Source organism: Indolivaga macrotermitis (assembly GCF_900128985.1).
Classification (GTDB): Bacteria; Bacteroidota; Bacteroidia; order Bacteroidales; family Dysgonomonadaceae; genus Dysgonomonas_A; species Dysgonomonas_A macrotermitis.
The window spans coordinates 115,343-173,013 of sequence record NZ_FQUC01000003.1; the positions used below are offsets into that span (position 1 = coordinate 115,343).

Annotated in this window: 49 protein-coding genes and 3 tRNA genes (2 of these 52 running past the window's edge); 21 read left to right on the forward strand and 31 right to left on the reverse strand. The window is 36.8% G+C overall.

Translation table 11 applies throughout. From position 1 onward, the window contains the following. On the reverse strand, positions 1–183 hold the 5' portion of the coding sequence (locus tag BUC12_RS06070; RefSeq protein ID WP_062177303.1) for a DUF2975 domain-containing protein. The gene continues 459 nt to the left of window position 1, outside the view; the window shows 183 of its 642 coding nt (coding positions 1–183); the start codon lies at positions 181–183; its stop codon lies off the left edge, out of view. Between the two features lie 481 nt (positions 184–664). Here BUC12_RS06070 and BUC12_RS06075 point away from each other — a divergent pair, with 481 nt between their 5' ends. Continuing rightward, positions 665–2,044, forward strand: a complete 1,380-nt coding sequence (locus BUC12_RS06075) for a DKNYY domain-containing protein (RefSeq protein WP_062177308.1) — start codon at positions 665–667, stop codon at positions 2,042–2,044. Positions 2,045–2,050: 6 nt separating this feature from the next. Further along, positions 2,051–3,346, forward strand: coding sequence for a DKNYY domain-containing protein (locus BUC12_RS06080; protein WP_062177311.1), 1,296 nt, complete (start codon positions 2,051–2,053; stop codon positions 3,344–3,346). Position 3,347: 1 nt separating this feature from the next. Here BUC12_RS06080 and BUC12_RS06085 read toward each other — a convergent pair whose 3' ends face one another. The 3 genes from BUC12_RS06085 to BUC12_RS06095 form a co-directional block, all read right to left on the reverse strand. Then, a complete protein-coding gene (locus tag BUC12_RS06085) occupies positions 3,348–4,253 on the reverse strand; it encodes a hypothetical protein (protein WP_062177316.1) in 906 nt (301 codons plus the stop codon). A gap of 136 nt (positions 4,254–4,389) precedes the next feature. Continuing rightward, positions 4,390–4,602 (reverse strand): heavy-metal-associated domain-containing protein, encoded by a 213-nt coding sequence (locus BUC12_RS06090; RefSeq protein WP_062177320.1) that lies wholly within the window; start codon positions 4,600–4,602, stop codon positions 4,390–4,392. Between the two features lie 6 nt (positions 4,603–4,608). Continuing rightward, entirely contained in the window at positions 4,609–6,840 is a 2,232-nt protein-coding gene (locus tag BUC12_RS06095; protein WP_062177829.1) for a heavy metal translocating P-type ATPase, read from the reverse strand. A gap of 362 nt (positions 6,841–7,202) precedes the next feature. Here BUC12_RS06095 and BUC12_RS06100 point away from each other — a divergent pair, with 362 nt between their 5' ends. Together BUC12_RS06100 and BUC12_RS06105 are read left to right on the forward strand one after the other, a co-directional pair. Next, a complete protein-coding gene (locus BUC12_RS06100) occupies positions 7,203–7,964 on the forward strand; it encodes an NrtR DNA-binding winged helix domain-containing protein (protein ID WP_062177322.1) in 762 nt (253 codons plus the stop codon). Positions 7,965–8,337: 373 nt separating this feature from the next. Beyond that, positions 8,338–8,820, forward strand: coding sequence for a hypothetical protein (locus BUC12_RS06105; protein ID WP_062177325.1), 483 nt, complete (start codon positions 8,338–8,340; stop codon positions 8,818–8,820). Between the two features lie 52 nt (positions 8,821–8,872). Here BUC12_RS06105 and BUC12_RS06110 read toward each other — a convergent pair whose 3' ends face one another. After that, entirely contained in the window at positions 8,873–9,433 is a 561-nt protein-coding gene (locus tag BUC12_RS06110; protein ID WP_062177328.1) for a helix-turn-helix domain-containing protein, read from the reverse strand. Between the two features lie 183 nt (positions 9,434–9,616). Between BUC12_RS06110 and BUC12_RS06115 the strand changes: the two genes are divergently transcribed. The 3 genes from BUC12_RS06115 to ribH all read left to right on the forward strand — a co-directional run bounded on the left by BUC12_RS06115 (position 9,617) and on the right by ribH (position 12,658). Next, positions 9,617–10,948: a PhoH family protein gene (locus tag BUC12_RS06115; RefSeq protein ID WP_062177832.1), complete on the forward strand. Its 1,332-nt coding sequence runs from the start codon at positions 9,617–9,619 to the stop codon at positions 10,946–10,948. Positions 10,949–11,319: 371 nt separating this feature from the next. Beyond that, entirely contained in the window at positions 11,320–12,024 is a 705-nt protein-coding gene (locus BUC12_RS06120; RefSeq protein WP_062177332.1) for a tetratricopeptide repeat protein, read from the forward strand. A gap of 139 nt (positions 12,025–12,163) precedes the next feature. Beyond that, positions 12,164–12,658, forward strand: a complete 495-nt coding sequence (gene ribH, locus BUC12_RS06125; protein ID WP_062177336.1) for a 6,7-dimethyl-8-ribityllumazine synthase — start codon at positions 12,164–12,166, stop codon at positions 12,656–12,658. 89 nt (positions 12,659–12,747) lie between these two features. On the opposite strand, the gene BUC12_RS06130 is transcribed toward ribH, so the two are convergent. Continuing rightward, entirely contained in the window at positions 12,748–13,329 is a 582-nt protein-coding gene (locus tag BUC12_RS06130) for an LOG family protein (protein WP_062177341.1), read from the reverse strand. Between the two features lie 109 nt (positions 13,330–13,438). Beyond that, entirely contained in the window at positions 13,439–13,903 is a 465-nt protein-coding gene (locus BUC12_RS06135; RefSeq protein ID WP_062177346.1) for a GNAT family N-acetyltransferase, read from the reverse strand. 75 nt (positions 13,904–13,978) lie between these two features. On the opposite strand from BUC12_RS06135, the gene BUC12_RS06140 reads away from it, so the two are divergent. Next, the gene (locus BUC12_RS06140; protein WP_062177349.1) at positions 13,979–14,830 is read left to right on the forward strand and encodes an energy transducer TonB; all 852 of its coding nucleotides are present in this window, start codon (positions 13,979–13,981) and stop codon (positions 14,828–14,830) included. A 10-nt stretch (positions 14,831–14,840) separates the two neighbouring features. Here the strand turns inward: BUC12_RS06140 and BUC12_RS06145 are convergent, their stop codons facing one another. The 4 genes from BUC12_RS06145 to queC all read right to left on the reverse strand — a co-directional run bounded on the left by BUC12_RS06145 (position 14,841) and on the right by queC (position 17,053). Next, complete coding sequence (locus BUC12_RS06145) at positions 14,841–15,035, reverse strand: hypothetical protein (protein WP_062177352.1); 195 nt, start codon at positions 15,033–15,035, stop codon at positions 14,841–14,843. A gap of 23 nt (positions 15,036–15,058) precedes the next feature. Further along, positions 15,059–15,532, reverse strand: a complete 474-nt coding sequence (queF, locus tag BUC12_RS06150; protein ID WP_062177355.1) for a preQ(1) synthase — start codon at positions 15,530–15,532, stop codon at positions 15,059–15,061. A gap of 39 nt (positions 15,533–15,571) precedes the next feature. After that, complete coding sequence (locus BUC12_RS06155; protein WP_062177358.1) at positions 15,572–16,297, reverse strand: hypothetical protein; 726 nt, start codon at positions 16,295–16,297, stop codon at positions 15,572–15,574. A 90-nt stretch (positions 16,298–16,387) separates the two neighbouring features. After that, positions 16,388–17,053, reverse strand: a complete 666-nt coding sequence (gene queC, locus BUC12_RS06160; protein WP_062177360.1) for a 7-cyano-7-deazaguanine synthase QueC — start codon at positions 17,051–17,053, stop codon at positions 16,388–16,390. 155 nt (positions 17,054–17,208) lie between these two features. Between queC and BUC12_RS06165 the strand changes: the two genes are divergently transcribed. The 4 genes from BUC12_RS06165 to BUC12_RS06180 all read left to right on the forward strand — a co-directional run bounded on the left by BUC12_RS06165 (position 17,209) and on the right by BUC12_RS06180 (position 19,820). Then, on the forward strand, positions 17,209–17,397 hold the full coding sequence (locus BUC12_RS06165; protein ID WP_062177364.1) for a hypothetical protein: 189 nt from the start codon (positions 17,209–17,211) through the stop codon (positions 17,395–17,397). Between the two features lie 715 nt (positions 17,398–18,112). Next, positions 18,113–18,195 (forward strand) — tRNA-Tyr (locus tag BUC12_RS06170). Positions 18,196–18,209: 14 nt separating this feature from the next. Further along, positions 18,210–18,282, forward strand: a tRNA-Gly gene (locus BUC12_RS06175). Between the two features lie 161 nt (positions 18,283–18,443). Next, complete coding sequence (locus BUC12_RS06180) at positions 18,444–19,820, forward strand: MATE family efflux transporter (RefSeq protein ID WP_062177369.1); 1,377 nt, start codon at positions 18,444–18,446, stop codon at positions 19,818–19,820. A gap of 244 nt (positions 19,821–20,064) precedes the next feature. Here the strand turns inward: BUC12_RS06180 and BUC12_RS06185 are convergent, their stop codons facing one another. Continuing rightward, positions 20,065–20,523 (reverse strand): surface-adhesin E family protein, encoded by a 459-nt coding sequence (locus tag BUC12_RS06185; RefSeq protein ID WP_062177371.1) that lies wholly within the window; start codon positions 20,521–20,523, stop codon positions 20,065–20,067. Positions 20,524–20,704: 181 nt separating this feature from the next. Between BUC12_RS06185 and BUC12_RS06190 the strand changes: the two genes are divergently transcribed. Then, positions 20,705–20,779, forward strand: a tRNA-Pro gene (locus tag BUC12_RS06190). A gap of 268 nt (positions 20,780–21,047) precedes the next feature. Here BUC12_RS06190 and BUC12_RS06195 read toward each other — a convergent pair. From BUC12_RS06195 to BUC12_RS06230, 8 genes are all read right to left on the reverse strand, one after another. Continuing rightward, positions 21,048–22,862 carry a glycoside hydrolase family 2 protein gene (locus tag BUC12_RS06195; protein ID WP_062177374.1) on the reverse strand — a complete coding sequence of 605 codons (1,815 nt, stop codon included), beginning with the start codon at positions 22,860–22,862 and terminating at the stop codon, positions 21,048–21,050. Positions 22,863–22,867: 5 nt separating this feature from the next. Further along, on the reverse strand, positions 22,868–23,998 hold the full coding sequence (locus BUC12_RS06200) for an aldose epimerase family protein (protein ID WP_062177377.1): 1,131 nt from the start codon (positions 23,996–23,998) through the stop codon (positions 22,868–22,870). Between the two features lie 115 nt (positions 23,999–24,113). Then, positions 24,114–25,133 carry a family 43 glycosylhydrolase gene (locus BUC12_RS06205; RefSeq protein WP_062177380.1) on the reverse strand — a complete coding sequence of 340 codons (1,020 nt, stop codon included), beginning with the start codon at positions 25,131–25,133 and terminating at the stop codon, positions 24,114–24,116. Between the two features lie 11 nt (positions 25,134–25,144). Continuing rightward, the gene (locus BUC12_RS06210; protein ID WP_062177381.1) at positions 25,145–27,160 is read right to left on the reverse strand and encodes a hypothetical protein; all 2,016 of its coding nucleotides are present in this window, start codon (positions 27,158–27,160) and stop codon (positions 25,145–25,147) included. A 151-nt stretch (positions 27,161–27,311) separates the two neighbouring features. Continuing rightward, on the reverse strand, positions 27,312–29,003 hold the full coding sequence (locus BUC12_RS06215; protein WP_070808560.1) for a sialidase family protein: 1,692 nt from the start codon (positions 29,001–29,003) through the stop codon (positions 27,312–27,314). A gap of 12 nt (positions 29,004–29,015) precedes the next feature. After that, entirely contained in the window at positions 29,016–29,969 is a 954-nt protein-coding gene (locus tag BUC12_RS06220; protein ID WP_062177385.1) for a glycoside hydrolase family 43 protein, read from the reverse strand. A 66-nt stretch (positions 29,970–30,035) separates the two neighbouring features. After that, the gene (locus tag BUC12_RS06225; protein ID WP_062177389.1) at positions 30,036–31,595 is read right to left on the reverse strand and encodes a RagB/SusD family nutrient uptake outer membrane protein; all 1,560 of its coding nucleotides are present in this window, start codon (positions 31,593–31,595) and stop codon (positions 30,036–30,038) included. 20 nt (positions 31,596–31,615) lie between these two features. Continuing rightward, on the reverse strand, positions 31,616–34,624 hold the full coding sequence (locus tag BUC12_RS06230) for a SusC/RagA family TonB-linked outer membrane protein (RefSeq protein ID WP_062177393.1): 3,009 nt from the start codon (positions 34,622–34,624) through the stop codon (positions 31,616–31,618). A gap of 307 nt (positions 34,625–34,931) precedes the next feature. Here BUC12_RS06230 and BUC12_RS06235 point away from each other — a divergent pair, with 307 nt between their 5' ends. Next, positions 34,932–38,954, forward strand: a complete 4,023-nt coding sequence (locus BUC12_RS06235) for a hybrid sensor histidine kinase/response regulator transcription factor (protein WP_062177396.1) — start codon at positions 34,932–34,934, stop codon at positions 38,952–38,954. A 131-nt stretch (positions 38,955–39,085) separates the two neighbouring features. Here the strand turns inward: BUC12_RS06235 and BUC12_RS06240 are convergent, their stop codons facing one another. Beyond that, positions 39,086–40,057 (reverse strand): helix-turn-helix domain-containing protein, encoded by a 972-nt coding sequence (locus BUC12_RS06240; protein ID WP_157257503.1) that lies wholly within the window; start codon positions 40,055–40,057, stop codon positions 39,086–39,088. 475 nt (positions 40,058–40,532) lie between these two features. Here BUC12_RS06240 and BUC12_RS06245 point away from each other — a divergent pair, with 475 nt between their 5' ends. The 4 genes from BUC12_RS06245 to BUC12_RS06260 all read left to right on the forward strand — a co-directional run bounded on the left by BUC12_RS06245 (position 40,533) and on the right by BUC12_RS06260 (position 44,007). Then, on the forward strand, positions 40,533–41,471 hold the full coding sequence (locus BUC12_RS06245; RefSeq protein ID WP_062177402.1) for a hypothetical protein: 939 nt from the start codon (positions 40,533–40,535) through the stop codon (positions 41,469–41,471). A 14-nt stretch (positions 41,472–41,485) separates the two neighbouring features. Continuing rightward, a complete protein-coding gene (locus BUC12_RS06250; RefSeq protein ID WP_062177405.1) occupies positions 41,486–42,439 on the forward strand; it encodes a hypothetical protein in 954 nt (317 codons plus the stop codon). 9 nt (positions 42,440–42,448) lie between these two features. Then, positions 42,449–43,399 (forward strand): hypothetical protein, encoded by a 951-nt coding sequence (locus BUC12_RS06255; RefSeq protein ID WP_062177407.1) that lies wholly within the window; start codon positions 42,449–42,451, stop codon positions 43,397–43,399. Between the two features lie 221 nt (positions 43,400–43,620). After that, a complete protein-coding gene (locus BUC12_RS06260) occupies positions 43,621–44,007 on the forward strand; it encodes a group III truncated hemoglobin (protein WP_062177412.1) in 387 nt (128 codons plus the stop codon). A 448-nt stretch (positions 44,008–44,455) separates the two neighbouring features. Here BUC12_RS06260 and BUC12_RS06265 read toward each other — a convergent pair whose 3' ends face one another. From BUC12_RS06265 to BUC12_RS06285, 5 genes are all read right to left on the reverse strand, one after another. Then, entirely contained in the window at positions 44,456–45,190 is a 735-nt protein-coding gene (locus BUC12_RS06265; protein ID WP_062177413.1) for a hypothetical protein, read from the reverse strand. 122 nt (positions 45,191–45,312) lie between these two features. Continuing rightward, entirely contained in the window at positions 45,313–45,999 is a 687-nt protein-coding gene (locus tag BUC12_RS06270; RefSeq protein ID WP_062177416.1) for a hypothetical protein, read from the reverse strand. An 11-nt stretch (positions 46,000–46,010) separates the two neighbouring features. Next, positions 46,011–46,376, reverse strand: a complete 366-nt coding sequence (locus BUC12_RS06275; RefSeq protein WP_062177417.1) for a hypothetical protein — start codon at positions 46,374–46,376, stop codon at positions 46,011–46,013. Between the two features lie 108 nt (positions 46,377–46,484). Beyond that, positions 46,485–47,171, reverse strand: a complete 687-nt coding sequence (locus BUC12_RS06280; protein WP_062177421.1) for a hypothetical protein — start codon at positions 47,169–47,171, stop codon at positions 46,485–46,487. Position 47,172: 1 nt separating this feature from the next. Next, positions 47,173–48,879 carry an RHS repeat domain-containing protein gene (locus tag BUC12_RS06285; protein WP_062177425.1) on the reverse strand — a complete coding sequence of 569 codons (1,707 nt, stop codon included), beginning with the start codon at positions 48,877–48,879 and terminating at the stop codon, positions 47,173–47,175. Positions 48,880–49,329: 450 nt separating this feature from the next. Between BUC12_RS06285 and BUC12_RS06290 the strand changes: the two genes are divergently transcribed. From BUC12_RS06290 to BUC12_RS06300, 3 genes are read left to right on the forward strand one after another with little or no spacing between them, the layout of a single operon-like run. Beyond that, positions 49,330–51,096 (forward strand): tellurite resistance TerB C-terminal domain-containing protein, encoded by a 1,767-nt coding sequence (locus BUC12_RS06290; protein ID WP_062177428.1) that lies wholly within the window; start codon positions 49,330–49,332, stop codon positions 51,094–51,096. Beyond that, a complete protein-coding gene (locus BUC12_RS06295) occupies positions 51,093–52,403 on the forward strand; it encodes an ATP-binding protein (protein ID WP_062177431.1) in 1,311 nt (436 codons plus the stop codon). Before BUC12_RS06290 ends, BUC12_RS06295 begins: the two co-directional genes overlap by 4 nt. Positions 52,404–52,418: 15 nt before the next feature. After that, entirely contained in the window at positions 52,419–54,575 is a 2,157-nt protein-coding gene (locus tag BUC12_RS06300) for a DEAD/DEAH box helicase (RefSeq protein ID WP_062177434.1), read from the forward strand. A gap of 183 nt (positions 54,576–54,758) precedes the next feature. On the opposite strand, the gene BUC12_RS06305 is transcribed toward BUC12_RS06300, so the two are convergent. The 5 genes from BUC12_RS06305 to BUC12_RS06325 form a co-directional block, all read right to left on the reverse strand. Further along, positions 54,759–55,130: a hypothetical protein gene (locus BUC12_RS06305; protein WP_062177437.1), complete on the reverse strand. Its 372-nt coding sequence runs from the start codon at positions 55,128–55,130 to the stop codon at positions 54,759–54,761. Positions 55,131–55,157: 27 nt separating this feature from the next. Then, positions 55,158–55,796 carry a hypothetical protein gene (locus tag BUC12_RS06310; RefSeq protein ID WP_062177440.1) on the reverse strand — a complete coding sequence of 213 codons (639 nt, stop codon included), beginning with the start codon at positions 55,794–55,796 and terminating at the stop codon, positions 55,158–55,160. A gap of 813 nt (positions 55,797–56,609) precedes the next feature. Continuing rightward, positions 56,610–57,023, reverse strand: coding sequence for a hypothetical protein (locus BUC12_RS06315; RefSeq protein WP_062177441.1), 414 nt, complete (start codon positions 57,021–57,023; stop codon positions 56,610–56,612). A gap of 14 nt (positions 57,024–57,037) precedes the next feature. After that, positions 57,038–57,274: a hypothetical protein gene (locus BUC12_RS06320; protein ID WP_062177445.1), complete on the reverse strand. Its 237-nt coding sequence runs from the start codon at positions 57,272–57,274 to the stop codon at positions 57,038–57,040. A 3-nt stretch (positions 57,275–57,277) separates the two neighbouring features. Further along, a protein-coding gene (locus BUC12_RS06325; protein WP_139262013.1) for a hypothetical protein crosses the window boundary here: on the reverse strand, positions 57,278–57,671 show its 3' portion. Its footprint extends 233 nt past the window's final position; the window shows 394 of its 627 coding nt (coding positions 234–627); its start codon lies beyond the right edge, outside the window — the gene reads right to left on this strand; it ends in the stop codon at positions 57,278–57,280.

The following is a 57,671-nucleotide window of genomic DNA, read 5'->3' on the forward strand; positions in this document are numbered from 1 at the left end:
AGGAAAAGAATACCCTCCACTTTTAGGTATGAGATTGACGTGTAGTGTTTCGCGCGGAATATCTTTTAATCCTTCGTTGAATCCGGCGCTAAAGCTGGCAACTTCTCTAAAGATTGTATAGACTACTACAGATATGTAAATAACCGATAAGATTATACAATACAGTTTTATTTTTTTATTCATGTGGTTATTATTTTAAGTAGCTGTAAGTATTAAAGACGTATTTTGGAGTCATATCAATTTATTGCTGATTTGTAATAAATGCTGATAGCTTGTTGTTTAATGGCGGTTTGCTATCAGAGCATATATAAAAATTACAACTGTTATGTAAACACAAATAATGATACCCATACGATTGTTATTCTGTGATAATTATGATAATGCAAAAGAATAATTATTTTTCGAAATACACAAATAATTTATCGAAAAACGATAAATATTTATTGAAATACTGTTTCGCGTGTGTCCGGTTATGGTGGTCTGCGGTTGTAATATAAGTCCGGAAGTTTTATGAGGTGGAAGCAGTAATGTAAAATTTAAGATATTTTAGGGTAACTATTCTTTTTACTTTTATATTTGTATCCTGATTATTATTGCCGGAGTTAATTCGGGATAAGGATTCAGCGTATAAACAATACTTTTTTAGGGATAAATATTTTTTGAAATGGATAGTTTTAAAATCAAAGTACAAAACCGTCAGCTATTATTAATATCGGTACTCTGTTTACTCGTACTATTTACTATATCTGCAATTTATTTCAGTGATTTTTTCATTAGTGGCGGAATGGAGAAGTTTCTGATCATAGCGGTTATACCGTTCTTTGCACTCATGGGATTATTAGCCCGTATTTGCAACAAAGTCTATACAATAGAAATAACCCAATCGGATTTCACGGTACGAAAGAACAATAAAGTGGAAGCTTCGGTTCAACTAAACCGGATAATGCTTATCAAACATCGTGGCGGTACAAACGAAGGCAACGATGCTTTAATTATTTATGCCGATAACCAGAAAAAAAGCCTGTTGAATGTTCTGGCTAATAATCAGTCTGCGGAAATAAAATCGATGTTAGAACGATTACTACAGTCTGCTACATATAAGAAAAGCCAGAAAGTATATAAGAATACTCTCTGGAACGAATACTATAATGAAGCTCTATTTCATGAAAATACCTCCACAATTGTCCGTATAAACAAAAAGGGAGAACATACTAATAAGGTTGTAATATGGGCGTTGGTTATCTTTTTTGCACTGTTATTAGGTGGGTCGATATTGCCTTTCTTTATCAATCCTAAAAAATTCTATGAATACGAGCGTACCCGGGTTCTGTATGGAGATAAAGAGTTGGTCGGAGTTAATCCCGATTCGGTAAAAGTACTTAGCTATACAGTAATAAAGGATTCATCACATGTGTATTACAAAGGGGAGATACTGGAATGGGCCGACAGGGCAACATTTACGTGCCTGCGCGATCCTTTCTATTATGATAAGAATGGTGTTTATTTTGAAACCTCGAATTTCTATTCTAAAAATAAAATAAAGCCAATTGAAGGTGAATACGACGCTGCAACCTTTCAATCGGTAGGGGGATATTCGTCTCATTATTACAAGGATAAGAATAATGTATACGAAATTAATATTAGTCTCATGGATGGCGATAAAAGTCCTCTTAAAAAAGTGGAAGTTGAAGGCCTTGATGTAGCCTCGTTCCAGATGCTTGAATCCTCTTATTGGTATGCTGATAAAAACAGGATCTATTTCGGAACATGGCAAGATCTTCGTCCTTGTCCCGAAATAGACCGCAATACATTCGAGATATTATCTTTCACAACGGTTAAAGACAAAAATCATGTTTATTATCTGACCCGCGATTTGTCATCGGATACTAAAAAGGCTACCGAAAAGGACGGTTATGCGATTCTCGAAGGTGCGGATGCTCCGTCGTTCCGAAGGATAAATGATAAGAATTACGAAGATAAAAATACTACTTGGACTATACGCTCGGGAGGTGAAGAGATATCTGTAAGAAGAAATGTAAAGTAGTTTTAAGTGAGCGGAGGCAGAACGTATAAACTGAGAAAATTTAGTCCTACAGCGATACTAATCGCTCTGGGACTGATTTTTGTGTTTTATTTTGCTATCTATGCTGTATATCCTCGTATTATCAGTGCTTTTGTAGGTATGATAATGCTGGCTTTTGTGGTCATGTTCGTAATGTTCCGCTATGGAGTAACTTATCGTCTGACACTTGATGATGGTATATTGTCTATCGGTATTTTCGAAAGAGGCAGGCGCCGGATAGAGATCAGGGATATTACAACTATCATGTATAAGCAGGAGGGAGGAAATAAGACGATAGAGCTGTATATTCGCCCGGCAGAGAAGATATTTATGTGTAACTCGCTCCGGCAGGAAGAGCTTTTCAAACGCTTTCTTGTAGATTTACTTTCCCGGAAACAGTGGATTCAGGCAAATGAACATAGTTGGATTGAGCATGTAAACGGAATGCCGTTAAATAACTATACTTGTGAATACATAGACAAGGTACAGGCCTCAGATTTTAGTTCAGCTCCTATCGAGATACGGAAGAAAAGTAAAGGATCTAATCCTTTTGTCGTTGGTGCTTTGGTCTTTGTGTGCTTTTTTTGTATAGTTCCTTTTCTGTTCAATCCTAAAGAGTTTTACTCACAAGAGGATGGTAAAGTATATTACGGAGATAAAGAAATAATAGATGTGGATGTACCTACTTTCTCTACAATGTCATATAATGTGGCGAAGGATTCGTTACATGTTTACTACAAAGGAGAGGTTCGTGAAGAATTGGATGCATCGACATTCAATTGGATTGAACAAGATCTGTACCGGGATACTTCCGGAGTATACGTGGAGGTTCATAAGCTATTTTCTCCTGACCATTTAAAGAAGCTCGATTACATCGATGCGAATAAGTTCAGAAAAGTTGGTTACTTCTTTAAGGATGATAAACGTGTTTATCAGATAGATACGTATGAGGAAGACCGTCTCTCAACAGTAGTTCCGGTTGCAGATATGGATGTGCCGACTTTTGGTGTGTCTGGTGTTTCACCTTATTGGTATTTTGATAAGAACCATGTATATTACTTTTATATGGACGGAATGGATATGTGTTTAGCTGTTACTGATGAGATTGATCCAAAAACATTTGAAGTCCTTTCCCAAATGGTGGCTAGGGATGCTAATCATGCTTATCTGTATCGGGGAGGACAATACAAAATCTGGAGGAATATGGATATGTCTACATTCAAAAAAATAGATGAATACACATTCGAAGATAAATATGGGCGATATTCATCACGAAATGAGTGATTTATTCGTATATGTAACCTTCATAGTCCTTTAGCATCCATAGGGACAGTATTTTATCTTCAAGCTCCTTTGTATATTTATAATTTGTACCCTTAAGTCCGGATAAATATTCTTGCAGTATTTTACAACTTTCAGTCTCAGGGTATTTTCTAGCAAGGGCCCTGATCTCTTCTAATATGTAGCCTTCAAGAATTCCGGTTGTCCGGTCGAATGTCGGAGTATTGTCATAATCACAGAACATGATCAATTCCATATAGAGCCTGTATCTGGCTATTGTCTTAGACCTTAATTTACCTTCAGGATAAGCTTTTAGATACTTCTCCCATTCTATAGCGTAATCTAAAAGTTCATTCAGAGGCACTACAAGTCCGGCGTCTGCGGAGAGAAGCCTGTCCTGATCGGCTTCGATTTTCATATACCCTTTGACAGCATCTGTAACATAAGGTTCGAAAATGTTGTAATACCAATATGCATTAGTAGCTATATCTGCATTTCCTTCGCCGATATAGATAGGCTCAAACCCTTCTTCAGCTAATAGCCCGACAATAAGAGTGTCTTCTTTAGTGGTATTGCCGTACACTTCCCACCGGCTGAGGGTTGGTTCTGTGAGATCAAAAAAGTTTATATGATCAGGACGATAATTTTGTGCCATAAAAATAGAGTCTGCCTGTTGTGGCGAAGCCTTCCGGAGTTTAGTCCGTAATGCTTCATGAATTTGATGTGCTTCTTGCAGATACATCTTTACTGAGTCTATATCCACGGCTCTTGAATAATAATTATTCGATTCGTCTGTTTCTTTATCCGGAATTGTATCTCTTACTATATTACATACCGAAACAATATTTTCTTTTTTTGTATTACTGCAACACGTAAATGCGAAAAGTGCTATTACTAAATATTTAAGCATAATCTGAATGTTGTTTTTTTCTCCTGCAAAATAGCATTTTCTCTTCTAAAAAGAAATTAAAAAAGGCTTTTATCCAATGATTTATTCATCACAGATAAAAGCCTTCGGTCAAAAGAGTATATGATTAATTTTTACTTCAGATTTTGCTGATGTCAAAACCTGCTTGCTCTACAGTATCAATTACTTGTTCGGCATTTGCGCCGGACGATTGTACAGTAAGTACTTTGTCTGGATTTGCGAGGTCTACACTCCATGATTCGATACCGGATACTTTGTCCAGTAAAGGTTTTACTCGGGCTACACAATGTTGACAATCGAGATTGGTCTTAAATTTTAATTCTGTATTCATAACTGTTTATTTTAATGATTTATATTTTAGAATTATACTGTTACTAACTACACTTACACTACTCAGAGCCATAGCAGCACCTGCTATCATCGGATTCAGAAGAAAACCATCTATCGGATACATAATGCCTGCTGCAATAGGTATAGCTATTATGTTGTAAATAAATGCCCAGAAAAGATTCTGCCTGATAGTACGATTTGTTTGTTTCGATAGCTTGATAGCTGTCGGTATTTTCGTTAAATCGTTCGATATGATAGTCATTTTGGCTGCATCAATAGCTATATCACTCCCTTGCCCCATTGCAATACCTACATTTGCCTGAGCCAGAGCTGCGCTATCATTGATTCCGTCACCTACCATTGCCACAATCTTTCCTTCCGATTGCAATTGCTTGATAAATTCAGTTTTATCGGCAGGCAACAATCCTGCCTTGAAATGTTTTATTCCGGCTTGAGTAGCTATGCTTCCGGCAGTATATTCATTATCACCTGTCAGCATATATACTTCGCAGCCTTGGGCTTGTAACTGTTTTACAGCATCAATAGAACTTGGTTTTATACGGTCGGCGATTGCAATAGTACAGATAACCGAATCCGCGTCGGCGAAAAGCACAACTGTATTTGCCTGTTTTAAGCGTCCGTTTACCCATTCTCGTATGTTATCGGGATAGGTTATCTGATTTTTTTCGATAAGAGACTCATTCCCTACAAGATAGTGTACACCGTTCAAAGTCCCGGAAATGCCTTGCCCGGTAAGGCTTTCTATTGTTAAGTCAGAGATCAGCTGTGCGTCGTCCTGCAAATATGTAACAATGGCTTCGGCTAAAGGGTGCTCGGAAGATTGTTCTATACTGAACAGGATATTTTTAAGTTCGGAGGTTGCTTCTTTGCTCCATAGGATATCTGTAACTTGAGGTTTTCCCTCAGTAATAGTTCCTGTTTTATCTAGCATAATAGCATTTACCTTCTGGATGATTTCGAGGCTCTCCGCATCCTTAATCAGTATACCGTTTTCGGCACCTTTTCCTATCCCGACCATAATAGCTGTCGGGGTTGCCAGTCCTAAAGCACAGGGGCATGCTATAACCAGTACCGTAACAAAAGCTAATATTGCATGAGTAAAAGCATTATCTCCACCTAATATCATCCATATTATAAAAGATAGTATAGCAATACCAATAACGATAGGTACAAATATTCCGGCTATTTTATCCACTAGTTTTTGAACAGGGGCTTTACTTCCCTGTGCATCCTGCACCATCTTTATTATTTGTGCAAGTAGGGTAGAAGCACCGACCTTTTCGGCTCTGAAACTGAAACTGCCACGTTGATTAATAGTTCCGGCAAAAACTTTATCACCGGATTTTTTCTCAACCGCAACCGGTTCACCGGTGATCATACTTTCATCAACGAAAGATGCTCCTTCAATAACGATTCCGTCTACGGCTATCTTTTCTCCGGGTTTTACTAATATTGTATCGCCAGCTTTAACCTGAGCAATAGGTGTTTCTACTGCCTGTCCCGAAGAATCGATCAGCATTACCGTTTTCGGTTGTAGACCAATCAGTTTCTTAATCGAAGAAGATGTATTTCCCTTTGCTTTCTCTTCGAGCAGTTTTCCCAAAAGAACAAAGGTGATAACCACAGCAGCAGCCTCGAAATAAACATCGGCATGTAATCCTCTCGAATGCCAGAATTCAGGATACAATGTATTGAATATACTGTACAAATATGCTGTTCCGGCACTGAGTGATACCAGAGTATCCATATTAAATGCTCCATGCCGAGCCTGTTTGAAAGCTCTGATAAAAAAATCCTTACCGAAATATAAAACAATAGGTGTAGACAATATCCACATTGCATAATTAGCGAAAGGCAGATGCATCAGTGAAGGAGTCATTGCAAATATGACTAATGGAATAGCCAATATAATAGACCCCGTTACTTTCTTTTTCAATGACTGGTAATGTTCCCTGTGATGGGTTTCTACATCCTCCCTTGCCTGTTCGTTTTCTTCTATATTAAGGTCATAACCCACAGCCTGTAATGCAGCTTTGAGTTTATCGGTATTAGTTTTCTGTGGATCGTATTCTATCTGGGCGGTCTCTGTTGCAAAGTTTACCACAGCATCACCAACCCCGTCCTGACGTTTCAATATTTTCTGTACACTGTTGGCACAAGCAGCACAGTACATATTCAGTACAGGTAATGTCTTTTTTATATTATTATTTGTATCCATATTATTCTTTCCTTTTGGTAAAACAAAGATAGAGACTACAAGGTTGCTCTCTATTACATAATTTTGGATATTGTTTATACTTTGCATATAAAACCTGAAGAATATTGTGAAATTGTTATTATAAATTAAGTTTTGGGGCGCGGATATATTTTTATTATTATCTTTACCTCAGAGCGAATCGCAACTGGATATATGGAAATTGGATGATTCGCCGGATATATATTATTTTTTTTAACAACGACTCAAACTCATATTGTAATAACGCGTATTATCTATGCGTAATTCTCTCGCGATACTGATATCCTGTCAGTGATACGTTTATTGGAAAATGTGTTTGTATTAAAGAACGAAAGAACGACAACATGAAAAAATTAAACCCTAGTACTGGTAGGCACAACCTATCAGTAGAAGCTACTTGCTATCAAAAAAGTTTATCAGTAGCATGTGTAATTGTTGGCTTCGATAGCAGAAGCCCGAAGATTTTACTAACCCGGACTGGTGCCTCTCGTAAATGGATGCTTCCTTCCAGTTTAGTAATGCGATCGGAAAATACCGATGACGCTGCCCGGCGTGTAATCTCGGCCTACACAACGCAAACAAACGTAACTGCATATCAATTCAGGTTGTTTGGAGATAATGACAGGCTCACTAAAAATGAACTGGCTACCATTATGGATTTGCATGGTTTGAGCGATACAGATTCTTCTGAAGATGTTAAGCGTATAGTGACCATGGGGTATTACTCATTGGTGGATATGAGAAAGATTGACTTATCATCTAATCCGAATGTTGAATCTAAATGGTTCTTGTTGACAAAAATGCCTGAATTATTTGGAGATGACCGGAATATTGTAAAATCTTCGATCGACGAAATCCGCAGGCATGGTCATGCCATCCCTATTGAAAAGGATGTACTTCCCGATTATTTTACGATAGAAGATCTGCGAAGTGTATATGAACAGGTTTTTCAGAAAGATCTGGATGCCCGCAATTTTGAAAGAAAAGTACTCTCCAAAGGTTATATCTCGAAAATGTCGGGCTATACAGATATCGGCAAAGCCCGGTTGTTTTACTTTAACTGGAAAAAGTTTAACAGAAGGGCAGACCTTGTATTCTGGATATAATCTATTAGAAGGAATTATAAATATTGCCGCCTTGGGTTTAAACCTTAGGCGGTATTTTTTTCTCATCCTAAGTTTTTATTTATTAGTTGCTTGTCTCTATTCTAGAATGCTGTTAACTTTTCTTAAGGGTTGAAGCCGCAACGTATGCCTCTTTTTTGACTCTTTCTATACAGATATTGGAAATATCCCGGGTATAGTACTGTCAAGGCACTGAAAAAGTTTTCTGTTATCTATCTCACAATTGTGTAAAACAAGATTTACGCCTTACTGAATTTTTTATGCCGGCTATAATTGAATTATGGCTAAAGGAGGAAGGTATGTCTTGTTTAGAATACTAACTATTAACTAACCATTAAAAAAACATTATTTAATCATGAATCTGAAAAATTTATTAAGTTTATTTCTGGTATCTTCTGTTTTGAGTACTTCATTTACTGCATGCAGTGATGATGATAACGATAATGATAAGGGGAATATTCCTGATGCTTTGGTTGGAACCTGGAAACGGACTAACGTAGAGGCTTCTGTTGAAGCTACTGATGCTGAGGTAAAGACGCAGGTGGAAGAATTTATAAAAAAGATGGAACTGGAGACCACTACCTATGTCTTTAAGCTTGATAATACTGCCCAAAAGAAAGTCGGAGAAGAAATCTTCGACCTGTCGAAATACGAATTAAAAGCTGGTAAAATTATTTTTTCTAAACCTGATACGGTCTATACCGATATTATCCTGAAAGATAATGTAATGACAGGTACAGCAGATGTGAAAAAATATGTGGCAGAGCAACTGGAGTTGGATACAACAATACTGACAAAAGCTGAAAGAAAAGACCTTTTCGAGAAGGTTACTAAGTGAGAATCAAAGAGTGCTGAAGAAGCTGTCCTGCGGTCGCAGGACGGCTTCTTTTTTATATAATCTGGTCAAGACCTTTTCTGAGCCCAATTCCCTGCTGTTTGAATTGGGTAGGAGTAAATCCCGTAACCTTTTTAAACTGAGACGACAGATGGGCGACACTGCTGTAGCCCAACGAATCCGCTATTTCACTCAATGTTTGCTGGTTATATGTTAGTAGTTCTTTTACCTTCTCTATTTTCTGTAATATTGTATACTGTTCGATAGTAATACCTTCGGTAGCAGAAAATAATTTACTGAGGAAAGAATATTCGCGGTGCAACTGTTCCGAAAGCACTTCGGATATATTAAATCCATTGTCAGTCGAAAAGTGGATATGGTTGATAATAATTGTCCGTATCTGTTCTATTAGTTGTTGTTGGTAGTCGTCGAGAAGCTCAAAGCCCATATTCCCAAGGGCTATCCTCAGTTCCTGAAGCTTTTTTTTGTCGGGTTCCCCTGTTAAAATAGCTTCTCCTAACCTCACATCCAGAGTCTCTATTTTTTGTTCGTTGAGTATGTTCTTTACTGCCATGATACAACGCGGACATACCATATTTTTGATATAGAGTTTCATAATAGAATCTTTTTATCAAAGTTATAAAGATATTTTCTGTAATCATCATTAATCTGAAAGATAGATTATATTAATGATATGAAATATCTATAAAAAAAATAACATAGTTTGTGAACGAAAGTAGTACATTAGAATGTTCTATACGTGATTGGTTAAGTACAGTAAACTAAAATGAATCTGATTATGGGGAAAAGTAAGAAAAAGAATTTTGTACTGGATACAAATGTTATTTTACACGATTTTAGATGTCTGGATAATTTCGAAGAAAACGACATCTATATCCCGATTGTAGTTCTCGAAGAATTGGACAAATTTAAAAAGGGAAATGATCAGATTAATTACAATGCCCGGGAGTTTCTCCGGCAATTAGATTCGATAACCGATGATGATCTGTTCACAAAAGGATCAGCTATCGGTAGCGGAATGGGACGGTTGTATGTAGAAACAAGTATTAAAGCGCAAGACCGGATAACAGCATTGTTTCCGGAGAAAATTCCTGATCACCGTATTCTGGCAGCTACGCTCGATATTACCGAGCGTAATCCAAAGCACAAGACGGTACTGATAACTAAAGATATTAATCTGAGGATGAAAGCACGTTCCGTAGGGTTAATGGCAGAGGATTATATCAACGATAAGGTTACCGATATTGCCCTTTTCGAAGAGCATCATAAGACCTTGTCGGGGTTCGACACTTCGGTTATCGACCGGCTGTATAGTGAGCCGGAGGGTATCCCTTTCGGGGAATTCAATTTTGATGTGCCGATCAACCCGAATGAATGTTTCGTGATGAAAAATGGGAAGAAAAGCGTCTTGACCCGTTATGATTCCTATGCAGGACGTATCCGTAAAGTTGATAAACAAGTATGCTTCGGGATACAGCCCCGAAATGCAGAACAGGCCTTTGCTTTCGATATACTGACTGATCCCAATGTCAAGCTGGTAGCATTGACCGGTAAAGCAGGAACAGGAAAGACTCTCTTGGCTCTGGCTGCAGCACTAAAGCAGAATGAAGATTATGGGCAGATTCTTTTAGCACGGCCAATTGTTGCATTGAGTAATAAGGATCTAGGCTATCTTCCGGGTGACGAAAAGCAAAAAATAGCACCCTATATGCAACCTCTTTTTGATAACTTAGTAGTTATAAAAAGCCAGCTTAACTATGCAGGGACAGAAGTAAAGCGGATCGAAGAACTTCAGACGACGAAGAAGCTCGAAGTAGAAGCTCTTGCTTATATTCGCGGACGGAGTTTGTCCGAGACCTTTTGTATTGTCGATGAGGCTCAGAACCTCACTCCGCATGAAATAAAGACTATTATAACGAGGGCAGGAGAGAATACCAAAATGGTTTTTACCGGAGATTTACAACAAATCGATTCTCCCTATCTCGATACGCAGTCTAACGGATTGGCATATATGATAGATAAAATGTCGGGGCAGGATCTTTTTGCCCATGTCAACCTTCTAAAAGGAGAAAGGAGTCGCCTGTCTGAACTGGCTAGTGTATTATTGTAACATTAGCTTTAGAATTAATAGTAATATTATGGCAGATAATTCGTTTTATCTGCCATAATTGGTTTATAACCTGATGCTTATTGGGGGTTGATAGGCTTGGTTTTTGTGATAGGTGACGACAGGTTTGGCTATAACAAAGAGTGTTAGACAGATTGATATAAAGACTTTTATTTTGCTTTTTTGTTGAGTATACATCATTAAATGAAAAAAGCCTTACATTTTTTGTTTGAATATCAAGGAAAAGGATTATTTTTGCCACTGCAATTTTTAGGGTAGATATAGTACCTGTTTATTTGCAATAGGATAAACTGTCAAACAGTTTATCCTGAAAATATATAGTTGAATCTAAATTAAAAAATATACTATAAAAAATGGCGAGCAGAAAAGAACGCGAGTTGAACGAAGAAAAAGATTGGAACAAGATAGACGAAGCTGTTATATCGTCTGGTAATTTTCTTTTCAAATACCAAAAACAACTATTAATAGCAGTAATAGCATTAGTTGTTATTATTGGAGGATATTGGGCTTATAAAGTTTTTGTAATCGAACCTAAGAACAAAGAAGCTCAGATAGCTTTATTCAGGGGAGAACAATACTTTCAGTCAGGTATGGATTCGCTTGCACTAAATGGTGACGGTAACGGTTATATCGGATTTATCGGTATCATAAGTGATTACGGTTCTACAAAAGCCGGGGATTTAGCTAAAGCTTATGCCGGATTATCATATGCTCGTTTAGGACAATACGAACAGGCTCTTGGATATTTGAAAGATTTTAGTGGCGGGGATAATATGATTACTCCGGCAATAAAAGGAGCTATCGGCGATTGTCTTGTGAATACAGGAAAGGCTCAGGATGCAGTGTCTTATTTCGAAGGTGCGGCAAAAGATGCGAATGATGCCCTATTAAGCCCTATCTATTATAAGAAAGCAGCAGTAGTGTATCGTGACCTGAAAAATTATGATAAAGTAATTAGCTTGTTTACAAAAATCAAAAATGACTATATGTCTTCACCCGAAGCTTCTGAAGCTGATAAGTATATCACAGAAGCTACATTGTTAAAGGGTGCACAATAAGAAATAGAAATTCGGAAAAGGATTTTGAAATCAGAATAAAGTTTTGTCAGCAATGGCAAAACTTTATTTTTTTGAGTAAAATCTAGTTATCTTTGCAGAATAGAAATAATGTAAACTTAATAAATAAAAGAAATCAGCTATGGCAACGGCATATCACAATCTTTCATCATACGATCCGGCAACTGTACCATCAGGCGAAGATATGAAAATCGGTATTATAGTTTCGGAATGGAATGATAATATCACCTATGCGCTTCGCGACGGAGCATGCAATACTTTATTGAAGCATGGCGTAAAACCGGAAAACATCTTGGTCGATTATGTACCGGGTAGTTTTGAATTGATATATGGCGCGCAGGTATTTGCCGATGTGCACGAAGTGGATGCAGTGATTGTTTTAGGTAGTGTAGTACGTGGAGATACTCCTCATTTCGATTATGTCTGTAGCGGGGTAACACAGGAAATCGCCCGGCTGAATGTGATGCACTCTATTCCGTTTATATTCGGATTACTTACAACAGATGATATGCAACAGGCATTGGATAGGGCAGGAGGTAAACATGGTAATAAAGGTGACGAATGCGCAGTCACTGCTCTTAAGATGGTAGATTTTGGCAGACGCAATTCCTTATAAAAAAGCATATTGCTATATAAAAAGAAAGCCGACTTAATTGAGTCGGTTTTTTTCATACTTACAAAAAACAGAAGGAGAAAACGGGGATGTTAACGATTAACTGCAGCAACCCATTTTTCATCTTTTAAAGGAACAAACTCTTTCATCTTTAGCAACAGGTCTTCAATATTGTCACTAACAATAAGTAAGTCCACATGCTCCTTTTTTAATAGACCGTTTTTATTCATGTCTTCAATAAAACGTATCAGAGAGTCATAATATCCATCTACATTAAGCAGTCCTATCGGTTTTTTATGCAGAGATAACTGCGCCCAGGTCAGCATTTCGAATAACTCTTCCATTGTACCGAATCCACCGGGCAGGGTAATAAAACCTTCGGCCAATTCGCTCATCATAGCTTTACGTTGATGCATAGTGTCAACGAGGAATGTTTCGGTTAGAGTCATATGCTGAAGTTCTTTTGCTGCCAAAAACCTGGGTAAAACGCCAGTTACTGTTCCTCCAACAGATAGGGCTCCATCCGCAACTGCGCCCATAAGGCCTACATGAGCACCTCCGTATACAAGATTTATACGATGTTTTGCAATGGCAGCACCTAATTCAAAGGCCTTTGCCATAAAGTTTTTATTTGAGCCTTCGCTCGATCCGCAATATACTGCAATACTTTTCATTTATTATCTGTTTAAAATTTTCAGGTCTTATCTATGACCTTTTAATATCCAAAGATACTTCTTTTCTTATTTCGAATCCGTTAAAAATATATGACAAAACAGTGAATATTTATAAATCGCACACCATCATTATATTGCATCTGTCATAAGCTGCCTCTGCGATTGGGATTTCTTTAAACCCTAATTTTGTATATAAAGCAATAGATGCCTCTAGCTTTGTATTACCTTCCAGAAATAGTTGATTGATTCCATTCTCCCTTGCATAACTAATAGCAGTTTCGAGCAACTTTTTCCCTAACCCTAATCCTTGAGCATGAGGCGAGACGGCCATCTTAGACACTTCGTATGTATTGTGCTCCGGATGATAGACTAAGGCGCAACATCCCATCACTATCCCGTCATAAAGGGCAAAAAATATTTGACCTCCTTTATCCAGAATATATTCTTCGATGTGGCTTAGAGTATAAATGTCCGCTTCTTCCAGCCGGAAGTAAGTAGTAATCCATTCAGTATTAAGACGAATAAAGTCGTCTTTGTATTCAGGTTTGTATAAATCGATGTTTATTTGTGTCATCTTTTAATACATTTTATAGGAGCTAAGTTATATTTTTTATTTTACATTTGTAATATATCAACAATTCTTAACCCTATGAAATTGTCGATCCTCTTTATCTTTTTCGTCTATACATTAGGTTTATCTGCTCAGGTATCGTATAGTTATCCTGAATTTACAGGAGGTGAAGGAGCTCTTAATGAATATCTCCTTAAGAATATCAATTATCCCCAGTCGGCAATAAATAGCCGCTTGCAAGGAAGGGTTACTGCAAACTGTATTATCGGAAGTGACGGTTCTGTCGAGCAAGTATCCATTGTAGAGCCTCTTAGTGTAGAATGTGACAGTGTGGTAAGAAATGCTCTTATGCGTATGCCTCAATGGACTCATAATAGGGCAAATACTGTACCGCATTGGTCTTTGGCTGTGATAACTATATATTTCGAACTGAAAAGCGACTCTATTCCGAAATTAGATAGAACAAGAACAGCTGTGGATTATACCTTTCCGTTACTGAAAAGTACAAAAGAAGTTTATGAAGATCTGCTGATGAAGCAATTGAAAGCAAAGAATAAGTCTCAGAAACTATCAGGAGAGTCTGTAATTATAGAATTTGGAGTGTTAGACAACGGACTCTTATCAGAGGTAGAAGTGCTGGACTCTACTACTAAAGATAGACAGGCAAGTAATCTGGTAATACAAACCTTAAATAATGTCCGTCAATGGAAACCTTTGACCGGAAACAGGAGACTATTGGATACCAGATGGAGATTGTCGGTTGATTTTTATTCTGCTCACGAGATATTTATCCAGTTAGACCTGGCTGAAATAGCCCAAAATTCGCCTTTACTGTATGGTGATAGTGTTTATCAACCTGTCAATTTTCCATATAGAAGCCTGATCCGTTTTTATAAACCTGTAAGCATTATGCAGGTTATTGCTCAGTAGCAGGTCGGTTTTAAGCAAAAAAGGGCAGCATCACCAGAATCATATAAACGATACATATCGATATACCCACAAGGGATATATAAGAAAGTATGCGGGCTATTTTGATATGTCCGGTTTTTGCGAGAAATACACCGGCCACCAAAGCTATAACGTTTATAGCAAAAATAGCTTTGAACAAATTGGCTGTGATAAGTAAAGGTATCATATTACGCGATGTAATTATTCGGCTTAATATCCTTGTTGAGGATTACGGTGCAGTAGTCTGGTCCTGGCCATCTGCTCATATTCCGTACCGGGACGGCCGTAGTTACAGTATGGATAAATGCTGATTCCTCCCCGTGGAGTAAAAACACCTATGACTTCAATATAGCGGGGATTCATCAGTTTTATTAAATCTTTCATAATGATGTTTACACAATCTTCGTGAAAAGCCCCATGATTACGAAAACTGAAAAGATATAACTTAAGAGCTTTGCTTTCGACCATTTTGATATCGGGCAGATAATTGATGTGTATGGTTGCAAAGTCAGGTTGTCCCGTAATAGGACACAAACTGGTAAACTCAGGGCAATTGAATACTACCCAATAATCATTTTCGGGGTGTTTATTATCGAATGCTTCGAGTACTTCCGGAGCATAGTTATCTTTGTATTCGGTTTTACCACCCAGGTGGCTTAATCCGTCTATATGTTCGTTACTCATATTTTTTTAATATTTATATGTCACGGATACTATTTTTTCTTAATCAGTAAAACATTGGGGACCGGCCATGCCTCCCTCGTATTTTATAACAACGTTCTTTTTGTAATACATATATTCGCAACCGTCGTTATATTGTTTTATTTGTGGAACAGTCAGTATATCTGTCGGAAATATCAGGTAGGAATATTTGCCCAGTCCGCTACGGGTAAATCCGATCTCAACGGGGTTCCCGTTTTCGATTGAGCAACAATTAGCTAATTGCATCATAAACCTGATATTGCTAAAAGTCATAGGATCCCATTTTAATATCCGTAATAACTGATCCAACCGTTCCGAGCCATATTCCAAGTCAAATTCGCCGTCTACAAGTTCGAGTTTTCCTTCTTTATTCTTTTTTGATATCATCAGGTCGATACTGACGATAGAACGTAAAGGGTTATCGGCCAACTCGATATTTAGAGAAACGACATATCCTTTCGGGACAATTTTAGAAAATTCGTTCTTTAGATTATTGATCTCCTGAATATGGGCTTCATAATTTTCGATAGTTTCTTTGCGGCTGCTCATAGGCATCGAATACACATTTAGCATAATGGCTTTAACGGTATCGTTTGCAACTTCATAATCGCGCCGGGCATTCTCGTATGCTTCTACAGAGTATTTTTGCTTTAACTTCTCAAATATAGCATCTTCATTAGGGGTCTGAGCTTTAACAGTCAAACCGGTAGCGAGTAAACCTAAAATAAAAAATAGTCGTATTTGCATAAAATGAAATAAAAATGCCTGCAAGATAAAGCTTTTCTTATATAATCGGAAGAACCGGATCTTAAAACCGAAGTGTTTTTTGCCGGAATACTATTTATTTTCCTTAATCTTCAAGTAATTGTCAAGTCCTTGTTTACGTAATTTACAAGAAGGACATTCCCCGCAACCGTCGGCGGGTATTCCGTTGTAGCATGTCAGGGTTTCATTGCGGATCAGATCGAATACACCTAATTCATCGGCAAGTTGCCAGACAGCAGTTTTGTCGCGCCACATTAATGGTGTATGTATTTCGAAATGCTCGTCCATCGCCAGATTGATAGAGGTATTGGCTGACATGATAAACGTATCCCTGCAATCGGGGTAACCGCTGTAGTCGGCTTCCGATACTCCGGTGACTATATGCCGGATACCATGGCTACGGGCTATTACCGCGGCAAAGGTGAGGAACAATAGGTTTCGCCCCGGTACGAATGTATTGGGGTATGCATCGGCAGGTTTTTCTTTATCCATTACTACATTAGCATCAGTTAATGAATTTGTCGATAACCGGCTGATGATAGATGCATCTAACTTTTGGAACGGAACATTGGCCCGGGATGCTATACCTTCGGCAATCTCTACTTCGAGCGAATGCCGCTGTCCGTAAGTGAAGCACAAAGTGCGTACAGATGAGAAATTTTTAAGTGCCCAAAAGAGGCAGGTTGTAGAGTCCTGTCCACCTGAAAATAGGACTAAAGCAGATTCTTTAGAATTCATTATTCTCTGTTTTTTACGTGGTTAATCGAAGTTACACGGAAAGGGATTTATTTCCCTTTTCGGGGGCAAAGGTAGTTATATAAAATATATTTAAATAGAATTAGGTCGAATATTTATGTATTTTTGCAGCAATATAATATAAATCAGAAGCACGTATGACCCGAAAGATTCAAGATAAAATAAATTCGGACAGAGAGATTGTAGATCTTCGCATGCAATCGGAAGACCTTATTAATAATGCCGAGATGATGAGTGAAGAAGACTATCGCAAAGAAGCAAAAAGGATATCGGATGCAATAGACGCACGTGTAGATGTATTGTTTCGCGAATCGAAAGATTCATAAATGATGCAAATCAGTAAAAAGCAAAAAAGACTCTTACTCTTACGCAAGGTTTTGCTTACACCCGTCAACTAAAAGCACATTTTAGCAAATAAACAATGATCAAAGTAGTTCTCTCAATTATAAATCCCTTTTATTTTTATCTATTACCAAAGAGACCTTTGACATATTGGAACAGAACAAACGAAGAATTAAAAAATTAAAAGAGGAAAACTAAAAAAATAAATTCAAAAATGGTGTCACTTTTGTCACCTTTTTAAGGGTATTGGATTGATGTATAACGAAATAGCAAGGTGACAAAAGTGACACCCGGGTAACAGCCGAATGTCACCTCTGTTTAGTTATTGTCACCTTTCTATAAAGATCATTACAGAAAAAGACAGAACGTCTTCAACTACTGATGCGCATAAAATATTGAGGTAGTTTTATTATAAACGTAACGGGTGTGTAACAATCAAACCTTTTCTTTGTACTATAGATACTACGAGTGGTATAAGTGTTGGGGTTCAAAGATTGTTTTTTTTAGGGTTATCCTCATTTATAGAATAGTTTATCCTATGAGATGGGATGGGCTATTTTTCTTTTATAAAAATATCAAAAGAAATCCCTTAGCATACAGCTTTCTAGCTTTTTTAAGACTTATTTTTGTTTGCTAAAAGCTTTCGAGGTATTTGGTGAAACAAAAATATCTACTATCTTTGCATCGCAATTAAGCATTGGGCAGTTACCAGAGTGGCCAAATGGGTCTGACTGTAACTCAGATAGCGTAAGCTTACGGTGGTTCGAATCCATCACTGCCCACAATACTTAATTATGCGGAAGTAGCTCAGTTGATAGAGCATCAGCCTTCCAAGCTGAGGGTCGCGGGTTTGAACCCCGTCTTCCGCTCTGATAAAGAAAGCGATTACTTTGGGTAGTCGCTTTTTCTATTATATAGAAACTATTGCGATTAAGCAATTGTAAGTATTTAATGATATGTTTTGGGATCATAACAATCTATTGTTGTTTTGCATACAAAACCAATTAAAAAGGTCTGGGACCTTAATTGTATGGGAAATCGAGGTATTAATAATCTGACAGAAGGTAATATTTTATCTGGCCTTTTGCGTTTGGCCTTACCCTTAATGGGTACCAGCTTTTTGCAAATGGCTTATACACTGATGGCAATGTCGTGGGTAGGTCGTTTAGGGTCAGGCGGGCATTCGGAAGTTGCTACCCGGGCAGAGGCTGCTATAGGGGCCATCGGTATGTTGCTATGGCTTACAGGCTCTATTGCTTACTTGGCAATGATAGGGGCAGAAGTGGCTGTAGGACAATCTATAGGTGCTAAAAAAATGCGTTTGGCAAAAGCATACGCATCTCATACTACTACTATATCTATCTCGATAGGGGTTATATGGGTACTGTTATTATTTGTTTTTGCTGAGCCTATTCTATCATTTTTCAAACTCGATCCTGCAATTACTACTGATGCTGCCTTATATCTAAGAATATTAGCTGTATGCCTTCCTTTTCAGTTTGTGTCCTATAACTTTTCGGGTATCTATAATGGGGCAGGGCGTAGTTTTGTACCTTTCCGCAATAATGCCTTCGGACTGGTCTTAAACATGATTCTCGATCCTATTCTTATGTTCACACTCGGTTTGGGATTGCATGGAGCGGCTATTGGTACTGTAATAGCACAGTTGTTTGTTTTTGCTTTGTTTTACTATCAGATAAGATATGCTAATCCGATTTTAGGTCAGTTCCGTTTCATGATTATGCCTCGTATGTTGTTTCTTAAACGGGTGTTTTTCTTAGGAACCCCGGTTTCTATCATGAACTCGTTGTATGCAATTATTAATATGAATCTGGCTCGTGTAGCCTCAATATATGGTGGACATATAGGCTTAATGACTCAAACTACGGGTGGACAGATCGAGGGGGTAACATGGAATACTTCACAGGGTTTTTCGACAGCCTTGAGTGCATTCATGGCACAGAATTATGCTGCCGGGCATATCGAACGGGGGCGTAAGGCTTATATTTATGCCCTTAGAATAATGTTGTCGGTAGGGGTAGTTGTCAGTATCGCCTTTATCTTATTTGGCGGACAGATATTCGGTTTGATCGTTCCTCAGGAAGAGGCGATGATAGCCGGTGCGCAATATTTGTTCGTGATGGGACTGGTTCAGGTGTTTATGATGTTTGAACTGACAACGCAAGGTATGTTTAATGGGATAGGCCGTACAATAGAGCCCGCCGTAATAAGTATTACTTTTAATGCCCTACGTATTCCCCTGGCTTATTATCTGGCATCGGATATGGGAATAATAGGGGTTTGGTGGGCTATTGCTATTTCATCGATATGTAAGGGGATAATTTTGCCTATTTGGTTTACGATATTATATCGTAGAGAAGTTAAAAAGAAACGACCGACTATCTAAGGATAAGATATGTTTAAATGTTAAAAACAACCTATCGGGCGATAGGTTGTTTTTTTGTTGTCGTTCGAATAACTACTCGCATTAGCTTGCTTGTAGAACTCTGCAAAATATATGCAGAAATATATTTTCGAATACAAAAATATCGAAATATATTTTAACATAAGCATTTTCTGGTCAAAAAAAGCATTTAAGTGTCTTTTGTCGGATGAAATAACTTGATAAAAAGGTTTTTAGTGCAATATTCTTAATAATGATTATCGCAAATATCGAACAGGACATAGTCGCCGACAGTATCTATATCAACCAGTATCCATTTAGCTTTATCTTCCTTGACTTTGGTTTTAACAATTCTTTTATTGTCAATTGTATAATCTTCCACTTCCAATATTTTGAACCGTTTATTACTGCAATCGTATATACCGTATGAGATGGAATAATTGAATCCTTCCCATTTCTGTATTTTTTTATCTGCATCTTTTTTCTTAAACACATTTTTGATTTTCGCTACATATGCCTGACGTGTACTGTCATTTGTATATATGGTTTTTGTCCGGGCATATATCAATCCGTCTGATGTTTTTACACTGCTCGAGTCGACATATAGTTCTGTGTTTTCCGTCACAGCGATATTCTTCCAATAGTCTTGCGCAGACAGAGTAAGAGAAATGAAGATAATAGGTAGAAGAATGCAAATATGTTTCATATCCGGATAAATTTAAATATATAATTGTTGTTTCCTTTTAATGATTTATAAAAGAGAACAATAAATAAGGTTGTCTTGTTTGCTTTGTCCTGAAGATTTCTTCCTATGCAATAAAATATTTATATAAAGATATTCAAAACTTGTATTTATTGTAATATTATTCTATTTTTGCAACCGATTTCGGGATGTAGCTCAGCCCGGTTAGAGTACACGTCTGGGGGGCGTGTGGTCGCACGTTCGAATCGTGTCATCCCGACTGAAATCAAGAAGCACTTACATTTAATATTGTAGGTGCTTTTTTTTATTAAATGCTTTCTTGTATTGTATATATTTACAAGCACTTCAGTAGTTTTGAAAAGATTTTTCTTCAAATTATAGAGCTTGTAATTCTGAAAATATCAATAGTCCTTTAGGAATATACACTGAGAGGGTAAAGCCGGTTTTACCTAAATTCCCTATTCATACGAAAGCCTCTCTTGTCTTAGCTATAAGATAGAGAGGCTTTGCAAACTAAATGTTTGAATCTATTTATCAGAAGTTAAAATATTACATATTTCGAGGTTTACTTTGCGGGTTCTGGCTTCTTCCAACTTAATAACTTTACGGTCGTAAGTAATCAGCCCGTTTACTTCACCTTCAACATCCGTTGTCTGTGTATAAACTGCTGCCGAGAATCCCGAACGAATCATTTTCTTCAACATTTCAGCATACTTGATATATTCGTCCGTTACTTCCTTCGAGTTCTTGAATTGTACATATCCCCAGTTTTTATCGGGTTGCCACAAATGCCCTTGTAATGGTAACCCTATGCCCCCATATTCGCCCAATACGGTAGCTCTTTCAGCATCGTACAGATACATTTCGGGTCCGGGATAATTATGCAGATCGAGCATATCACCTGTACGGTAGTGATTTCCTCCACTGGCGGGATTAACCAGACGTGACGGATCGTAAGCTTTCGTCCACTCGGCAATTTCTTGTGTTTTGAACTGTCCCCATGCTTCATTGAAGGGAACCCATGTTACTATACTAGGGTATGAAATCAGATAATCGATAATCTCTTTCCATTCTTTGCGGTAATTAGCTTCCGATTCTGCTGTACGGATATGTTCCGAACCATTGAAATAGTTACGGTTCTGCCATTGTGGTGAACGGTCGCCATTAGGCATATCCTGCCAAACGAGTATTCCCATACGGTCACAATGAGTGTACCAACGAGCAGGCTCTACTTTCACATGCTTGCGGATCATATTGAAACCGAAGTCTTTGGTTTTCTGAATATCGTAAATCAAAGCTTCATCTGTTGGTGCGGTATACAATCCATCAGGCCACCATCCTTGATCGAGAGGCCCGAACTGAAAATAATCTTTATTATTCAATTGTAAACGTACTATGCCATTATTATCCCTCTTCATAGAAACTTTCCGCATGGCTGAATAGCTTTTTACGTTATCGCAAAGCTTATCGTTACTGTACAGATTAATGTCTACATCATATAAGAAGGGAGATTCGGGTGACCACAGTTTAGGATTAGCTAAAGCTATCTCCAAAGGCTGGCCTACTGCAGCTTTCGATATCGCTACCTGACTATTTCCATCTTTTACAACCACTTCTATGATGTCTCCAAAGGAAGTTCCTTCTGTACAGATATCTATGGTCATTTTTTTAGAATCAATATCAGGAATGGCCTTTATAGCTACAATATGTTTGTTATTCACTGGTTCGAGCCATACTGTCTGCCAGATACCCGAAACAGGAGTATACCAGATACCTTCGGGTTTTGTATTCTGTTTTCCCACAGGCTGATAACCATCAGTAGTAGGATCCCATACCTTCACAACCAATTTCTGTTCTCCCGAAGAAAGATAAGGAGTAATATTAAAACTGAAAGGCGTATATCCTCCTTTATGACTTCCTATTTTTACATCGTTCAGAAATACTTCTGTTTTCCAGTCCACTGCTCCGAAGTGAAGCAGTATTTGCTTCCCTTTCCAATTAGAAGGAACAGAGAATGTACGTTTGTACCAAAGCTCTTTTTCCTTACCCAATTCTTTCTGAACTCCCGAAAGGCTCGATTCTACTGCAAAAGGCACAAGTATCTTTCCATCGAAACGTGCGGGTTCAGTTTGCCCTAAAGGTAATATAGCATACTCCCAAAGCCCGTTCAGATTTTGCCAATCGGAGCGTTCCATAATCGGACGGGGATATTCGGGCAATACATTATTCACATCTATTTTATTTGCCCAATCTGTCTTAATCTTATCTCCGGCAGGTTTCCATTGAGCGGATAATCCTAATGCCGAAGCAAAAAACAGTATTACTAATAACTTTATTTTCATAGTATTTATTTTATTGAGAATTTATAGATACAAGTATGCTCATAGGTTTCACCGGGATTCAATCGTGTAGTCGGGAAATTGTCGTGATTAGGGCTATCCGGAAATTTTTGAGTTTCCAAGGCTATGGCTTCCCTGTATTTGATAGGTTTTCCATACTTGCCGTTTACTTTACCATCAAAAAAGTTCCCGCTGTAAAACTGCAAACCGGGTTGATCGGTATAAACTTCCATAAATCTTCCGCTTGTGGGTTCGTAAACAGACGCGATCAGTTCGATGTCCTTAGCCGTTTTACGATCCAATACCCAATTGTGATCATATCCTAAGCCATTTTTTAACTGTTCGTTATCTGTATTTATTCTTTCTCCGATTGCTGTCGGTTGACGGAAATCGAATGGAGTCCCTTCTACTGATACTATTTCTCCTGACGGTATCAAAACACTGTCAATGGGGGTCGTGTTACTTGCGTTTATAGTTAGTATATGATCGGTGATAGTACCTCCGGCTTCTCCTTTCAGATTAAAGAATGAGTGATTAGATAAATTCACAACAGTCGGTTTGTCGGTAGTTGCTTGGTAAGTTATTTTGAATTCATTGTCGGGAGTAACGGAGTAATTGACCTGAAATTTCACAGTACCGGGAAACCCTTCTTCACCATCGGGAGAGGTGTAAGAAAAGTCAATGGATTTGTCTGTTGCTTTCTCTACCTTCCATACTCTCATATCAAGTCCTTTAAGTCCTCCGTGCAAAGTCTGTCCGTTGTTATTGATAGGTAATTGATACTCTGTTCCGTCCAGTTCAAATTTGCCTTTAGCTATACGGTTGGCATAACGTCCTACAACAGGCCCCAGAAAGCGTTCTCCCGTATTGTTGAGATAACGGCCGATATTTTCATAACCAACAGCAACATCGGCATAGTTTCCTGCTTTATCGGGAGTCCAGATAGATACTACCCGCAGTCCGAAATTAGTCACCTGTACTACAAGTCCGTTACCGGAATCTAGTGTATAGAGTGAAACCGGCTGTCCGTCTACTTCGGTATCAAAAGCCGTCTTATCTAAAAGTGGCAAGTCTTGTTTCTTACTTTCATTGCATGAAAATAAAAGAAGAATGCTTAATAAATAAAAGATTTTTTTCATCGCTATTTATATTAAGTTCTTTGAATTGTGATTCATAGGGGTGGGACTTTACATCGGGTGAAGCAGAGCCTCGCCCCTACCAATTACAATTCAATAAAATATTTAAATATAATATTTAATTAAAAACAGGTTTCTCGGCAGATAAAGAAGGACTTGTATTGTCTACATATGGCCAGCCATCATTATCCCATTGTATCTGATCGAGCAACAATACACGTCCCTGAGGTTTCTTCACATCTACTCCGTGATAAAATACCCAATCGTTACCTGCCTTATCCTGTACGATTTCCGAACAGTGACCATTTCCTACGAACCGCTGATTAGAACCTATAACCAATGAGTATCCATTGTCCATCATGTCTTTGCCTGTTTTATCCAAATACGGGCCAAACAACGACTGCGAACGTCCTGTTACCAGTTGATAGGTACTATTTACGCCTTCGCAACAACTTCCGATAGATGCGAAAAGATAATAATATCCGTTCTTTCTATAAATATAAGTCGCTTCAAAAGCTGTTCCTGCAATCTGCATTTTCTCGGCTCCTTCTTTGACTGTTAATCCGTCGTCACTTAACTCGATCATATAAATCCCACGAAAACTTCCCCAGAACAAATATTTCTTTCCATTTTCTTCTATATAAAACGGATCGATAGAATTCTGAACCTCCATTTCATTACTACGGAAAAGTTTTCCCTGATCAGTAAATGGTCCTTCGGGTTTATCCGAAGTCGCTACACCTATACCGCAAGTCCACTCACCACCCCAAACCGACATCGAATAATAAAGTACATATTGCCCGTTTATATAATTGATGTCGGGAGCCCACAATCCGCCATTCGGCTCAAATGTAGGACGGGAAGCTTCGGTAAAAGCTGTACCTACGAATGTCCAGTCAACCAGATTCTGTGACTTGTAGATAGGTATATTGCGGGTATCTTCCGTCGCATACAGATAGAAATTTCCATCTTCGGCTTTTATTATGGTAGGATCGGGCAGGCTTCTGTCTATTATGGGGTTCGAGTACATATTTTCAGTCCCAGTCTTCGGTTGTTCTTCATGCTCTTTACTGTCGTTACAACCCGAACATCCCACACACGATAACAATAAGGTAATGCTTAACAATATAGTTCTCATAAGCTTATCCTTTATTTTTTGTAATTAAAATATTTTTCAACCCGCTGTGGGCTCAACATCTGCCAAAGTGAAGCCACTGTCCATCCCGGAGCGAAAATATCGTTATAGAAACCTTTTCCGTTTTTGCCATAATCCCAATTGGTATGCTGAACTACTTCGGGATAATATCCTACTTTTCCGATATCGAACATATGACCTTTTACAGGCATCAGTTGAAGCATAGAGGTTTTTATCACCGATGAGAAGTCAGCAAAACGGGGTTCGTTTCTTTCCTTGGCAAGCCAATCGAGAACCGTTGCAAATTCGAAGATAAACACATCGATATGGTTGTTTTCGACAGATACATTTCCCCAGCCTCTCGATTTAAAACCTACATCACCCAGCATTTGCCCTTGTGCGAATGGTAAATCCCATACATAGTACCACGACAGGCAAAAATATGCTGCTGTTTTAGCCATATCTATATAGTGCTCACGCTCTTTACCTTTTGTTACCATAGACAAATAATACATGGCTGTAGAAGCATATAAGGAAGCTTCTTTATCCTCACAATTAGAGTCGAGGGTAGAAGAAAAATAGTCAGATTTAGAGATTAATTCTTTTTCAAGATATACGGCCGTCTGTTTGGCACTTTCCAGATACGATTTATTATTAAAATAAGTGTAAGCCATAGTCAAAGGGAGTGTTGCAGAAGGTGTGCTTCCTCCCGATTTATCCGAAACTTTCGAATTATCATCAAATTTACGAGGAAAACTGCCGTCACTTCCTTGTAATTTCAGAATATTATCCAAAACTGTTTTTATCTTAGATTCCCATTCGGGATGACTTCTCCCTTTTTTCTTTTCATAATCCAGATAATTAAGGATGGCAAATACACCTTCCGACTGACGGCGGATACTGTAAATATCAGTTTCGGTATTGTGAGTATAATCTACAAATTCTCTGATAAATCCATTCGGAGTAAAACCATGTTTCAAATAACTGTCGAATATAGAATTTGCTTTTTGTACTAAACCGGCATTGTTGGTTTCCTCTCCGTATTCAAGAGCATTGAAGGCGTTCAATAATACACGTCCTACAAATCCGACTTCTACCGAACCTGTACTCTTGCAATCATCCGTACGCATATGTACTCCTGAGAAATATTTCAAGTCGGACTTATCAACATAGCTTTCAGTGAAGAAGTTAGACAATATTTCTTTTGCTAAAGCAGTATCATAAGCAGTTGCTACCTGTTGAGGTTTGAACGTATCGTACGAGTAATTCCATATATCTGCAACAAATCCGGAATAGTCCTTTGCATTCCCTTTGCGTATTTCCCATACCAGTTGACGGCTTTCTCCTTTTTCGAGTTTTTCAAAAGCCTGTATAGGAGGGTTTAGAGTAAGTTTTCGGATATAAGTTTTCGGAGCTTCGTGATAAGGAAATCCAAATACCAAAGCTGATTGTCCGTTTATATTACGGAAACCAGTAAATCCCAACGATGTTTTATCGGTAAGAATTGTTTCCCCGAAATTATGGGGTGTCAGGCTTTCGTTTTCAAATTTATCAACTCTCAAGACTGTGTAATAATCACCGGTTTTGTCATTGTAAATACCTGTAAGCGGCGCACTCAATCTGTCTTCTCTCACCTGCCAACTGTCCGAAGTATGAAAAGAAGGAGCTTCCTCCGGTGAGCGAAGATTGCGGTGGTACCAGAATCCGGGCATATAGAATTGGCAATCGTTGTGCTTTACTCCTGCTAAACTGTATATCTGTTCAAAGTTGTAGTACACTATATCTTTTGCTGTAAGAGTAACCGTTACTTTCGTAACATTACCGCTAGTCGACTGAGTTTGTCTTATTTCCAGAGGTAATTCCGTCTGTGACTTCAATATACCATTGTTTTCTTGCAAACTGTAAGTTACAGCCGGATTTCCGGGCGATTTTATACTTATATTATTCTCTAATCCCAAGGGTGTTTCAGCAGCAGATATACCTGAATATCCCAGTACGCTGCACATCAATAAAAAAAGATACTTCTTCATATTTTTTGTTTTTAATAATTGCTGATAATTGTAAGGGTAGGGCTTTGTTCTAGCCATTATCAGGCGAAGCAGAGCCTCGTCTCTACCGATATTTATCGGGTCGACACACAGGTCAACCCCTACTTATAACTAATGTATAATTTAAAAGAACTCACTTTAAATTCACTTTCAACCAAGAACCGGTTTCAGATATATCGCTGTTTGCAACAGCTTCGGTATATCCCGAATCTTTACCGTTGTAGGCTGAAAGCTCAATATTCAATCGAATATCTTTGTTGTGTAATTGTGTAAAGTTTTGTTTTGGGAAATTAAGAACAAGATCATAACCGTCTTCTGTAATCACAGAAGTTACTTCTACTACATCACCTGAAATAGTTTCCCAACTCTCTTTATTATATTTCCAAAGTTTAAACACTCCTTTATAATCACTCCATAGCCTGTAAACATTCCCATTGAGTTTTTCAGATAATGAATTACCGGCATCTATATAAATATAAACTCCATCTGATTTTCTGTTGGAAGCATCTTCATGATAAAGCTGTCTGTCTTTAACTTTACATTTTATGGTTAATGACTCTTGGTTATCGCTTATATCAGCTCTCAAATTGGTTTCTCCTTTCGAACCGATAAATATTGGATAACTATTTGCATCTTTACTCGTGCTTATAATTTCGGGAATAATATACCCTTTGATTATATATGGAGCCGGATGTTCTGAAGCAAAATTGGTAGATGATACCGCAACAACAGTATGATTGTTCCAGAGTGCGAGGGAGTTCCACTTCGCTTCTTTCCCCAATGGCACATCAAAAGGCTGCGTACGTTTTCCGAAATTGCGGGCTGTTTTATCTCCAATCGCAACTTCCATTGTCGACAGTTCCCAATCCGGATCTCGATTCTCGTTGGTCTGATAAGAAATCACAGTTTCACCTGTCGGCAGCTTCAACAAATAAGGGGCACCCAGATAAGCCGAGTCGGCAATTCTTTCGGTGAGGGCGTATTCCCTTTGTGGTGAATCTCCTAAAACGGGAGCAGACCAGTTATCCGAAATCTTCGTTCTGACTGTATAAGGCTTGAAGCGGTCTATATTATTATCTTCAATCACAGCCACTATCTCATCATTAATAAGCCGTGACACAGGCATACCGTCACGCCTGTCTTTACGGAACGATACTGTCTTAGGAATTCTCGTCCATGTAATCCCGTTATCGGAAGAATTGAGCATGGATATTTCTTGTTCGTCGGATTTCTGATACGGGTTTTCATTGGCAAAATAGACCTGTAATTCTCCATCGGGAAGTTGAAGAAAAGAAGGCTCCCAACATCCATCGTGAAAACGGGGCGCGGCATCATATAGTATCTGCGGTTCCGTCCACGTTTCGCCATTATCCGTACTTCTGCGTATTGCTATCGAATAAGGTGCTACTTCCGCTTCGGCAGGGCGATAGTTACATCCGATTATAATATCTCCATTTTTCAACTGTATAATTTCGGAATTTGCAATATTTACCATCACCGATTTTCCATTTTTATCGGTATACTCAAAACGGGAAAATGCTGTCACCGGATCGCTCCATGAAATACCTTCATCATAACTTCGCTTATATTTGAAGTTACCTTCCCGGTCTTCATATACAACAATAACAGAAGAATCCTGCAACCTCAACAAACGGGGATAACCTCCTTTATCGGCAATCCTTTGGATAGAACTGAAGTCCCAAGCAATCCTTATACCATCGATAGATTCTCCCCGTGACAATTGAATACTACTTTCTTTATCACTAACTTCACAAGATAGAGAGACAAAGAGTACTATGATGAAAGTATTTATAAGCTTTATCATTATTCCGAATCTTTAGTATGCTATTACCGGTTTTATTATCTCACCTGTGATCGACATTACAGGAACTGCATCGTCCGAGAAACGTACATCTGCTATATACATCAGTCGAGGATGAATATTATTAGGATTATTATGTGCATGGAAAACGATCCGCAGCTTGCCATTCTTATCTGTGAACATAGCACTATGGCCTGTACCGACAAGGCTGTCGGGTTTCTGTACGATCGGGTTTTTATCGTACTTAGTCCAAGGTCCCATCGGCGAATCTGCCGTAGCATATCCTATCCCGTAGAAAGGGCTTTCGTAACTATTACCCGAATAAGTCATGTAATATTTTTCCTTGTGCTTCAACACATAAGGTCCTTCATTCACGCGGGGCCATACTTCTTCCCAAGGTTGAGATACATTGATACATTTGGTCATTGTAGATTGTCTGATTGTTTTCAGATCATCTTCAAGTTCTGCCACCCATATATTCAGCCCGTCGTTGAACCTGTCGAAATACAGATATGGTTTACCGTCACTATCAATAAATAGAGAATTGTCAATACACTTTTCGTCTGCTAACTGCGGTTCTTTTACATCCTGCGCAAAAGGACCTAAAGGAGAATCCGATGTAGCTACACAAATGTGTTCGTCGGCAGAATAATACATAAAGAATTTATTCTTTTCTTTTATATAGTATACTTCGGGAGCCCAGTACCAACGGTCAGCCCAAGAGTCCTGTTTCCGTAATGCCAGATTGGAAGCTTTTTTCCAACTGAGCAGATCGTCTGATGTGTAAACTTCTATCCCGTCATCGGCATTAGTCCCGTATGCATAATATACATTATCGTAAAGCATAATAAAAGGGTCGCCCAATGTAACAGGATATTTAGGGAGTACTATTTCGTTCTTTTCGTTGTTCTTACAGGATATCAGGCTAGCAAGAACTACAAGTATCATTAAGAGATTGTAAGATTTCATTTTTTAGCTTTTAAAAGAATCCCCTTCACCCCTTATCAAAAAGAAGGTGAAAGGGATTTCATGATCTTAATAATTTGGATTCTGTTCTATGTTTGGATTATTGTTTACTTCGTCTGATGCAATAGGAAGAACATTGTGTTTACCGATTACAAAATTATCAAAGTCCACATCACGTGATTTCAGCTCATCTATACCCACTTGGTTATCCACCAATCCCCAGCGTTTGATGTCAGCCCAACGTACACCTTCCGAAGCCAGTTCCGTTACTCTTTCCATCTGTAAGCGTTTCAGGAATGCTTCTTTACTGCTTGTTGCAGAGGCATGGTTCTTGCTCAATGGAGGCATATTTACGCGGGCTCTTACCCTGTCTACTAAAGCTACTGCTTCGGAGATGTTTCCTCCTGTTTCTGCTATACATTCGGCATACATAAGCAGTACATCAGCATAACGTATCAGACGGACATTGATAGGATTGTAATAGTCATCAAAGGTTCTGTAATAAGAAGTACAGTATTTACGGAAAAACACACGTCCTTTCCAGTTATCTCTCGACCAAGTATCGTTATTACTAGTTTCACCGTAAATCTTATCGTTATCCGCAAAATCCTTTTCCATTCCTTCATAGAATGCAGTATATTTCAAGCGAATATCATATTCACCATCCAGATTCTTTTCTTTCTTCAACTCTGTCACCAGCCAAGGTCTGAGTTCTCCGTCATTCCAACCGATTCCCGGAGGGGCAAAGAATTGTCCGCGATTAAGCCCTAAGTTCGGATCCTGATCAAAATCGCCGTCACCACCAACATTTGCATCCGAATATTGAATTTCAAATACCGACTCCACATTATTTTCATTATAATGATTAAAATTGTCGAAATAATCGGGAACCAAATTATAATATTTCTTTCCGTCGCCTTCTACCAACCAGTTCAAATCGGCTTTCGCTTCATCCCATCGGTGCAACTGCATATAACATTTAGCTCTCTGTGCCAATGCAGCACCCTTTGTTGCACGGCCTTTGTCTGTACCGCTCCACGATTCGGGTAACAATTTTTGTGCTTCGGTCAAATCGGCAATCGCTTGTTCATAAACTTCTGTTCCGGTATGTCCTTCGGGACGAATATCGGGTGTAGACGGTTCGAATACAATCCCTAAGCTCTTATTGCTGCTACCCCATAGTAAAGCAAGATTATAGTAATAGAGCCCGCGCAGGAAGTGAGCCTGACCTAATATCCGGTTCTTATTATTCTCATCGCTGAATTCAATCTCCGGTACATAAGTCAATACCTGATTCGCCCTAAAGATCGCTTCATAACAATCACGGTAAGTCCACGCATTACCATCCCAGAAATTGTAATTATTATATTTGAACTGAGTCCATTCCTTAAGTTCTGCCCACGGACTCTGGCTAAAGCCTTCGTCAGAGGTGAGATCTAAACGGAACCACAACCAACGGCTGTATGTACCCGGTTTGTAGAACATATTGTAAACGGCATTTACTCCGTATTGTGCATCAGCTTCGCTTTTCCAGAAGGTAGGTACAGTACTCGTATTCGGATTTTCTACATCTACATCGCAACTGCTCACCATGAGTGCTGCCAATAATATATATATGTATTTTTTCATTGTTTCTTGAAGTTTAATAATTAGAATGATATCTGAGCTCCAGCTGTAAATCCTCTTGGATTCGGGAATGCTCCTCCGTCATAACTCCTATCCCAGATACTGGTATTCAGGAATTCGGGATCGAGTCCTGTGTATGAAGTAAATGTTATCAAATTTTGAGCATTAATATATACACGTATATTACTGAATATATCCCCAAGTACCGACTTAGGTAGATTATAACCTAAAGCCAACTGTTTTACTCTCAGATAATTTCCATTTTCGAGCCAGCGATCCTGATTACCGATAGCATTACGTGAATCGGCATATAACGGACGAGGGTCTTTCGCATTCGGATTCTCAGGTGTCCAAGGATCATAATCGGCACGGTAAGTAGAGTTATCGTCGAATCTGTCGTATGCGCTACGAGGACCGTTAAATACCTTGTGACCGAAAGCTCCTGTAAATTGCAACTGCAAATCGAAATTCTTATATTGGAATCCCCAGTTCATTCCTAACTCAAACTTCGGAATAGAAGAACCGCAATGTTGTCTGTCCGCATCTGTTATCTGACCATCGCCGTTTGTGTCTACAAAGCGAATGTCCCCGGGTTTAGCTTTAGGTTGAATAACTTTTCCTTCGCTGTTAACATGCGCATTTACTTCATCCATCGACTTGAATAGTCCATCAGTCTTTAGCAAATACCACTCACCGATAGGTTTTCCTTTAACCGATTTTGTATCCCATTGGTTAAACTCTTCCATATCATAGCCTAAACTCCTGATTTTATTTTTCAAGAAAGAGGCGTTCACATTAATACTGTATGAAAAATCTTTACCGATGTGATCTCTCCATGTAGTTGAGATCTCAATTCCTGTATTGCGTAACGATGCTGCATTTACATAAGGGTCGCCTCCGTTGTTTCCCGTGATATAAAGAATTTTCATCGGGGTAAGTACGTCTTTTGTGTCTTTGAGAAAATAATCGAACGACAAATCGAGTCTGTTATTCAAAATAGTAGCGTCGAAACCAAGATTCAATTGGCTCATTTTTTCCCACTTCAAATTAGCATTCGCCAGTTTTACCTGTGTCATACCTGTTTGCACCTGATCTCCGAAAACAGCTTGCGGGAAAAGATTAATGAATGATACCCAATCCCATTCTCCGATATTAGAAGTTCCTAACATACCGTAGTTAGCTCTGATTTTCAGATCATTGATCCAGTCTACATTAAAGAATTTCTCATTGCTGATCCTCCATCCCGCTGATACTGATGGAAAATAACCTACTCTATCATTTGGGTTGAATTTGGAAGACTCGTCACGCCTCATAGTGAAACTGAACAGATATCTTTCATCGAAATTATAATTTACACGCCCGAAAACCGAGTATAATTTCTCAAGATTTTTAAAACTTGAAGTTTTAGGATTTGTCAGTCCGGCATCCAGTTGGTAGAAGTAACTACTACCATTCATAAGTATATTATTCTTCGTACCCCAAAGCTGTTCGTAGTTTGAAGTCTGATAACTCATACCTAAAACTGCAGAGATATCGTGTTTACCAAATGTCTTATTGAATTCTAAAGTATTATCGAATACTAAAGACTGTGACTGAGCCTGATTTTTATTCAATTGAGTAGGATCGATAGGCTGGTTATAGGTCCATGATCCTGCTTTGCGCAGATAACTGTGCTTGTCACTACTGAAATCAAATCCGAAGTTGAAGCGGTATTTCAACATCTTGAAAGCTTCCAACTCAGTATAAGCATTTCCTCTCAAGCGTAGATTGCTGTTCGTTGTTTCTTCAAAATCTTCGCGTGCAAAAGGGTTTACACCGAATGTAACATCCCTTGAACCATCGCCATAGCCATAACCACCTTTCGCTTCATTATTAGGGTCGTGTACGGAAATGGTAGGAAGCATACGAAATACATCGAGTACCGGATTTGTTTGCAGTTCATCAACCGAGAAGTGGCTGAAAGTTATATTCTCACCCACTCTGAAAACAACATTATCGGTAAAATTACGGCTTGCCGATGTATTGGTACGCAAAGTAAAACGCTCACTCTTCGTTCCGATAGTAGCGCCCGAATTGTTCTGATAGTTACCCGAAATAAAATACCGGTTATCCTTCGCTCCACCCGAGAATGATATATTATGATCCTGTACCAAACCTGTCTTGAATACCTCTTTTTGCCAGTCGGTGTTTCCATCGAAGTGATTAGCCAGTCCTTTTACATCAGGATTTCCGTCACTGATTGCATTAGCAAATGCCATGTCATTTAGTTTGATCCATTGGTCACGTCCTGTCAGATTGTATTTAGGAAGCCATTGCCAGGTAAGGCGCGACGATACATCTATCTTCATCTTACCCTCTTTCCCTTGTTTTGTAGTAATGATAATCACACCGTTACCCGCACGTGATCCGTAGATCGCGGCAGCAGAAGCATCCTTTAATACCTGAATACTTTCGATATCGTTGAAGTTGAAATCACGGTTAGCGCCCGATACAACACCGTCTACTACATAAAGAGGTGTACTCGATCCGAACGTACCCGTACCACGTATTTCAACCTTTCCTTCACTTCCCGGCGCACCTGCGGTACGTACCGTCAAACCCGGAAGTGTACCCAAAGCGTCACCAACAGTACCCATAACAGTCGTATTCTTCATCTGATCTGTATTGAATACAGCCACAGCGCCTGTAAGGTCTGCTTTCTTGATAGTCTGATAACCAATAACAACGACCTCTTCGAGCAGTCTATTGTTATCTTTTAAAGTAACATTAATAGAAGATTGACCGGTGTATACCACTTCTTGCGGTAACATTCCGGTAAAAGAGAATACCAAAGTCTGATTTCTGGAAGCAAAAGTTGAATAATTACCATCCAGATCTGTTACCGTTCCTTTGCTCGTTCCTTTAATGATGACACTTACGCCCGGCAAGGGTTCATTAGAAGTGTCCACGACACGTCCTTTCACCTCTACTTCTTGCCCATAAACCAACATGGAACAAAATACAAACAGTAGAAAAACGATTTTCTTTAACATGTTTTTGATTTTTGGTTTTAAAAATTAGGTTAACTCATTCTTTAATCCAGCCTTTAACTAAAGTTGTACATATCTTTGTACTTTCTATGTGCGATGTTGGGCTTCTGAAAAAAGTCTGCTCAAAAATAGCGGCGAAGCGATATATATTTGGTACATATTTTAATTAAAAGATGGTAAAATCCGGTCAGTAGTACAATTTGACCGAAAAGTAACAGGAGTTGATTATTTTTTACCATAAATTGTTTTCAAGAATGGTATTTATTACCTGTTTTATAACTTAACTTTAATTGTGAAAACTTCTAAGTCCATGAAAAGTCTCAAATCTTCTATATTAATCTTATTTTTTTTAATAGGTATAACCTTATATTCTCAGGAAAATTCGGATTTTCATTTCAGAAAAATTCAGGTGAATGACGGTTTATCCGAGAATGCCGTTTATTGTATTTTACAGGATTCGAAAGGTTTCATGTGGTTTGGAACTAAAGATGGGCTAAACCGTTATGACGGAAACAATTTTCGTATATTCAGAAAAAATGCGAAAAATACACAATCGATAGGAAACAATTTCATTCGTTGCATTATCGAGGGACAAGATTCTCAATTGTATATCGGGACAGATGCCGGGTTATACATTATGGATACTGTAGAGGAAACTTTCACCAAAATGAATTACAAAACAGTCGATAACGGAGAAGTTACTACGGCCGTAAATTCTATCTATTCCGATCAGAAAGGAAATATCTGGATAGGAACCATGTTTCAGGGAATATTCATACTCGATGTCGCAAATCAAAAACTAAAAAAAGTCGAAGTAAACGGGTTCGACCTTGGAGCGAATGCAACATGGTCTATATACGGTGATGCTTCGGGTAATATATGGATTGGAACACGAGTGGGATTGCTGAGATATAATTCCGATACCGAAAAACTTGATCCGGTAAAAGGGCTATGTACTTTCTCGGAGAGTTCAGAACATGAAGTCTTATATATATTCGAAGATAAAAGCGGTGATTTGTGGTTGGGTACATGGTCGGGAGGACTCCGTCTCTATAATAAGCAATCTAATAGCTATACTTCTTATCTTGATTCTCAGAACAGTGATCAATATGTAACACATATTCGGTCTGTATTTCAGTACGATAACACTAATTTACTGATAGGATCCGATGATGGACTATACCTTTTCAATACGGAACACAAGACTACTAAAAGAATAGATATCCCACATATACAGTACAGCCTCAGCGATCAGAATGTGTACTCTATAGCAAAAGACAAGGAAGGAGGAATATGGATAGGAACTTATTTTGGTGGAGTAAATTATCTCAATCCGTCTATGCTGAGTATCGAGACTTATTATCCGAACATTCCGGAGGGAACATTATCGGGAAAAGCAGTCAGTCAGTTTTGCGAAGATCAATACTCGAATCTCTGGATTGCAACGGAAGACGGAGGTATAAACTATTTCAATACAAAAACGAAAAAAATCACCCAACCTATACATACATCTTATCACAATACTCACGCTTTGTTATTAGACGGCGATAATCTCTGGATCGGAACTTTCTCCCGAGGTATAGACGTTTATAATACGAAGACAAAGCATCTTTCCAATTTTCGATACAGTAGGGAAGACCGTCAGACGATAGATGATGATTGCATTTTTTCACTTTACAAAACACGAAAAGGAGATATCTATGCCGGAACTCCTGTTGGGTTAAATAAGTATGACCGCATCAGCAAAAAATTTATACGTATCGAAGAAGTTTCGGGGTTTATCTATGATATCGAAGAAGATGATCATGGCAATCTATGGCTCGCAACTTATGGCTCAGGAGCAATGAAACTCGATGCCACTGTAAACAAATGGGTGCATTACGACACTATTCAGAACGTAAATAACCCTATTGTAGGAAGTAAACTTACTGACATATACATCGACAGTCAGAAAAAGATGCTTTTTTCGAGCGAAGGACGCGGTATTTTTATTTACGATTATAAAACTGATAACTTTAAAAACATTTCCGAAACAGATGGACTACCCAACAACGTGACCTACGGAATACTTGACGATGCAAACGGCAACTGGTGGATCAGTTCCAATAAGGGACTAATCTGCTTCAATATAACAGAACCTGAAAAATTCAGACTATACAATAAAGAAGACGGGCTGCAAAGTAATCAGTTTAATTACAAATCAAGTTATAAAGCTAAAAACGGAAAATTCTATTTTGGTGGGATTAACGGTTTCAGTTCATTTTATCCTCAAAACCTGAGTCAGATCAGAAATACCATTTCACCTCCGGTAGAGATTACCCATATAAATATTTTGGGGAATCAGGATTTCGAACTCAATCATCAAGTACAAACCAAACTCAACAAAAAAGAAACAATAGAATTACCTTATAACAGATCTTCGTTCACTATAAATTATGTCAGTTTAAGCTACATCACACAGGCAAAAAACCTGTATGCTTATAGACTAGAAGGTGTGGACAGCGATTGGAATTATGTAGGTAATAATAAAAGCGTTACATATGTTAACCTCTCTCCCGGAAAATACCTATTCAAGGTAAAAGCTTCAAATAATGACGGGCTTTGGAACGAAACAGGTACGGAAATAGAAATAGAAATACTTCCTCCATTCTGGCTTTCATTGCCTGCAAAAATTATTTACTTGGCTCTCTTACTCGCCTTCGCCTATGCTTTAATTTCATATTATTGGAAGAAGAATGTAAAAAGGCAGCAACAGCAACTTGAAGCTTTCAAGACTGAGCAGGAAACTCTGGCTTTCAAGTCCAAAATAGATTTCTTTACAACTATTGCTCATGAAGTCCGTACCCCTCTGAGCCTTATAACCGCCCCATTGGAAGAAGTTATTAACACCCATGAAGGAAGTAACGACACAAAGCAAAATCTTTCTATTATAGAGAAAAACTGTGACCGCCTGACTGTACTTATCAATCAATTACTCGATTTCCGCAAAATGGATTCTACAAAATATGTTCTCAATCCGGAAAAGATTAATCTATATGAGCATATCAGCGAACTATATGACCGCTTTAAAAAAACAGCACAACGGAAAGAAATAGATTTCAGTTTAAATTTACCACAGGATAAGGATATTTATATTTATTCCGATGCCGATGCACTCACTAAGATTGTGGGTAATCTATTAACAAACGCCCTTAAATACACTAAGAATAAAATAGAACTGTCGCTTTTCAAGAACTATGACAATTCATATACGATTATGGTAGAAGACAATGGCCGGGGAATATCCGATGCACATAAAAAATTAATCTTCGATCCTTTCTATCAGGTGCAGGCCGATGACGGAAAAGTGGGTACAGGGTTAGGGCTGGCCCTAGTCAAAAACCTCACGGAAGTTATGGGAGGACAAATCGATGTAGTTGATGGAAAAAATACAGGCACAATATTTATTTTTACTTTTTCGGATATTGAGCAGAAGCCTTTGAGTGAGAATTATGAAGAACAAACTCTTCCGATGTTCACGCCTTCAAGAATTTCGGATACTCAGAATGACCGCAAGTACAATATCCTCATAGTAGAGGATAATCCCGAGATGTCGGACTTCATTAAAAACTCGTTGAAGAACGAATATACAATAGATACTGCTTTAAATGCGGTGGACGCCTTGCTGCTATTGGAAGAAAACAGTTATGATATTATTATTTCTGACATCATGATGCCCGGAATAGATGGTATATCCTTCACTAAGAAGCTGAAATCAGAACTTAGTTACAGTCATATTCCTATTATTCTACTATCAGCCAAAACAGAAAATGCCGTAAAAGTGGATGGTCTGTTATCGGGAGCCGATGTGTTTATCGAAAAACCTTTCTCAATATCGTATTTAAGAGCGCAAATATTGAGTCTGCTCGAAAACAGAAAAGCCATACTTGATGCTTTCAACCGCTCACCGCTAGCTTCTTACTCCAATCTTGTAAGCAATAAACATGACGAGCTTTTCTTGAATCGTCTAAATGAAGAAATAGAGAAACATATTTCAGAAGAAAACTTCTCGGTAGAATCTCTGACGGATATATTTAATATCAGTCGTTCCAATCTTCAACGAAAATTGAAGACAATCAGTGGTGTTACACCGGGAGATTATCTCAGAAATTACAGGTTAAGAAAAGCATGCAAGCTTTTATTGGAAACAGACATGAGGATTAATGAAGTTGCTTTCCATGTTGGATTCAATTCGGCGTCCTATTTCACTAAAGTATTCCAGAAGACCTATAATATGCTGCCGAAAGAATTTATAAGTAAATATACAAACAATGATTCCGGAGAAGAATGGTAAGGTTTTCCATCTCTCCAAAATAACTCAAAGTATGTGCCTAAAACTATACTAATGATCATCCGGCTGCCCACCTAGGGAATATACAGACTGGAGCCCATTATGCAAAATAGCAAGATGTTTTTTATATACCACTATGACATTGATTCGATTGTATCTCTCTGGAATTTAACGAATTCAGAACTTTGTTTATGATTACATCTGGTTATATAGGTCGAATATTTTTTTAGGGAATCAAACCACTTGCGGTATATTCTTGTTGTATTCCCATCATTGTTAACTGTTAAGTTATTGAATCCATATGTCCAGCAATATGATAGCGTATTATTATCGAATTGATAATATGCATAATTGGCTTCAACCCCCAGAGATGATACAAACAGGTCTACTTTTGTATTATAGTCATTATATCCTTTTCGGGCAACCTGTTCTACAAGATCTAATACAAGGAAGAGCTCTTCCTTCAACAAAGCCCTGTCTTCTGCGGAAAGTAGATTCCTTTCATAAAAATAATTTATCTCGTTTATTACGTTCTGAAAGCAATTCTTATCTATCAAAATAGTAAGATTTTTTATCCGGTTATAATGATAGATAAATTGCTGGCGTAGAGAAGCGGTCTCTTCAATTACTTCAAAGTCTGAAAAGTAGAAGTCAAAGGGAACATCCTTCAACTGATGTGTCATCTTATACAAATAAAATGTAGTAATCCGGTTAAAAGACATGGTGAAAAAAACAGGGATACGGGTCGATACAATAAAAGAATTCGATTTTTGAGCTTTCTGAAGGTTCTTATATAGCTCTATATTTCCGCTGAATAACTGGCAGTTTGTAATATCAGAATCCTGCCACTCAGATTGGTTATCTTTCTCGAAGCCTTTTTCGAGATTACAATATTTCTGATTAATAATTTCTTCAACCGAAAATCCGAAATGTCTGGAAATCTCAATAATTTCTATAAATGTAAAGGGTATCTGACCTCTCAATCTCCGGTAAACAGATTCCTTACTCAGATTTAATAATTCGGTTAATATATGCACTGGACTAACATTTTCCGGAATATGACTGTGTATTGTCGAGACAATAATATCATTTAAAGTTTTCTCCATAGTATTATGATTAAAATCCTCCGAAACGAAGCAGGGAGGATTAGTTTGGTTAATATCGTCCGAAACAAAATTAAATATAAATGTTTCAATTTGAGACAAGAATACCATATAAAGTTAGAAACCTAAACATCTTCCTTTTCTGAATAAAAAGTAATGTAAATTAAATGAAATTGGATAAAAATACAATACTTACCAATGAGTAAAATTGTCAATTTGAGTTAGGTTTAGTTCGCTAGTGACTTTTTATGACACAAGGATATGCTGTAAATCCTTGTAGGCAGATTAAGCCGATTGTGTCATATCAGATCATTTCTACTGTTAAGGTAAACTGATATGACATCTTTTTAAGTTAATGAAACAATCATATAGAGTCAGGATTCCACAAAGTGAAACATTCTTCTTTCCTCTTATGAGCTACATTTGTGATGTTCTTTCCGAACAAGATTAATGTAACTTATCACATCAATATATAGCAATGAAGTTACTAAAGTTAAATAAGAAATATTGTTTTATTATATTTCTATTAGTATCCATTAATAGTGTGAAATCGCAGGTTACTATTGGTTCTCATGACGCTCCCGATAAAAGTGCAGTTCTTGAACTTAAGTCCGAAAATAATAACCTGGGATTTAAAGGACCGGATGTGGAACTGGAAGATATATATGATACTTCGGTTGTAAAAAAGCCGGCCGCAGGTCTTCTAGTTTTTAATACTACCGATTCGCCCGAAGAGATTGTCTTATCCGAGCGGGTGAGTAGCAACAAATATTATTACTGGTCGGGTACACAATGGTCTGAAGTATTAGACTGGTTCAATATCGAAGAAAATATCGAAGAAGTCTTTTCTGGTATGGGAGTTCCCCGTCCGGCTATATTCTCTCTTGACGGCACGGAAAAAATTTATACAGATGTATTTTTTAATATGAGAGGGATTAATAACCCTTTTGCAACCAATCCGATGGCTCTACCCCTGAAAGAACAAGTCAACCAAACAGATGGTATGGTTACGATGCGAAGATCGGGAAATTCATCTATAATAAGCTTTGAACCGGGAATATATGATATAAGCTTCTCGTATGAACTGATACCGATAAATGATAAGCCTCGTACTTGCACCTCTCTATTCTATTATATGGAATTCCCTTCTCATATAATGCTATCCAATGGAAATATACAGAACAATACTGCCAGAATAGATTCGGGAGCCGCAATCAATGGTACCAAAAATTATGTCGATCACGGAAATACGATAAACTATGTGACCGTGATTTATGAAAAAACCGAATGGGAGGTAAAATTCGCAGCCAATGGTACAGGTGCATGTGCCAGGAGAGACAATTACTCGATTCCTAACCGTAGCACATATCTATATATATCGAGAATAGGGGATTTTGATCCGGATAATCATCAGTAATAAAAAATGCCATTATGAAAAAATATTCTGAAACAACAATATTATCATTGCTATGCCTGTTATTGGTACATCCGTTCTTTAGCTTGGCACAGGTAACAATAGGGGAAGGGGTTCCTCCGGATCCCAGTGCCTTACTGGAATTGAGGGGAAATAATTGGGGATTCTTAGGACCCAGAGTCGAACTCAAATCAAGAATAGATCCGGCTCCAGTAACAGACCCAATAACAGGCTTACTTGTATACAATCTTAAAAATACAGACCTGCCGGATAAAAAGAACAATGTATATGCTAATAAATATTATTACTGGGCAGAAAACCAGTGGATGGAATTTGTAAATACCGTGGAGTTGAATGATACTATCCGTAAAATTATCACAAAAATGGAGATTCCCGGAGTTGCTTTGTTCAAACTGAATGGAAAAGATAATCTCCATATAGATCATCCCCAGATAACGGGGTGTAAGAACTTTCTTGCCGGTAAGGCAATAGGCTCAAAACAGAATGTACCACTATCGCAGGTAGTCAATTTTTCACAAGGAGCTGTGACTCTGAACCAAACCACTTCCGAAATATCATTTAAGCCCGGAGTATATACGATATTATTCGTATACGAATTTTTCCCGTTAACAGTATCACCGCCGTCCGTTCCACCTGCAAATTGTACTATCTCGTCCTATTTTATGGATTTTCCCATACCCGAAAGAATTGTCATAGGTGAAGACAGGGCAAGGATACACTCTACCTGTTATCACAGGGATAAGATTTACTCTAATCATGGAGGATATATAAGTTATGCAACTGCTTTGATCGATGAAACTGGTGACGGAATTATAAAGTGGACTGTAAGCTTGGGAGTGGGGCAGTCGGGTAATTGTACAGCCATAAATAATGGGGTTGTACCAACGGGATTCGGACTTGCCAACGATGGTACCTTCCTTTATATATGCAAACAAGGAGAAATAAAATAAGATAAAACGATGATGAATAAATACCTTTCAATATTTATACTTTATATCGGAATTCAGGGCTTTTTGCCCTCAGTATTATCGGCTCAGGTGCTTATCGGAATAGGGGAGCCTGAGCCTCCCCATCCCAGTGCAATATTGGAATTGAAGAGCTTGGATAAAGACAAAGGATTTCTGGGACCCAGAGTTAAACTCAAAGGGACAAAAGATATAACCACTATTGCCGATCCGGCTAACGGACTTTTAGTTTACAATGTAGAAGATGCGAATACATCAAAAACAGATTCGGTAAAAGCCAACAGGTATTATTATTGGGCAGAACAAACCGGAGAATGGCTTGATTTTCTGGGGCAGGAGGAACTCCGGAAAACAATCAATGAGGTATTGACCAAGATAGGAGTTCCACAATCTGTTATCTATCCATTGAGAGCCCGGGATAAAATAACAGTCGGCTCAAAAGAATATACCGGGATGAAAGACTTATTGGCTGGAATAGAGATGGGATCGGCAAAAAACGTATTACTCGACGAAGGTTTGAACTATACCAATGGAAAGGTAAAACTGGACTATGATTCAACAAAAATACCTGCGGTTTGCCGTGTTGTATTCGAACCGGGAGTATATTATATTGCATTCTCATATGAAGTAATACCGTATAAATCTATTTCTTCGACATGTACCAATTCTTCTTACTATATGGATTTTCCTACTTCCAATCCTCCTGGTAGCAGATCACATTCGAATGCTTATCATGGTACAGGGCTGAACTCTATGCACGGTAAATCATTCATTCATGTATCTGTACTGGATAAAAAAGTAGTGTGGAAGGTCGACTTGGGTGTAGGGGTTGCAGGTGATTACCTGACGACTTCTGGAGGCAAAGAAACGGACGGGTTCTTTTTTTCCGATAAAGGTACTTACTTATATATACTCAGGTTGGGCGATGTTGTTACGGCTCCATAAGATACAAGACTTTGTATATCTATGGAATATTTGGTAAATCAACGGATAAGGATACCTGAAACTACTTGTATAAGACTAAGCTAAAAGACTTAGATATAAGAAGGATATAACTAAATAATGAATCGATAAAAAAAAGAGACTGTCGGAAACATAGAGGTGCATGTGGGATAAATACCTATCTTTGGTTGAGATATTACTAACTCTTAATTATAGTAGTGAATATGAGTCCAACTAAAGATATAGAGGATATAAACGATATAAAGAAGATGGTTAATCTATTTTATGGCAAGGTTAGGAAAGACAATTTCATCGGGCCTATATTCCATGAAAAAATACAAAATCATTGGCCGGAACATTTGACTAAATTATATTCTTTCTGGCAAGGACTATTATTAGGAGAGCGGACTTATACGGGATTCCCTTTTCCACCACACGCGCAATTACCAATAAATAAAGAACACTTTGATCGTTGGCTCAGTCTTTTTACTGAAACAGTAGACCATCTTTTCGTAGGCCCTGTCGCAGATGAGGCTAAAGATCGCGCCTATAAGATTTCGGATGTATTTCAGAAGAAGCTAAAATATATTCGAGAAAATCCAAAGAAGTAGTCCTTCAGTTTTTAGAGAAAACACACCTATTTACTCAAACGTGGATATTCAAAAGATATGCTAACATATCCTCATCATACATAATGAAAGGGAAGGTCTAATCTGCTCATTATCCGACTCCTCCCCGTAAGCCATCCCGAACGGATAAAAGCTGTTCCTCTGAACAACCGTTCCTGACACATTAGCCACAATACGGTTATTCCCCAAGTGGTCTTTGATGTAAAAGGTAACATCCGTTACAAAAAGGTATACATGTCACCTCCGTGAGTGTCACTGTTGTCACCTTTTTATTCTGCTTTACTTCAGTGGTTTACTCTCTGGAAAGTTACAAAGGTGACAAAAGTAACACTTATTTTATATTTTTATTTTTCTATTCTTTTTGTGTTTTGGTATAGATAAAATATAGATCAGTTTATTATTTCTCCTAAGATATAATAATATAATCCTTTTATTTACATTGGTTTATTAAATTATCCAACTCATAGATTATACTTTCTCCTTTTTGCAAATCGAATTCCCCTAAACTGTTGAGCTTTCTTATATCGTATAAGCAGCTGTTTTTATAATTACCGGTGCTATCATTTTCATAGATAAAAAGAGTGTCTTGCCGTATTTCTTTATGATAAGACTTGTGATATTTAGGTTGATATTCTTTTGCCGGATAAGGAAAATTTGATTTATAATTGTCGGCAATTGATTTTATAGACTGGAACTTATTCTCGGAATCAATATATACACTATTATCAAACAATAGCCAGATTTTGACCTTTTGGGTTTCAATTGTAATATCTCGCCCTAATGTTAGTTCTGTATTCGTAATGAAGTCTTTGTAATATCCATAAGATAAGATAGTATCATTATAGATATATTTCTCCAGGCATCTGTTAAAAGGTATTTCACATTTAAATCCGGGTTCGCAATAGTTATCCTCTATTCTAATATTATACCAATAGTTACCTCTATTTATATATTTTATTGGAACTGAATGTCTTTGATAAGAGAACATGATAAAAATGGAATCTTTCTCTTTTTTTACAAGAACATAGGGGACTTTCTGCCCTTCTGAGGAAAAAGTAACTCCATTCAAAGTGTATTCATCAAATGTTTGATAACTAATGTATCCCTTCGGAAATTGAGCCGAGCAGAGAAACACAATAGCAAAACATAGAAATACATATTTCATAACGTTTTTATTTAGGTTCAACTTCGTCATCAAAAGTTGCTTTCCATGAAAATTTGCCATCTTTCGTTATTGTAAAATCATATATAGGCTTTGCCTTTTCTGTTGGTGTAGCTATGTGATATTTACTCAGAAGATTTTTTATAAATTTCGCCTTTCCAAATAATGCTATCATTAACTATTCGGGCATAATCTCCTTTAATATAGTATTTTTCAAAAAAAGAGTTATCTATAGTTGGTATGTTTATGTCGATACAATTAATATTCTTTTCTATACTATACTCTATAGATGAATAAAACAATGCACCGTAAAATAAGCCATCAGGAGTATGTGAAAGTACACTTTTCTCAGGAGCTATCGTAAACATTATTGTTCTTGTAGTATTTGGTAACATTAAGTCAGAATGACTATTCGCTTTGTAATTTAAATTGAATATTTTATTTTCATTAGTATATATCTCAATGATTAGATTACCATTGTTATATGGTATAGAAAAAGATATTCTGATACTATCTTCAATCTGAGGATCTATAGATTGAATAATTTTAGTCTTTTGTAGAGCAATAATATTTAGAGGGATTGAGTTCAACTCGATGAAGTTAGTAGCAACTTTATTATAGGTGCACTCTGCCAATGTATCATTATACCATACGGGATTGTGGTTGGATGGTATGATCAGGTAGAATTTATCTTTTGTTATTAAAACATCTGCTCCTGATTCATTAGAATAAATCCCATATATATTTTTTTGCCCAAAAGACAATAAACAAATCTGGCAAAACATTATTAGTAATATAGTGATCTTTTTCATTTTTTATTTATCTAATAAGTATTTCCTGCTTTGGGTCTTATTATTATATACTCATTACTATCCTCCAATAGTTTACTAATTGAAGGATCTTCAGTAGCATAAATAATTTCGCAGGTATCCCCGATACTTACTCCACCAGGATACTTATATCTGGTATTTCGTTTATATACATTACCATTTACAGTATATGTATAGCCTATAACAGGCTTACCCCTTGAACTAAAAATATTGATTATAATAGCATCTGCATGAATAGAACCCGCTTCCAACATCTTATCTTCGTGCCATTTTGATCGGAATGCTATAGTCAGTATTGTAACGATAAAAATAAACCCTATGATTGATAGAACTAATTGTATTTTGTCGTTTTTACTCATTCTTTTAAAATCTGATTGTTAGTAACCTTCATCTTCGTGCTTCTTTATGGGATTCAGGGTATTTTTATAACTAAATAATCAAATCTGATATGTTGCTATGGTCATATTTTACTTGTCTGATTTCCGATAAATTTCACCTTTCCAAATGATGCTATCATTCACTATTCGGGCATAATCTCCTTTAATATAGTATTTTTCAAAAAAAGAATCATCTATGGTTGGTATATTGACTTCAATATTATTAATATCTTTTTCTAAAAAAAAGTCTAAAGTATTATATTCTAATATACCATAAAATAAACCTTCTGCTGTATGAGGAAGAATATAATCAGGACGGATTAAAAATGATATATTTCCTCCAATAAATGGGATTGTACATTCTTTATTATCCTTAGAATAGTTGAAACTAAATGTTTTAGATATTTCTGTGTAAATTGTTATTCTTAGTATACCATTTGTATATGGTAGAAAGAATTTTATTTTCAAACTATCATTTGAGAGCTCTCTATCTGGTTTTCTTATAATTTCAAGGTTCCTTGTAGCTTCTATAAATGGATCTTTTAATGAATTTAGTTCAAGAAAATTATTATCTATTTGTTGTATTCTCCCTTCTGTTCTTATTTCGGAATATATACCATTTGATGCACTATTCGGAAGTATAATCTTGAAATAATCATTATTGATTTCTATATAACTTCCAGATTCTTTATAGTATTTCCCTTCTATCTTTTTTTGAGAGTAGGTTTTACTAAAAAACATTATAACAAGTATTATAAAAATATTTTTTCGCATCATATCATTTCTTCTGATTAACTTTTATCGCTTTTTTAATTGCTTCTGAATATTGATAAATAATTTCATAAACACGTCTCCCTTTATCGTCTGTAATGTTACCGACAGAATGAACATCAATACCCTGTATTGCTCTACCGTTGAGTCTCCCGGGAAAAGATTCGTCTAAAGAGTATTGTTTCTGATAAGCTTCAATCTCCATATTTGAAATTCCTTTTATTCCAATCCCAGAATTTTTCAGTTCTCCATTAGGTGAGAACTTTAACCCTCCTGCATCCAAAGATTGGCGCACATGTGCAATCTCATGTATTGATAAGGCATCAGAAGATGTTTCAATATAAATTTTACCATCACTTCCTTGCCGTACCTTATGCTCTCCTCCAGAAATACTACTTAAAGCATAGATATTATTTTGGTCTGCTCCTAGTTTATCAATATCTCCTTTGCTGACATTTAAGTTACTAATACGGCTTTTAGCATCAGATATTTTATCTTCTAGTTTGGCAATCTTTTTTGCACTATGTCCTCCTTTATTCAAGCTTGCTTGATTGTCTGCGATATCTTTCTTTAAAGATTCGATTTTCTTATCGATTTTATTTTTTAGTTTGTATGCTACATTTGGATCATCCCAAATCATTCCGGTAGGATCAATAAATCTCATTGGATTATTACCTACATATGCATAAGGAGACCAACTATAATACTTCTCCGCCATTGGATCAACACTGGTAAACCTTATTGTAGCCGGATCCATATACCTAGCCTCATAATCATACCAATTCAGCCCATGCATCTTATCCAGCTCCTTACCGTTGTATTTGTAAGGCTGTTTCCCCTGCTCAAGATCCGACTCCTCCCCATAAGTCATCCCGAACGGATAAAAGCTGTTCCTCTGAACAACCGTTCCCGCCGCATTCGCCACAATACGGTTATTCCCCAAGTGGTCTTTAATGTAAAAATAATAATTACTATCCTCAATATAACCATTATCCGTCAGAATTTTACTTAAAGTCTCATTCTCATAGATTTTATTCCCCGCATAATCTGTCGAAGTCTGTACTCTATAACTGGCATCCTCCGCTGTCCCCTTCACCGGCGTAACCATCAAAGTCGGATCCGACAGGTGTTTAACCCTTAACTTTGCTCCCGTCGCCGTATACGTATAATACGTTTTTCCCCTGGCAGAAGTATTGTTTATAAGCATCTCCTGAGGCAGGTTCAGAGAATTATAATTAACCGTTTGCCCCTTGTTTAGGTCTATGTGTATTGCACCGTTTTTATTATAGGTAAATTCGGATGTAGTAACCTCACTAAATTCTTTGAAGTCGGCAATAGTACTTAAGCCCACATTCGGTCCCGCATCAGCTATATATTTCAACTGGTTACCCGTACCATCGTAGTTGAAGGTCAGGTTATCAATAATCTGGTCACTAACCCCCGAAGCAGTAATCCCATATCTGGTAAGCTTAATTACATTCCCATGTGCATCATACGAATAGCCAGTCGAGAAATTCCCGTCCCCCGTATAATTCGCCGCCTTCAGTCGCGAAATATTATCATATGTAAAAGCATACTTGCGCGTTTTACCATTCTGTGTCCATTGCTGAGTACCGATATTTCCGTTCAGGTTGTAGGTCAGTGTCTGCGAGAAATGGGTATTGGTAATGGTATTTGTCCACGAACGTACGTTGTAAGTATATTTAGTAGTCAATGCACTTTGATTATTGGTTACAGTCGACTTTAAGCGTCCCAGATCGTCATACGTATTTTGGGCAAGAGTAACTAAAGGCCCTGCCGTTAAATCCTTTGTTAGTCGGTGAGTAATTGTTAGTAGCCGTCCTGCATGATCATAAGTGTAAGCATAATCTTCCTTTAGAGTCTTTTGATTTGTAGCGGAATGTATATGTTGCTTTTGAGTTGGCTGCCCTGTAAAGTTATAAGCAATTGTGTTTTCAGAATTCTTATTGCTTCTTAAATGTGATTCATACTCATTTAAAAATTAAATATTAATATCGGCAAAACGAATTCGAGTAGGTGTGTGTAACATATATATCGGTAAAGTCCTATAAAAATATAGAATTTATACTTAGATTAATCATGTAAATTTTATAGATTTGTAAAATTAGCTAAGATCAACACAACTTTAGAGCTAAAGACTGCCATGGATGGTATTATTGATATAACAAATGAATCATATGATTTAAGGGAACTTTACGAAAAAGATAAGTTTGATGTTCCATCTTGGAAGCATCAGTATATCTATTCTTATGGAGACCTTGGTGGGGCAACACTAGAACAAAAAAAATTCTATTATGTGTTTAAAGAATCTTTTCTGAAGGGAAAGTACATAGACTTAAAAGGCAATACAAATTACGCTTTTATTCTTCTCTTTAATTTTCTGGAGATATATGACGATGACAAGAATATAGACAGATTACAAATTCAATTTAGTTTGTTAGGAGCTCATTATTCAGAAACAAAACAATATTGCACCTCTTTTCTTCTTAAATTATTAGAAAAAATTGGAGATCAAGATCGGATAAATCAACTCAAACAAGAAGATAAATCTCTCAGTTATAACGATGATTATTGGAAACTAGGCAATCGCTACAGAGAAAAATTATATTTGAATGAAACTGATGTACAACTTTTAAATAAGTTAGAGAATCCAACAAATAATTTCTGTGATATAGAAGCATGCAAAATAGAAATTTTAAGATTATACATAGCTTTATTTAACGAGCTGGAAAAAGTCTGCTTGGATGATAATGTTACTTTACAGCAAGTATTTGATTACATCGCAGGCATCTACGTAAAAAAGCAATATAGCTATCAAAAAGGTAGTGTTAACTATAAGTACAGTATAGAAGAGACGAAAAAATACTTTTATCAGAATATTTTTAAACATGCCGAGAATGCGGTGCGCGAGATTTATGCTCATAAACGGAAACTCAATACTGATTTAGGGTTGCATGTATCCAATGCAAATGATAAATATAATGAGCGTATTACCTCAGTTATAGAAGATTTACTACCTCAATTAGCAAAAAAGCTCGTAAAGAAAGCTCATTCGGATACTGAAAAAGAATTGTACGCACTTAATACATCGCGTTGGAAGATTAAATTCGAAGAACTTACCGATAAATATAAAGGCGATTACAAACAATTTAAGAGTGATATCGTGGCGTTAGGGATTCTGAATGAGAAAAATCCGTCCATAGAACATATCTTTTATGAAGCATCTAAATTCATATCGAAATATCATCGGGAGACAGCTCTTACTCTTTATATATATTATCTCCATTATGATTTGAGATCAGAATCATTCGATAATAAAGAGTTGACAAAAAGTATACAGAAAAATATATTTGAGTCGAATAAACAGTTACACGATTTTCAGTTGGTAGTAAGTCAATATATCAATGACAGGGATTTATTGGGTGCATTGAGATCTATACCTCCAATATTTGAAACGAATCGAAAGAAAATTTCAGTTAATTTAGATACTATTAAGGAAGTTGAGATCAGTCTTTCCGAAACCGTTAATTTACTGAATGAGTATTTGTGTGATGATTTTGAGAATGAAGATATACTGATTCAATCGATACAAATAAATGACAAGGAACTTGAAATAAAAATAACAGACAAAAAAGCAGAAACTAAAGATGAGGTTCAGAATATATATTCGTCCGAGTTATTACTTTCCGAAACTCAGATCTCAGTGTTAAGCTTCTTCACGAAGAACAATCTAAGTATAACCACTGACGATTTTAAAGATTATGCCAAGAATAACGGGTGGTTTGCACGTCCGATTATTGATGGTATTAACGAAACTTGTTATGAGTTTCTGGATGATATTTTAATTGAAGAAGACGATAATTACTACATTATAACAGAAAACTATTACCAAACCATATTAGCACAATGATAAATATAAAACCGAAAGAGGCTTCAGCCATTATTAACTCTCTTATAAGCGGGGTTGTTCCTAAAATGGGAGTACAACATATAACAGTCGGACGATCGGAAGAAATCAATGCCTTTGTATTGTCATTAGAAGATGTTAAAAACGGACAAAGTCTTGTCAAATTCTGGATCGGCGATTTTGGCTCCGGAAAGTCTTTCATGTTGCATCTTTTAAATACGGTGGCTATGAAACAAAAATTTGTAGTAGCGAATGCCGATTTTACGCCTGATAATAGGCTGTATGCCAATGACGGAAAAGGGTTGGCTCTCTATTCTGCTATTATGGACAATGTAGCTATACAAACCAAACCCGAGGGAGGAGCTTTGCCTACATTGATGGAAAAATGGATAGAACAGGTTACTTCAAAAACATCAGAAGAAAATAATATTCCTGTAACAGAAATAAGAAATGATCAGTATCAGAAGCTGATATCAGCCAATATAATGAAGACGATTAACGAAATAACGGAGGTTGGAGGCTTCGATTTCGGTACAGTGGTTATTAAATATTACGAAGGTTATATTAATGGAGATGACCAACAATGTCGTAATGCTCTGAAATGGCTGAAGGGAGAATATAAAACAAAGATTGAAGCTCGTCAGGATTTGGGTGTTAGGGAAATCATAAATGACCAAAACTATTATGATATGCTCAAAAACTTCTGTAAGTTATTCGTAAGTATGGGATATAGTGGTTTTATGATAAATATGGATGAGGCCATTAATCTCTATAAAATAGCTACTTCCACAATGAGGGAGAAAAATTATGAAAAGATATTGACTATATATAATGACTGCTTTCAGGGAAAAGTAAATAATCTCTTTATAAACTTTGCCGGAACAAAAGAATTTCTCGAAAATGAGCGGCGAGGCTTATTCAGTTATCAGGCCTTAAAATCAAGACTCGAAACTAATAAATATGAAACCGCAGAAATTCGGGATCTGGCTCAGCCCGTTATTCGATTAATGCCTTTGGATCATAATGAGATATTTGTTTTGCTGAAAAAATTAAGAGAAATATTTAACTCTAACTATAAGGTCGAAATAGATATATCAGACGAAGATATTATTTCCTTTATGGAGGTTATATTTAATAAACCGGGAGCATCTGAATTTTTAACACCTCGTGAAGTAATTCGAGATTTTCTGAATATAATGAATCTGTTGAGACAAAATCCTCATGTTGATAAATCTTGTTTGTTTGGTGAAATCGAAGTTTCAGATGAGCGGCCCAAAGACGATTTATTAGACAGTATTGAAGAATTATAAATAATTACTTTAGAAATGCCATTCGATTTATTATCTGAACCAATACGTAAATATGTGAGAGATAAGAGATGGGACCAATTTCGTCCTATTCAGGTTGCCGCAATTAAGCGTATAATGACTACCGATTGTAATTATATTTTGGCATCACGTACAGCTTCAGGTAAAACCGAAGCCGCATTTTTGCCCATCCTGTCAAAAGTCAATTTCAACGAAGAAGGTGTACAGGTATTGTATATATCCCCATTGATTGCTTTAATTAATGATCAGTTTCTTAGAGTCGAAGAGTTGTGCCGTTATCTCGAAATATCAGTAACCAAGTGGCATAGCGAAGCAAATAAATCGGCGAAAAACAAATTATTGAAAGCTCCGAATGGTATCGTACTCATTACCCCGGAGTCGATAGAAGCGATGCTGGTAAACCGAGCTCATGAAGCAAAGCATTTATTTTCGAACCTGAAATATGTGGTAATAGACGAAATCCATTCTTTTATAGGAACAGATAGGGGGATACACCTCAAATCGCTCTTATTCAGACTGCAATCTATTAATAGATCAAAATTCTGTATTGTAGGACTGTCGGCCACTATCGGCGATTTTAATGAAGCTAAAGTATTTACAGGTGAAGCCGAGAATACAACTGTATTAATTGACAAAACAGCTAAAGAGATAAACGTTGTATTTAAGTATTTCAAAGAATCAGGTGCCGAATTGTCCCTTGAACTTATGAAAGATCTGTATCGGGAGACATTTGATAACAAAACACTTATATTTCCGAATAGTAGAGGACGTGCTGAGGAGGTTGCTGTTAAACTCAAAAAAATATCAGAACGTATCGGAGGTCATCCATATTATTTCTCACATCATTCGTCAGTCGACAAAGAAGTAAGAGAGTATGTTGAAGATTTTGCGAAGAATAACAGACGAAATAATTTCACAATAGCATGCACCTCTACTCTCGAACTAGGAATAGACATCGGATCAGTAGATAAGGTTGTACAGATAGATGCCGCACATAGTATAGCTTCGCTTATTCAACGAGTCGGGCGGAGTGGTAGACAGGGAAATAAACAGAGTAACCTATATTTGTATGCTACCAACAATTGGAGTTTGTTACAATCGTTAGCAGCATGGCTCTTGTATACCGAAGGTTTTATTGAACCTCCGGCTGTAATGGATAAGCCGTACGATATTCTGGCACATCAGATATTATCGGTTGTTAGAGAACGGAGCGAAATTCGATTGTCTGATTTAGTGTATGTCGTGAAATCGGATTTTGCTTTTCAAGCGATCTCGGAAACCGAGATTACCGAGATTATAAACTATCTGTTCGAAACCGGGATGTTGGAGAAACTAGGCCGGGAAATTATTATCGGTATCGAAGGTGAAAAGATTGTGAATAACCGTGACTTTTATAGTGTTTTTACCGCCGAACAGAATTTTAAGGTTATAAATGAGGGGAGTACAATCGGAGAACTGCCTTTTTCGCCATTAATCAGAGAAGACGAAAACATCTTCTTAGCTGCTCGTATATGGAAGATTAAACTTGTGGATGAGAAAGCCCGAAAGATATTTGTTGTTAAAGCATTGGATGGGAAAAGGCCTATGTTTTATGGTGGTGCAGGTGACGTGCATCCGAGAATCAGAACAAAGATGCTCGAAATATTAAAGGTAGATACTCAATATGATTTTCTTGATGCTAAAGGTCTGGATGAAATTAATGAGCTACGAAAAGATTTTTCTACATTTACAATAGGAGATATATTGTATGACAGACCCATTGTCGAAAAGATTGTCCGTTCGAAAAAAGAGGATGAAGATCTGTTTGTATCAGAGTTTTGCTCTTTTACAGGAACAAAGATCAATCGCACTATTGGTTTGTTTCTTTATATTGCAGATGTAGAGTATGAAGTAGCTGATTACAATAGTATGTTTACTATTTCTGCATCAATAGAAAATCTAAGGGATATATTTGAGAGTATAACCTCAGATGTTGATAATACAATTAGTCGATTATTAGAGGATAAGCCGGCTATTCTAGATTTTTCTAAGTGGGGAAAACTACTACCTCCGAAATATCAGACTATACTTGTCAGGGATAAATATTACGATATAGAAAATACTGTGGAATTTTTGAGGAATATACAGTTAGTAGAACCTAGTACTCTCGACTAGCTAAGTGCAAAACTGCAGACTGTTTCTTTATAGAGATCCATCGACTACCACCTATTCCTATCGAAGAAAGGCTATCTTCGGCTAAAGTCTCTACTTTAAACATCACACGATCCATAATAAAGCCTAGTCTAAACTCTACTCATTCTCTTTAATTATTTAAAATAGATCATTTAGCACTTTACCTCATTGGTTTAATTTACGTAAATATTTCAGAGCTTCTTCTCCAGAATATTTTTTAGAGCATTTAGGAATAGAATCTACATCTAAAATAGTGGAATCTCTTATTATTATTTTCCTGATAGATGGTTTTAGTGGAATATAAAAGTCCTTTGGCTGTTTGGGAGGATTACCTACTGACACAACTTTTATCTCTAAAGTATCATTATAGGATTTAATATCTACTTCTTTTATTACATCATAGGAACCTGCATATTCTAATTTCAGGGTATCATCTGATATTCTACATATACCAATGAATTTATTATCAGGTCTATGATTACAACCAAGTATTAATAAAGGAAAGAATAAATAGTACCAGTAATATTTCTTTTTCATTATTTACTTATTAGATTCGGAATAATTTCATTTGAATATTTCAGGGTGTTCTTCTACAAACTCTGATAATGTTTTTATAGTGAGCCCTTTTCTCGAAGGGTCTAAAATATATGTCACTCCGTTTTTATCTTTAGCAAATAGCTCCCAACGATTAATTGTACTTATTGTAAAAATCTCAACAAGATTTAATTCTTTTTTGGTATCGATAATATCCTGGTAGTATTTAATAAAACCAGTATTATAATTAAGACCTAAATTAAAATATAGAGCATTGCCAAAACCTACAAATTTTCCATTCAAGTCTTCTAATATTATGTCTGGATTAATATACCTTATTTCATTTAACTTATACAAGTAATGTCTTTCTTTGGAAAGGATTAAGTTTTCTAAAAAAGAACTGTTGAGGAAATCTTTTTTTAAGAGTTCTTTTTCATAGATATAATGTAGTATATAGGTTTTATTGAAATCTTTAAGGTTACTGATACTATCAAATTTATTTTTACTTGTTTGATTAAATAAATAGCATATTCGATTATCTAGATTTTCTAAATCATCATTTGAGTAATAATGTGTTATAGCATATTTATCCTCTTTTGTTGGGGATTGCATATTTTCAGGATGATTAATTAGCATTGTTGTAATTAATATAAAAAATAAATTTGTCATATATACTTATTTTCCTAGGATTACAAATATATGAATTATTGATTGTTCTTTTTGAGACATCCATCGACTACCACCTATTCCTATCCATGAAGGAGTTCCTCCTATTTAGATATCATGCGACCTGCGACCCATAATAAATGAAGGAGGCATTAAATTGCCAGATTGAGTTTTAGCTATTACACATAAAGTCTAAATTTACCTTCTGATATTTCAAAAATATTAAGTTTTGAAACCATTTAGAAAATATCTTCAATACCGATGAATTTAATATTCGTAATTTTTTCTACCGAGACTTCTTTTATTTTATTGAGAAAAGCAAGCGAATTTGCCATAATCTCCAATTCTTCTTAATATTATTTACTTTTAAATTTAGCAGTGTTAATGCAGTTATTGTAAGGGCCTTAGATTAACTATCTTTACAAAGAAACACCAAGGAGCATGTTTTAATGTTAGAATCAAATGTGGATAATAACTACAGATTAAAAGATGCTAAATTTTCGGCTTCTTTCAGAGTCATTAATTCATTGTAACGAATTCTACCAAGAATATCTCCTTATCTGTTACTTTATAAATACCATTTATTCCTAGATACTTCAAATTACAATGATCTGATATTCGAGTCGCTTGTTCCAAAATATCGTTATAAAATTACATTTTAGTCGTTTCAATACACAATGAAGCTAATACTCCTACAATATCAGGATTATCTGTTTTTTGAAATAGTAATGTAATTCCTAGTATCATTTTGATTTTATTAAAATAATCTCTTTTAAACATCATATCACTAAACAGACTATCATATAGTATAAGTGGCTAATTTATAACATCATCTAAAACAAAGTAATATCTTTGCTCTCCTCTATGTATATGTACAGTATCGCTACCATATCTTTTTATTAATGAATCTCCTGATTGAATAAAATTGGTAAAGTCTTGGAGTGATGATGACCTATTATACCCAGACCCACCTAATGAGAATTTAACTTCATTAATAAAATCGATATAAATTCGAGAGTTATCTACAATATAACGCTCACGACTGATGGACTTAATACGCCCTTCTATACTCTGATATTTATGCAGTTGAGGATATAAACTAGCTTTTTTATCAGCTCCTTTCGATTGTGAATTCATCACAATAATTAGTAGCACTACAAAAAGAAGTATAAATATCCCGAATGTAGCTAGTTCATTTTTTGTTAGTTTTGGGTCTTTAGTACTGCTCATATTATCACTCGTTATTATTTATTTTTATAAACTTTAGTCTTAGAAATTCCAAACATTCCATTGAATATTGTTGGACCAACACCAATACCTACAGTACCTCCGATTGAATAAATATTTCCTCCTTTTAATAGCTCTGAAACAGAGCTATTTCCACTGAAACTAAGACCAGCATCACCAGAAATACTACCTGTATATGAAGTTCCAGCCATATCAGAACTACTCAAAGATTGGGCATCTGCTGGATCAATCATTATCTATTTATTATCTACATCCCATTTTTCAAAAACACTATTTGATCGGTTCTTAATGAATTCGTCTAGAGGAAATGCTTTAGGTTTCTTGTTTGAATAGTCGAAAACAAATACCTGATTATCATCTGTTACCCCAAAGACAGGCCAATTAGCTAGTTTATTTATCATAAAAAGATGAGAGATTTTTAATTTTTTCATCTCATTTAAGATAAATTGGTTCATAGTTAACCGATTTCCTTTGATAGAAGAACGTTCAGGGTAAAAGTTATAAGCATTCCCACTTCCAATAATAGTCCCATCTTTTTTCTCTAATAGAAAATTTGCATCTATATATTCCTTGTCATTTACAAGAATCTTATGTTTAGATGGCATAAGTTTTCTGAAAAAAGAATTGTCA

What these genes read in the sequence shown, in the direction of transcription:
- BUC12_RS06310 (WP_062177440.1), bottom strand. Translation starts at nt 55,796, where the DNA reads ATGACAAATTTATTTTTTATATTAATTACAACAATGCTAATTAATCAT.
- BUC12_RS06185 (WP_062177371.1), bottom strand. Translation starts at nt 20,523, where the DNA reads ATGAAACATATTTGCATTCTTCTACCTATTATCTTCATTTCTCTTACT.
- BUC12_RS06195 (WP_062177374.1), bottom strand. Translation starts at nt 22,862, where the DNA reads ATGAAAATAAAGTTATTAGTAATACTGTTTTTTGCTTCGGCATTAGGA.
- BUC12_RS06270 (WP_062177416.1), bottom strand. Translation starts at nt 45,999, where the DNA reads ATGAAAAAGATCACTATATTACTAATAATGTTTTGCCAGATTTGTTTA.
- BUC12_RS06265 (WP_062177413.1), bottom strand. Translation starts at nt 45,190, where the DNA reads ATGAAATATGTATTTCTATGTTTTGCTATTGTGTTTCTCTGCTCGGCT.
- BUC12_RS06235 (WP_062177396.1), top strand. Translation starts at nt 34,932, where the DNA reads ATGAAAAGTCTCAAATCTTCTATATTAATCTTATTTTTTTTAATAGGT.
- BUC12_RS06180 (WP_062177369.1), top strand. Translation starts at nt 18,444, where the DNA reads ATGGGAAATCGAGGTATTAATAATCTGACAGAAGGTAATATTTTATCT.
- queC (WP_062177360.1), bottom strand. Translation starts at nt 17,053, where the DNA reads ATGAATTCTAAAGAATCTGCTTTAGTCCTATTTTCAGGTGGACAGGAC.
- BUC12_RS06200 (WP_062177377.1), bottom strand. Translation starts at nt 23,998, where the DNA reads ATGAAAAAAATCTTTTATTTATTAAGCATTCTTCTTTTATTTTCATGC.
- BUC12_RS06215 (WP_070808560.1), bottom strand. Translation starts at nt 29,003, where the DNA reads ATGATAAAGCTTATAAATACTTTCATCATAGTACTCTTTGTCTCTCTA.
- BUC12_RS06220 (WP_062177385.1), bottom strand. Translation starts at nt 29,969, where the DNA reads ATGAAATCTTACAATCTCTTAATGATACTTGTAGTTCTTGCTAGCCTG.
- BUC12_RS06130 (WP_062177341.1), bottom strand. Translation starts at nt 13,329, where the DNA reads ATGAAAAGTATTGCAGTATATTGCGGATCGAGCGAAGGCTCAAATAAA.
- BUC12_RS06255 (WP_062177407.1), top strand. Translation starts at nt 42,449, where the DNA reads ATGATGAATAAATACCTTTCAATATTTATACTTTATATCGGAATTCAG.
- BUC12_RS06140 (WP_062177349.1), top strand. Translation starts at nt 13,979, where the DNA reads ATGAAATTGTCGATCCTCTTTATCTTTTTCGTCTATACATTAGGTTTA.
- BUC12_RS06250 (WP_062177405.1), top strand. Translation starts at nt 41,486, where the DNA reads ATGAAAAAATATTCTGAAACAACAATATTATCATTGCTATGCCTGTTA.
- BUC12_RS06110 (WP_062177328.1), bottom strand. Translation starts at nt 9,433, where the DNA reads ATGAAACTCTATATCAAAAATATGGTATGTCCGCGTTGTATCATGGCA.
- BUC12_RS06300 (WP_062177434.1), top strand. Translation starts at nt 52,419, where the DNA reads ATGCCATTCGATTTATTATCTGAACCAATACGTAAATATGTGAGAGAT.
- BUC12_RS06145 (WP_062177352.1), bottom strand. Translation starts at nt 15,035, where the DNA reads ATGATACCTTTACTTATCACAGCCAATTTGTTCAAAGCTATTTTTGCT.
- BUC12_RS06315 (WP_062177441.1), bottom strand. Translation starts at nt 57,023, where the DNA reads ATGAGCAGTACTAAAGACCCAAAACTAACAAAAAATGAACTAGCTACA.
- BUC12_RS06115 (WP_062177832.1), top strand. Translation starts at nt 9,617, where the DNA reads ATGGGGAAAAGTAAGAAAAAGAATTTTGTACTGGATACAAATGTTATT.
- ribH (WP_062177336.1), top strand. Translation starts at nt 12,164, where the DNA reads ATGGCAACGGCATATCACAATCTTTCATCATACGATCCGGCAACTGTA.
- BUC12_RS06245 (WP_062177402.1), top strand. Translation starts at nt 40,533, where the DNA reads ATGAAGTTACTAAAGTTAAATAAGAAATATTGTTTTATTATATTTCTA.
- BUC12_RS06320 (WP_062177445.1), bottom strand. Translation starts at nt 57,274, where the DNA reads ATGATTGATCCAGCAGATGCCCAATCTTTGAGTAGTTCTGATATGGCT.
- BUC12_RS06095 (WP_062177829.1), bottom strand. Translation starts at nt 6,840, where the DNA reads ATGGATACAAATAATAATATAAAAAAGACATTACCTGTACTGAATATG.
- BUC12_RS06105 (WP_062177325.1), top strand. Translation starts at nt 8,338, where the DNA reads ATGAATCTGAAAAATTTATTAAGTTTATTTCTGGTATCTTCTGTTTTG.
- BUC12_RS06100 (WP_062177322.1), top strand. Translation starts at nt 7,203, where the DNA reads ATGAAAAAATTAAACCCTAGTACTGGTAGGCACAACCTATCAGTAGAA.
- BUC12_RS06135 (WP_062177346.1), bottom strand. Translation starts at nt 13,903, where the DNA reads ATGACACAAATAAACATCGATTTATACAAACCTGAATACAAAGACGAC.
- BUC12_RS06120 (WP_062177332.1), top strand. Translation starts at nt 11,320, where the DNA reads ATGGCGAGCAGAAAAGAACGCGAGTTGAACGAAGAAAAAGATTGGAAC.
- BUC12_RS06240 (WP_157257503.1), bottom strand. Translation starts at nt 40,057, where the DNA reads ATGGAGAAAACTTTAAATGATATTATTGTCTCGACAATACACAGTCAT.
- BUC12_RS06205 (WP_062177380.1), bottom strand. Translation starts at nt 25,133, where the DNA reads ATGAGAACTATATTGTTAAGCATTACCTTATTGTTATCGTGTGTGGGA.
- BUC12_RS06230 (WP_062177393.1), bottom strand. Translation starts at nt 34,624, where the DNA reads ATGTTAAAGAAAATCGTTTTTCTACTGTTTGTATTTTGTTCCATGTTG.
- BUC12_RS06305 (WP_062177437.1), bottom strand. Translation starts at nt 55,130, where the DNA reads ATGAAAAAGAAATATTACTGGTACTATTTATTCTTTCCTTTATTAATA.
- BUC12_RS06260 (WP_062177412.1), top strand. Translation starts at nt 43,621, where the DNA reads ATGAGTCCAACTAAAGATATAGAGGATATAAACGATATAAAGAAGATG.
- BUC12_RS06075 (WP_062177308.1), top strand. Translation starts at nt 665, where the DNA reads ATGGATAGTTTTAAAATCAAAGTACAAAACCGTCAGCTATTATTAATA.
- BUC12_RS06275 (WP_062177417.1), bottom strand. Translation starts at nt 46,376, where the DNA reads ATGAGTAAAAACGACAAAATACAATTAGTTCTATCAATCATAGGGTTT.
- BUC12_RS06090 (WP_062177320.1), bottom strand. Translation starts at nt 4,602, where the DNA reads ATGAATACAGAATTAAAATTTAAGACCAATCTCGATTGTCAACATTGT.
- BUC12_RS06210 (WP_062177381.1), bottom strand. Translation starts at nt 27,160, where the DNA reads ATGAAGAAGTATCTTTTTTTATTGATGTGCAGCGTACTGGGATATTCA.
- queF (WP_062177355.1), bottom strand. Translation starts at nt 15,532, where the DNA reads ATGAGTAACGAACATATAGACGGATTAAGCCACCTGGGTGGTAAAACC.
- BUC12_RS06155 (WP_062177358.1), bottom strand. Translation starts at nt 16,297, where the DNA reads ATGCAAATACGACTATTTTTTATTTTAGGTTTACTCGCTACCGGTTTG.
- BUC12_RS06280 (WP_062177421.1), bottom strand. Translation starts at nt 47,171, where the DNA reads ATGATGCGAAAAAATATTTTTATAATACTTGTTATAATGTTTTTTAGT.
- BUC12_RS06085 (WP_062177316.1), bottom strand. Translation starts at nt 4,253, where the DNA reads ATGCTTAAATATTTAGTAATAGCACTTTTCGCATTTACGTGTTGCAGT.
- BUC12_RS06225 (WP_062177389.1), bottom strand. Translation starts at nt 31,595, where the DNA reads ATGAAAAAATACATATATATATTATTGGCAGCACTCATGGTGAGCAGT.
- BUC12_RS06295 (WP_062177431.1), top strand. Translation starts at nt 51,093, where the DNA reads ATGATAAATATAAAACCGAAAGAGGCTTCAGCCATTATTAACTCTCTT.
- BUC12_RS06290 (WP_062177428.1), top strand. Translation starts at nt 49,330, where the DNA reads ATGGATGGTATTATTGATATAACAAATGAATCATATGATTTAAGGGAA.
- BUC12_RS06165 (WP_062177364.1), top strand. Translation starts at nt 17,209, where the DNA reads ATGACCCGAAAGATTCAAGATAAAATAAATTCGGACAGAGAGATTGTA.